This is a genomic window from Bacillus sp. AL-1R, from assembly GCF_052180195.1.
Taxonomy (GTDB): domain Bacteria; phylum Bacillota; class Bacilli; order Bacillales; family Bacillaceae_G; genus Gottfriedia.
In genome coordinates, this window is sequence record NZ_CP197469.1 from 1,038,084 (window position 1) to 1,095,754 (window position 57,671).

A 57,671-nucleotide genomic window follows, 5' to 3' on the forward strand; every position below is an offset into this window, starting at 1 on the left:
TTAAAAACTATCTTTTAAGCAATTGGAGCAAGTGTTACTGTAGCAGTCGTGTTGTTCTTCAATCGTCGAATTACAGTGTTTACATAATTTTTTTGGTAATCGTTTTAAAAATTCGGACATTTTTACTAGCATATTACCCTCTCCTTTAGTTAACTTATTAGTATTGTATTACTACAACGTATTTTGTGTCAATCTGTATTAGTACAATTTTTAAAAAATAATTTAAATGCCTATTTTTGTTAAACAGTAAGGACAAGCTTATAAATTTAAAATTTCATAGAAATAATAAGGACAAAGGAGTGTGTTTGTTTTATGAAAGTGACCGTTATTGGATATTGGGGCGGCTACCCAGGGAAAGGTGAGGCAACTTCAAGTTATTTATTTAAATCAAAAAATTTTAATCTATTGGTTGATTGTGGTTCAGGTGCATTAGCTACATTACAAAATTACATAGATCCTAATAACTTAAATGCTGTAATCCTATCACATTATCATCATGATCATATTGCAGATATAGGCGTACTACAATACTTCAAACTTGTAAACGATGGAGTGGATCAGTTTCCTTTACCTATATACGGACATCATTTTGATCATGCAAAATTTAATTCCTTAACATATAAAGAAGTAACAAAAGGATATGAATATGATCCGAATGATGGCCTCAACCTAGGACCATTTACTATTCGTGTTATGAAAACAGTTCACCCGGTAGATTGCTTTGCTATGCGAATTGAAACGGCAACCCACTCGGTAGTCTATACAGCTGATTCAAGCTATACTGAGGACTTCATACCGTTTTCTTCCAATGCGGATTTACTGATAAGTGACTGTAATATGTATGAAAACCAAGATGGATCTAAAGTGGGGCATATGAGCAGCAAAGATGCAGCAACAATTGCAAATGAAGCAAATGTAAAAGAACTATTATTATCACATCTTCCGCATAAGGGAGATACAAAAAACTTATTAAGTGAAGCCAGAAAGTATTATAATGGACTTGTTCATTTAGCTTATACAGGATTTGAATGGAAATCGAAGTGATAGGAGGATACGTATGCTATTTTTAGATAATAGGGGGATAACAGATCCAACATTAAATTTAGCGATGGAAGAATATGCGCTAAAAAATCTAAATCCTGAAAATACATATTTTTTATTTTATATTAATGAACCATCAATTATTATTGGTAAAAATCAAAATACTGCCGAGGAGATTAATGCATCATATGTAAATGATCATCATATCCATGTCGTTCGAAGATTATCTGGCGGTGGAGCGGTATACCATGATTTAGGGAATCTTAACTTTAGTTTTATTACAAAAGATGACGGTGACAGCTTTCATAATTTTAGAAAGTTTACCGAGCCAGTGATTGAGGCATTAAGAGAACTCGGTGTGAATGCTGAACTAAGTGGAAGAAATGATATTTTAGCAGAAGGTAGAAAAATTTCGGGTAATGCACAATTTTCAACAAAAGGTAGAATGTTTAGCCATGGTACATTGTTATTTGATAGTGATATAGATGAAGTTGTTAATGCATTAAATGTAAAACTGGAAAAAATTCAATCGAAAGGAATTAAATCAGTCCGAAGTAGAGTTGCCAACATTAAGGAGTTTTTAAAAGACGATTTAACAATCCTAGAATTCAAAGATTTAATTTTACAATCTATTTTTAAAGAACATGGGAAAATAGAACGATACGAATGGACAGATGAGGATCTAAAAAATATTCAAGAACTCGCTGAAAGTAGATACCGAAATTGGGATTGGAATTTTGGAAAATCTCCTAAATGTAATATACAACAAAGTAAAAGATTTACAGCTGGTTCAATTGATCTTCGTTTAGATGTAAACAAAGGATTCATTGAGAATGTTAAAATTTATGGTGATTTCTTTGGGGTGGGCGATGTCTCTGATATAGAACAGCTTTTGATTGGCAGTAAATTTGATCAACAAGAGATTGAAAATAAGCTAAATGGTGTTAATTTTACCCATTATTTTGGTAATGTAACGAAAGAAGAATTTATGAGTTTATTATTTTAAAAAAAGAGTAGGGAACTACTCTTTTTTTGTTTGCAGAAAAAATTAGAAGTCTAAAAAGTGCTAGTTTTCTCACTTGTCAGAATTGTTTTCTAGCAATATAATATATTTAGAATATTTTAAATTTTTATATTTAAAAGGGGGTAATTTTTCTTGAATTTAGTTGAAACACTGTCACAATCAGCTTTGGGACATCCAGAACATTCTGCTATTATCTTTGAAGGGCAAACATTTTCATACTCAACACTAGAAACTTATATTACGAAATTTGCCAGTGGCCTCTCAAAACTAGGGATTGAAAAGGGAGATAAAGTAGCCCTAGTTGTTGGTAATTCTCCCCATTTTATTATAGCGCTATACGGTGCGTTGAAGGTTGGAGCGGCTGTCATACCGGTAAATCCTCTATATGCACCAGATGAATTAGTATACATATTAACAAACGGCGACGCAAAAGCAGTAATCACCTTAGACTTATTTCTTCCACTAGTAGAAAAAGCTTCACCGATTCTTCCTAATATTGAACACTTCATTATTTGTGAAACAAAACAAGAAAATCCTTATGAATTTGAGAACAATAAATTGAAATCGTTTACAAATGTAGTTGGACTTGGAAATCTAGATTTCAAAGGACCTAAATTACATGATGATGATTTAGCAGTCATTTTATATACTTCTGGTACAACAGGAAAACCAAAAGGAGCTATGTTAACGCATAAAAACCTATATTCAAATGCCATGGATGCTGGACACTTCTTAGGCTTTTCAAGTACAGAAAAGGTAATTGCAACCTTACCTGCTTTCCATGTATTTTGTTTAACGGTAGCTTTAAATGCACCTTTAATGTATGGAGCTACTGTTATTTTAGTGCCTAAATTTAGCCCAAAAGAAATATTTGATATTATTCGTACATACAAAGCAACTGTATTTGCAGGTGTGCCTACAATGTATAATTTCTTATATCAATACCCTGAAGGTAAGACTGAAGACTTTGAATCAATCCGACTTTGCATTTCGGGTGGTTCATCATTGCCAGTTGCACTTTTAGAGAATTTTGAGAAGAAATTTAACGTAATTATTTCGGAAGGCTATGGATTGTCAGAAGCTTCACCAGTAACGACTTTTAATCCATTAGACCGTCCAAGAAAACCAGGGTCAATTGGAACAAATATTAGCAATGTAGAAAATAAAGTAGTGAATGAACTTGGTGAAGAAGTTCCAGTAGGTGTAGTAGGTGAATTAATTGCCCGCGGGCCTAATATTATGAAGGGCTATTATAATATGCCAGAAGAAACAGCAATGACGATTCGTGATGGTTGGTTATATACTGGTGACTTAGCAAGAAAAGACGAAGATGGTTATTTCTATATTGTCGATCGTAAAAAAGAATTGATTCTTGTTGGCGGCTATAATGTATACCCTCGTGAGGTAGAAGAGGTAATATATAATCATCCAGATGTTGTTGAATGTGCGGTGATCGGGTTACCAGATGAAAACTTTGGAGAAAGTGTAAAAGCTTATGTTGTTTCAAAAAATCCTTCATTAAGTGTGGAAACTTTGGCTGAATATTGCAAGGCACACTTAGCCAAATATAAAGTACCAAGATCAATAGAATTCATTCCAGAGCTACCAAAAAATGCAACTGGTAAAATACTTAGAAGAGCTTTAAAAGATTCAGTTACACAATAAATTGAGGTAATAGAAGTACAACCCGAATAAGGTTGTACTTTTTTAGTTTAAGAATAGTGAAGCCCTGTATTGTCAGTAGTTTTAGATAGAAATTTGTACTCAATTATTTAGAGGTATAAATCCTTATTTATAAAATAATAATAGTTAATAAGTTTTTAGTTAGTTATAGTTAATTGCAGTTACTTTGAAGAAGTATTTGGAATTAAAAAGTGGGACGAATTAACTCCAGAAGAGGATACAGATAAATCAATGTGGTCTTTCTTCTTAAACAGAGCAAAAAATGAAGAAAATATATGAGATTGAAAGAAAAAAATTCCAAACTACGATCTACTAGTCGTGGTTTTATTTTTTATATCATTATTTAGGAGTAATCTTAATTCAACTAAAGTATTTAACAAAAATAATAGGTTGCTGTTCTAAAAAATTGGACAAAGTTGATAATATAGAATGGGGGGAGATTTTATGAGGAAAGAAACCAAATCTAAATTAACCAAATTCATTTGTATTGGTTATCTCGTTTATATCATTTTAGTCCTGTTATATTTTTATGTTTTTACAACTTCCGACCTACCTTCAAAATATAAGGGAACATTTGTAGATCCACATACTTTTATGAATCATAAAGAAGCTAATTTAAGCTCTAGTTATAGCACATTAAAAAATGTTCTTTACTTTATTACCTTACCGATTGATTGGATTGTATTATCACTTTTATTATTAAGTGGCTCAATTGAAAGATTAGGTAACTCATTATCTAAGTTGACTAGATTTAAGTTCATACAAGTTTTTTTATATTTCTTCTTTGTCTCGATCGTTACATATATCGTTACATTTCCAATTGATTTTTATCGATATAAATTATCGACGAAATACGGATTGTCTGTTCAAACATTTAATGCGTGGATGAAGGATGAAATGATTGGTTTTTGGATAAATTTTGCCATGATGTTTTTTGTGATGTATGTTGTGTATTTATTAATCAAAAAACAGCCAAAGAAATGGTGGTTAACTGCATGGCTATTAAGTATTCCTTTTACGATTTTCTTAACATTTATTCAGCCTGTAGTAATTGATCCATTATATAATGATTTTTACCCGTTAAAAGATAAAACTTTAGAAAAGAAAATTATTACACTTGCGAAAGAAGCAAATATTCCTGCACATCGGGTATATGAAGTAAATATGTCTACTAAGACAACTACTTATAATGCCTATGTTACAGGTATAGGTAAAAACGCTAGAATTGTATTATGGGATACAACTCTTAAAGGGCTAACTGAAGATGAAATTATGTTCATTATGGCTCATGAAATGTCACATTACGTCCACAAAGATATCTATAAATCAATGTTTGGTATGCTAGCAGGTAGTTTAGTCGGTCTGTATATTATTCATTTATTAATGAGGTATGTACGATCAAAGAGTAGGAGTAGTCATTCAAGCGAAAAATTTGCCGTCATCCTAACCTTATTTTTGATCATTAGTGGAATTGTGGGCTTCATTTCTGATCCAGTATCAAATGCATTTTCAAGAAGTGCCGAAAAAAGAGCAGATTTATATGCAGTTAAGCTAACAAATAATTCAGAGGCAGGAATTATAGCGTTTCAAAAATTATCCAAAAACAGTTTGTCTCAAGTAAATCCACCATTTTTAGTAAAATTATTCAGATATGATCATCCGAGTATGTTGGAAAGAATGAAGTATTTAGAGGCGGCTGAAAAAAGAAATAACAAATAATTTCACTGATGTATTAGCTTGTAGAGTGATTGGTTTTATCCAATATCTACAAGCTTTTTTTATTCCTCCATTTGAAATAGATGATGGACACTCGTCTAAAAACACCTATTAAGGGTGTTTTTTATTTAAGTGAAATAACGTTTATTCTTTAAAAAGTTGAGCTGTCGAAAATTCTTTTGAAAATATTTTCAGAATTTAATATCAAATCCGAATATACTGTTATATAATAACATAAGTAAACAATATCTGTTATATAACTGAATGGAGGGATCATATGACAACTGAGCTTTCAAAAATCAAAGTTCTAGGTAATCATGTAGAGGGTTCAACTGACATTCTTACGACTGAAGCATTAAGTTTCTTAGAGCAATTACATCTGAAATTTGATGAACGTAGACAGCAGCTGTTATTAAACAGAAAAGAAAGAATGCGCTTATTGCAAAATGGGGGGAAGCTCCAATTTTTAGAGGAAACAAAACATATTCGGGAAAGTGAATGGACAATTGCACCTATTCCAGCGGATTTACAAGATCGAAGAGTAGAGATAACAGGACCAGTTGATCGAAAAATGATTATTAATGCATTGAACTCTGATGCGTTTGTTTTCATGGCTGATTTTGAAGATGCTACTTCTCCAACTTGGGAAAATATCATTTCGGGTCAAGTTAATTTAAGAGATGCTGTGAATCGAACAATTTCACTTCATTCAAATGGAAAAACATATAAGTTAAAAGAGAAGCCAGCTGTACTATTAGTTCGACCAAGAGGCTGGCACTTAGAAGAAAAACATATCACCGTAAATGGTGAAAACATGTCTGGTAGTTTAGTAGATTTTGGACTTTATTTCTTTCATAATGCGAAACAAGCAATTAAAAACGGCTCAGGACCTTATTTTTATTTACCAAAAATGGAAAGTTATTTAGAAGCAAGATTATGGAATGATGTTTTTTTATTTGCTCAAAATGAATTGAATATACCTATTGGAACGATTAAAGCAACTGTATTAATCGAAACAATTGCTGCTTCATTTGAAATGGATGAAATACTTTATGAATTAAAGGATCATTCAGCAGGGTTTAATTGCGGTAGATGGGATTATATTTTTAGCTTTATAAAAATGATGCGATACGACAAATCAATTATTTTACCTGATCGATCTGTTGTGACGATGGAAGTACCTTTTATGCGTTCTTATTCTCAAAAAGTTATTCAAACTTGTCATCGTAGAAATGCTCCAGCAATTGGAGGAATGGCAGCACAAATTCCAATTAAAGATGATAAAGAGAGAAATGAAATTGCGTTTGAAAAGGTAAGGAAAGATAAAGAGCGTGAAGCAAAGGATGGACACGATGGAACCTGGGTAGCCCATCCTGGTTTAGTAGCTGTAGCTCTTGAACAGTTTAATCGATTTATGCCTACACCTAACCAGATTCATAGAAAGCGTAAGGATGTTAATGTAACTGAAGCGGATCTTTTAGAGATTCCTAGTGGTGTTATTACTGAACAAGGTCTCAGAACGAATATAACAGTTGCGATCCAATATATTGAGGCATGGATAAGTGGTCGAGGCGCGGTGCCATTATACAACTTAATGGAAGATGCTGCCACTGCTGAAATTTCGCGTGCGCAAATTTGGCAATGGGTGCGTCATGAAAAAGGTGTTTTAGAGGATGGTACAAACATAACTTTACAATTAGTGGATTCATTAAAAAATGAAGAAATGATGAAGCTCCAACTAGAAATGGGGAAAGAACAATTCGAAGCAAAACGATTTAAAGAAGCAATTGAATTATTTGATGAGTTAATTAGCAACGATGAATTTACTGACTTTCTGACTTTAAAAGGATATAACTTTTTATAATATTAGGAGGAAATGAATATGACGAAAAATCGTGAAAAGCGTATTGCTGAATTACAAGAAAGCTGGGAGCTTGATTCTAGATGGAATGGTATTACAAGAACATACACTGCTGAAGATGTCATTAAATTAAGAGGATCAATTGATGTTGAACACACATTGGCGAAAAAAGGCGCGGAAAAATTATGGAAGCTTTTAAACGAAGAAAGCTATGTTAATGCACTAGGAGCATTAACTGGAAATCAGGCAATTCAACAAGTTAAAGCAGGTTTGAAGGCTATTTATTTAAGTGGTTGGCAAGTAGCTGCTGATGCGAATCTTTCAGGTCAGATGTATCCAGATCAAAGCTTGTATCCGGCAAATTCTGTACCTGCAGTTGTAAAACGAATTAATCAGGCTTTTCAACGTGCAGATCAAATTCAATATGTAGAAGGTGGAGAAGAAATCGACTACTTCGCACCGATTATGGCAGATGCAGAGGCTGGCTTCGGTGGACAATTAAATGTATTTGAATTAATGAAAAGTATGATCGAAGCAGGGGCGGCAGGTGTACATTTTGAAGATCAATTGTCTTCGGAGAAAAAATGTGGCCATTTAGGTGGGAAAGTATTATTACCAACACAAACGGCGGTTCGTAACTTAATCTCTGCTCGTTTAGCAGCGGATGTAATGGGTGTGCCTACCCTTATTGTTGCAAGAACTGATGCTGATGCAGCAGACTTAATTACAAGTGATATTGATCCAGTCGACAAACAATTTATTACAGGTGAAAGAACACCAGAAGGCTTTTATCGTACAAAAGCTGGGTTAGATCAAGCAATTGCTCGTGGGCTTGCTTATGCACCGTATGCAGACTTAGTTTGGTGTGAGACGTCAGAGCCAAACTTAGAAGATGCAAAACGTTTTGCAGATGCAATTCATGCAAAATTCCCAGGTAAATTACTAGCTTATAACTGCTCACCTTCATTTAACTGGAAGAAGAAACTAGATGACGAAACAATCGAGACATTCCAACAGCAAATTGCAGCAATGGGTTATAAATTCCAATTTGTTACCCTTGCTGGTTTCCATGCATTAAACTTTGGCATGTTTGAATTAGCTAGAAACTACAAAGATCGTGGAATGGGAGCATATTCTGAACTTCAACAAGCTGAATTTGCAAGTGAAAAATATGGCTATACTGCAACAAGACACCAACGCGAAGTTGGAACAGGATATTTTGATCAAGTAGCTCAAGTAATTACTGGAGGAACTTCTTCAACAACTGCTTTAAAAGGCTCTACCGAAGAACAACAATTTTCATCTAAATAATTTAGTAAAAAACCACTTTTTTCAAATATGAGAAAGGTGGTTTTTCTATTGGCTATTTCCTAAAATTTAGTAAACAATGACACTTTTGTTAAAGTATTCAAAAAATGATTTTATAAATAAAGATTTGTGATATTATTTCTCTAACATCAATGTTGCTACTATACTTCATGTTAAAAAAATTTTTTTCTGATCTTGTTAAATTTAATTGTTGGCCTTTAATTTTAATTGTTTGAGAGACTGCTAATAGCCAACAAAATTTAACATTTCAATACTACTAACAGAAGGAGTTGTAAGGATGAATCATGTGAAAGGACAAGTAAAAGTATTAAATGAGTACGAGATTAATAAATCAACAATGGCAATCATTCCAGAATTTACGGTCGATTTAGTAGTGATTTCAAAGGTATATGAAACAGATGATAATTTTTATGTTTTAATGAAACCGATTGAAATTATTGAAAGAAGCTGTGCTTATTTCGGAAGTAGTTACCGGGGAAGGCGCGAAGGAACTAAACAAATGATTTCCATCACTCATAAACCACCAATAGCGATCAGCTCAATGAATCAAATTTTCTTTTTCCCCACTTCATCTTCATTAAAAGTAGAATGTTCTTGGATCTCCTACAATCATGTTGCTAATTTCAGAGGCGGTAAATATAATCGATCAGTAGTTGTATTTATGAATGGTGTTGAACTTCCATTAGAAATATCCCGAGGCTCATTTGAAAACCAATTATACCGAACTGCACATTTAAGGGCTATTTATGAGGATCGGCTCAATCCTGAAAATATCCAACAGAAATCTTATAAACTAATCCCTGATAACGAAATTACTTCATATATAAAAGGAATATCAATACACGAAAAATAAATGTGAAAGATTAAGTTTTGACTACTTAACGATTAGTGAAGTAGTTTTTTTATAGTGATTAATTGAAAATTAGGTAAAGGAAGAGAGTATTGAGAAATTCCGAAATTTAATCCATTAAATTCTTAATAAGTAGGATTATTTGTTATTTCTAATTCAACATAATGCCAGATTAGTTATAATGAACGAAACGGCTCCATTTTGCTTTTCGTAGGTTGCACTTGGCAAGAATGGTAGTAATCAAAAAAGTCTACCAAAACCAAATGTAGAGCTACAAACAAAAGGAGCCGTGTATTATGAAGGATGGTCAAAAAATTATTGTTTTAGACGTTTCAAAAGATATTATTGTTGTTGGAATTGGGAATGGTGAGTTGACAGTTTCGTTCATATCAGTTGATCAAGGGAGATCATTCATACGTTTTTGACCAATTTAGAAAGCCCTGTTCCATATAGGCATAGGACTTCCTTCTTAAGATTAATCTATATCAACCTGTCTTAATTTTTTGTGCCAAATTGATTTTAATGGAGTAGCAAATTGGGTCTCAAATACAATTCTTTTTTACTGGAATGAAATACAAACAATTCATACCATTTTACAATTTATCCTTAGTCGTCATTTTCTTGAATTAGAGAAAATTCATCTACAATTATTCCTTCTGTGCCAAAAAATCCATCAGCGCCTATAGTAATTGTAACAATCGCTCCTTTAGTATGCTCAGGTGCTTGTGCCAATAGATTAAAGACTCTATAGTTCCCTTCATTCATTTCAGGTAGCGTTAATCTATTAAATGTTTTTGTAAAAGTTTGTAGAACAGTTCCATTTTTATCTATGAATTGTAATGTGACAACTGTTGTTGGATTTTCTGGAGAATCTATTCCAGAAGTAGTATTATCATCAGCGAGTGAACCAGTTAATCGGTATACGATTTCTTCTTCTAATCCTTTACTAACTACTTGGCGTATAGCCGAATTAGGATCCATAACTGCTACAAAGTTTCCTTCGAACTGTCGTTTTGCATTTGAAACAGCTGCAGTTCCAAATACAACTGTCCATGGAGCTAAAACTCCTGACTCAAATCCACCATTTACTAGTAATTCAGTATTTTTACTAGACATTCCTATCTCTCCTTTTTATTAAAGATAATATATTAAATTCAAAACAAGAAGAGAGTGTTTGGACTAGCATCACTTTAATTTAAAATGTACTATTTTATTAGTTAATAGAGTAGATTTAATTAGTTTTTGAAGAAAACTACCTTGAATTAATTGATAGGAGGACTAACTAAAACCGTTCCTGCTTTTAGTTGTTTCTAAGCGTTTCAATTCTATGTTTATTAAATGAAATACGCATTGAAAGACTTACAAAAAACAGACTAAGAAGTACTTATTAAATTAACAAATCCTATTTCAACGCATTGAAAATCTCCTTTTTCCATTAAGTGAAGTAGTTTTTTTATCTATTTTAAAAATAGTGTATTAGAATTACATTAAGCATTATTAGGAGCAAATTAGTAAAAAAATATTTATATGATCATCAGTCAAATTATTACAAAAAATACTTGTTAGAATCATTTATTATTATTGAATAAATAGTTATATGTGATAATGTTAACAGTAAGGATATCTATTTAGAAATACGGCTTAAGGGGAGATTCATATTTAAATGAACGTTTTTGACTTAAAGGCTTTTTTTACAGAAGAACATTTTTTACATCTCATTCAACAGTACAAAGATTATGGTCCATTAGTTGGAATTTCAATCCCTTTTATTGAAGCAATTTGTCCAGTGTTACCTTTGGTTATTTTTGTATTTGCTAATGCAGCAGCTTTTGGTCCTTTATTAGGTTTTTTATATTCATGGATTGGTTCTTGCTTAGGTTCCATTTTATTATTCTATGTTGTTAGAAAATTTGGTCAGAAACGATTTTTTTCATTTGTAAGTAAGCATAAGAAGGTAGAATCATCAATAGGGTGGATTGAAAAAAGAGGATTTGGTCCGATTTTTATTATGTTTGCATTTCCGTTTTCACCATCTTTTTTAATAAATATTGTTGCTGGTTTGTCACGTATTAAAATAAAACAATTTCTAATCGCATTAGTACTCGGAAAGTTTACGATGATTGCGATGATTAGTTATTTAGGGAAAGATTTAACTTCAGTTTTTCAAAATCCGATTAAAGCATTGTACATAGGTATATTTATATCCGTGTTGTGGGTTGTTGGAAAAGTGATTGAGAAACGTATGGACCTCAAAGAAAAAACAACAGAGAAAAAGATTGTGTCTCGATCATCTGATGAGCAATAAAGCATATTACTCATGAAGGGAGAGAGCATCTTTATGCTTAGAAAAGAAGTATTTGACTGGGGAAAAGCAATTTTTATTGGGATTGCAATTGCTTTTATCGTTAGAACTTTCTTGTTTTCTACCTATGTAGTTGATGGGGAATCAATGATGCCAACTTTAAAGGATGGAAACTTACTAGTTATTAATAAGTTTGGCTATGAAATTGGAGATATTAACAGATTTGACGTCATTGTATTTCATGCAAATAAGGATGAAGATTATGTTAAACGAGTGATTGGTTTACCTGGAGATTCAATTGAATATAAAGATGATCAGCTTTATATAAACAATAAAAAATGGAATGAACCATATCTAGATGATTACAAGAGTTCAATAAAAGGAACACCTTTTACAGCTGATTTTAATTTAAATGAAGTGACTGGTAAAACGAAAGTGCCACCTGGTTATGTTTTTGTTGAGGGGGACAATCGACCAAAAAGTTATGACAGTCGTTTGTTTGGATTTGTAAAAATTGATAAAATTGTAGGGAAGGTTGATTTACTTTATTGGCCACTTTCAAGTTTGAATACGAATTTTAACAAATAAGCTCCTTATGGGGGCTTTTCTTATTAGGTACACTTTTTATAATAACTAATATTCTACTACATAAGGAGGGATTCTAAGATGTTTCAATTTATATTAGGACGTGCAGGAAGCGGAAAAACACATCACATTTTAAATGAAATTACAAATAGATTAAAGAATGAAACAAAAAATATCATCTTTATTGTACCTGACCAAATGACCTTTCAGATGGAATATGAATTAGTTAAAAGGCAGGAAAAAAAAGCAATTATTAATTCCCAAGTTTTTAGTTTTACTCGATTAGCTTGGAAGGTTTTACAAGAAACAGGCGGAATCAGTCGGATTCATATTGGTGAAATTGGAATTTCTATGATTCTAAGAAAGATTATTGAAGAAAAGAAAGAAGAATTGAAAGTTTTTCATCACGTAGCTGATCGACAAGGATTTTATAATGAACTAACAGGGCTTATTGCTGAGTTTAAAGGTTTTCAAGTTTCCTCAGAGGAATTATCTTCTGTTATTTTACAAATGGAACAAAATTCATCAAAGGATCATATTTTTATCCAACAAAAGATAAATGATATTCAAATAGTGTTTGATGCCTTTAATACATATATGAAAGATAAGTATCTTGACTCAGAAGACTACTTAAATTTGTTGATTCAAGAATTACCTAAAAGTGATTATATTAAAGACAGTATTATTTATATTGATGGATATTATGATTTGGCACCTCAAGAGCGAAATGTAATTGAGGAGCTAATGAAAAATTGTAGTGAGGTAAATTTCTCTCTAACAATCGATCGGCCATATGATGATTTTTTACCGCATGAATTATATTTATTTTATAAACCAGCGCTTCTATATCAACAAATTAAAGAGATTGCTTTAAATACAAAGCAATCAATAAAGCAACCTGTTATTTGTCATCATAACTTTAGAAATCAATCAAATGATTTGAAGTATTTCGAAACGAATTTTGATAACAGACCTGTAAATCCTTCGTATGATTCGGGTGGGATTAAGATTATGTCGGCATCTAATCGACGGGCTGAAGTTAATGGGATTGCAAAAGATATTATGAATAAAGTACGTGATCAAGGATACCGATATCGTGATATAGCGATTTTCTTAAGAAATGGAGATTCCTATTCACATTTGATATCGACTATTTTCCATGCGTATCAAATACCTATTTTCATAGAAGAAAAGCGTTCAATGTTAACACATCCATTATTTACGTTCTTACAAGCTACTTTCGATATCATTCAAAGAAATTGGAGATATGAATCAGTTTTCAATGCATATAAAACGGAATTAGTTTATCCATTTGAAAGTAATCGTGATAAGAATCGAGAACAGCTCGAGTTATTTGAGAATTACTGTATAGCATATGGTAAGCAAGGGAAAAGGTGGACGATACAAGAGCCGTGGAAGTATCGTAAGTATCGCTCAACTGATGGTATTGATAGAGGGATAACAAACGAAGAGTTAGAATTTGAGGCATTAATCAATTCAATAAGAGATTTATTAGTAAAGCCAATTCTTACATTTCAAGCTAGTCTAAAGCAAGCAAGAAATGTAAAAGAAATGTGTGTAGCATTGTATGAATTTGTTGAATCACTGGATATTTCAAGAAAGCTGCAACGTTTAAAGGATGATGCTGAAAATCGATCTAACTTAATTGAATCAAAAGATCACGAGCAAGTTTGGAAAGGGTTTATTCAACTTTTAGATGAGTGCGTTGAATTAATAGGAGAAGAAAAACTGTCACGTAAAACATTTTTTGAAATTCTTCAAACTGGTTTTCAATCACTGCAATTTGCGAATGTCCCTGCATCATTAGATCAAGTAAACATAGCTGATTTCGATCATTCAAGATTACAAAATGTAAAGTGTGCTTATGTCATTGGTGTAAATGAAGGGGTTATTCCAAGGAAGGCTAATGAGGACGGATTATTAGGCGATACTGCCCGGGAGTTTTTACAATCGTTTGGTGTAGAAGTAGCACCAACAAGTAAGCATCAATTATTTGTAGAAAATTTTAATATCTATACCGGGATTAATCGAGCTAGTCACGCGTTAATCATTAGTTATCCACTAGCAAGTGATGATGGGAAAAGTCTTGCTCCATCAAGTTTGATCCAAAGGATAAAATCGATTTTCCCAACTATTCAACAACAATTCGAAAGTGGAGACTTAACATTTAGTTCCGTCGAAGAACAGTTAAAATCTATTACAAATTATGGTACAGCGTTAACGAATTTAGTGTCTCAACTTCAAGTTTGGTCGAATAGGGAAACTGAAACGAATATGGATTTATGGTGGACGCTTTATAATGTCTTAAGAGAAAATATTGATTCAAAAGATAAATTGTATAAAGTGATTAGTAGTGTCATGTATAACAATGTTGCGAAAAATCTTGGGGATGATTTAAGTACAGAATTATATGGGGAAGAATTGAGTGGGTCGGTATCACGAATTGAGCTTTTCCATCAATGCGCATATGCCCATTTTGCACGATATGGTCTTAAGCTTCAAGAACGTGAAATTTATAAGTTTGAATCATTTGATATGGGTCAATTATTCCATAGTGCCCTTACAATTATTGGAGAGAATCTTTTACAGGCCGGAAAAAGCTGGAGTAGTTTAACAAGTAATGAATGTGATGAACTAGCAGCAAAAGTAATAGATGAAATCTCTCCAAAGTTTCAACGTGAGATTTTGCTAAGTACGAATCGATATCTGTTTTTAAAGAAAAAAATGAAGGATGTTATTGCGAAAGTATCCTCAATTTTAAGTCAACAAGAGCAGGCAGGCAAATTCGTTCCTGTTGCTTTAGAGGTGCCATTTGGTATTGGTAAAAAGTTAAATTCTTATGAACTTCCGATTGATGGGAAGAGAAGAATGATTTTAAATGGCCGAATTGACCGAATTGATAAAGCAACTAGTGAAAAAGGCGATTATTTACGAATTTTGGATTATAAATCGACGAAAAAGGAATTAAAACTTTCAGATGTTTACTATGGACTTGCTTTACAGTTATTAACTTATTTGGATATAGCTGTAGCAAATTCAACAACTTTACTTGGAAAACAGGCTGACCCAGCTGGTATTCTTTATTTCCATGTTCAAAATCCGATTGTTAACGTTAAAAATAATATCGAACTCGATGAAATTCAGGATGAAATCTTTAAAAAGTTTAAAATGAATGGATTACTATTAGAAGATCGAGAAAGTAATTCGTTAATGGATGAAGCATTACTTCAAGATGGAAGCTCTTCAAAAATAGTACCGATTAGGCTTAAAAAAACCGGGGAGTACATGGCGAAATATTCAAAAACGGTAAAGCCTGAACAATATCCAATGATGACGGATTTTATAAAGCAAAAATTTACTGAAGCTGGTCAGCAAATATACAAAGGTTTTGTAGAAGCAAATCCATATCAGCAAAAGGATAAAATTCCTTGTACATATTGCTCGTACCAATCAGTATGTCAATTTGATGCGAATGTAAAAGGAAATGAATATCGTGTTCTACCTCCTTTAGAAGATAGCGAAGCGTTACAAAAAATGATCGAGGTGGTGAATAAGCATGAGTAAAGAAGAAAATAACCAAAGTAAAACAACATGGACAGTCGACCAGCAAAAGGCGATCGATTTCGAAGGCTCCGATATTCTTGTAGCCGCTGCCGCTGGTTCGGGCAAGACGGCTGTCCTTGTTGAACGTATTATCCAAAAAATCATTCGTGATGAAAATCCCATAAATGTTGATGAATTACTTGTTGTTACTTTTACAAAAGCAAGTGCCCAGGAAATGAAAGAAAGGATCGGGATTGCATTAGAGAAACAACTTGTAAATAATCCTGAATCTGAACATTTAAGGAAACAAGCATCTTTATTAAATAAGGCTTCAATCTCAACTATTCATTCATTTTGTACTGAAGTCATTCGATCAAATTATTATATGGTAGAATTAGATCCAAACTTCCGAACTGCAGAAGAAATTGAGATTCAATTATTAATGGATGAAGTGTTAGAAGAGTTGATGGAGTCAGAATATAGTGATGAAACGAATCTAGTCTTCTTTGATTTAGTTGATCGATATACTAGTGATCGTGATGATAATGATCTACCAAAATTAATATTAAAGCTCTATCGTCATGCAATTTCTAACCCGAATCCAAGTGAGTTTTTAAATGCATTCATTCATCAATATACTATTGAGGGTAAACCGGTTGATGAGATTCCATTTATTCAAGAGCTTAAGAAATTTATTCAAGATGATTTGATTGCTTGTATAAACACATATAAACAAGCTTTGGATATAATTGAAAGTTCTGATGGCCCAATAAAGTATGCTGATGTGTTTAAAGAGGAATATAGTAATTTAGAATGTTTATTTCATGCTTCAGAAAAATCATGGGAAGAAATAAATGTCGGACTACAAAAAATAGTATTTAATCGATTGCCAACTATTAAAAAGACAGAGGGAGATCAACAGAAAAAGGAATTAGTAGCGAATTTCCGTAAAGATGTTAAAAAGAAGATTGATGAGATAAGAGATAAGTATTTTAGTCGAAGTATTGACATTCAATTAAAACAAATAAGTGAATTAAAGCCTTTAGTTGAAAAGTTAATTGGTCTTGTTAATCGATTTATCGTGTTATTTAAACAGGCAAAAATGGAAAATGGAATTTTAGATTTCAATGATTTAGAACATTATGCACTTGAAATTTTAAAGGAAAAAAACGAAAAAGATTTATTAGTCCCTTCTTCAGTTGCAAGAGTTTACCAAGAAAAATTTAGTGAAGTGCTAGTTGATGAATACCAAGATACGAACTATGTACAAGAATCGATTTTAAGATTAATCACAAAAGGCACAGGAGCTTCTGGTAATCTTTTTATGGTTGGGGATGTTAAACAATCGATTTATCGCTTTCGATTAGCAGAACCACAGCTATTTATAAATAAATACAATTTATATGAAAAAGAGAAAAATGAAAGAACTGGCTTGAGAATCGATTTATCTAAAAACTTTAGAAGTAGAGCGGAAGTATTAGATGCAACCAATTTTATTTTTCAACAAATTATGGGAAGAGAAATTGGTGGAATTGAGTACGATGAAGATGCGATGCTAAAGCTTGGTGCGAGCTATCCTGAATACTCAGACTGCGCTGCTGAATTAATCTTATTAACGAATTCGGATGAAGAAGAAAATGAACCTGAGTATAGTGAACAAGAAGACGATGATCTTGTTGAAGAAAAGCTTGAACAAATTGAAGCAAGGTACGTAGCAAGAAGAATAAAGGATTTAGTTGAAAGTGAATATTTAGTAACTGAAAAGTCTGGAGAAATGCGACCGGTAAAATATAATGATATCGCTATTTTAGCTCGTTCATTATCGAATGCTGATTTGTATATAGAAGAATGTAAAGTGTTAGGTATCCCGCTATATGCAGAGAAATCAAAGGATTTATTTGAAACAATTGAAGTGGTCGTCTTTATAAATTTATTAAAGCTAATCGATAATACCATTCAAGATATTCCGCTTGCATCAGTCTTACGTTCTCCGATTGTTGGACTTTCAGAACCGGAATTAACGATGATTAGACTTAATCATAAAAATGGTTCTTTTTACGATGCATGTCAAGATTATGTAAATAATTATGAAAACCGTCATAAACAGCTTACAATTAAATTAGTAAATTTCTTTGAACAAATAAAGGAATGGAAACGACTTGTTAAAAGGGAGACACTTTCAATCTTTATTTGGAAGGTTTTAAAAGAATCTACATACTATGATTTTGTCGGAGGGTTACCGGGTGGTAAACAAAGGCAAGCGAATTTAATTACGATATTTGATCGTGCAAAAGCATTAGAAGAATCAAACTATAGAAGTCTATTTCAGTTTTTAAGATTTTTAGATCGTATGCAAGAAAGAGATGAAAAGCTAGATGAGGTTCGTATTTTAAGTGATCAAGAAAATGTTGTTCAAATGATGACAATCCACAAAAGTAAGGGATTAGAGTTTCCTGTAGTGTTTGTCGTGAATACATCAAAGCAATTTAATATGCAAGATTTAAGGGCCAAATTCATTTTACAAAAAGAATTAGGTCTTGGTATGAATTTTGTTCACCCTACGTATCGTACAACTAATTCAACTCTTTTGAAGGAAACAATCAAGCGAAAGGAACATGAAGAGTTAATTTCCGAGGAGTTACGAATTCTTTATGTTGCATTAACTCGTGCAAGAGAAAAGCTTATTTTAGTAGGTAAAGTAAATGATGCCCAAAAAATGATTGAAAGCTGGAAGGAAATTGAAAATCATAAAGAGTGGCTTCTGCCATTAAACGTTATTAGTGGAGCTAAAAGCTATCTTGATTGGATTGGTCCTTCGATTATTCGTCACGATTCTAGTAATGCTATTAGACTTGAAGATGATTTGTGGCATGCAAAAAATGAAATTCAGTTTTACCCGTGTCGTTGGAATTATTCAATTGTCGATGCTTCTACAATTCAATCATTCGAAGCTGAGGAAGTAGAAAATAATAAAGTCGAAGTATTCCACGCTTTTCAGTCAAAGGAACCGATTCAAATTAACAATGATGAGCTTTATGAAAAACTTGAGTACCAATTAAACTGGCAATATCATCATAGACAATCAACTCTACATCGACCGAAACAATCAGTTACTGAATTAAAAAGAAAATTGCAAGAGGAAGATCCATATAGTCAAAGATTTACAGCGACTAAAACAAAAGGTTTTCCACTTGAAAGACCAAAATTTATGTCAGAACAAAAATTGAATTCAGCTGAAAAAGGAACTGCGACCCATGCTGTTATGCAAAATTTAGACTATCAATTTGTTTCATCTCATGAAGAAATTATAAATCAGATAAATAGTATGGTTGTTAAAGAGTTAATAACGAAAGAGCAAGGGGAAGCTGTAAATAGCTTGGAGATTTTTGAATTCTGTCAGTCAGAGCTAGGTCAATTAGTGAAAAACTCAAATCAAAAGCTGCGCGAAGTACCATTTAGTTATGGTGTATCTTCAAAAGAAATATATAAAGATTGGGAAGACGAAGAGGAAGTTATATTAATCCAAGGGATTATTGATTTACTTTTAATTGATGGAGACGAGGTTATATTACTAGATTATAAAACTGACCGAACTAGTGCATTTGCAACAAGGGAAGCATTGAAGCAAGAAGCTGTTAGAAGATACGGGGTTCAACTCGATCTTTATTCAAAGGCAATTGAAGCAGGTATGGATAAATTAGTTAAAGCTAAGTATCTATACTTTTTCGATGGGGGTCATATCGTAAAGTTATAGAAAAAGCGATGCTTAATGCATCGCTTTTTTGTGTATTATAGAGTCGCAACTTCATTTTGATCAACTACATCAGCATCTAAAGTATTCGTTGCACTTGCTCCACTTATTGTTGCTGGTATAAACCCAGTATTACCTGAGCCTGAGCCGAAATATGATTTTGTTTGCGTTTTTGGTGAGATATTATTAAGATCTCCTGTATTAATATTTCCTTCGTTGCTTGTGATCACAATTGCACCAAGAAATGTTGGCATGAAATAACCTCCTTTCTTAATCGTTTCTATTTGTTTCTGATGTTTCTTTATTTTGTCTTGTTACTACTACAGGTACTGAAGGCACACTTGGTGCTACAGGTGCTACTGGTACTATTGTGTGTGGCGTTATGACAGACGAAGATGGTTGAACGGATTGCATAGGCTGTGCCATCATTGGCTGTAATAGCTGAGAAAAAGTAGGTTGAGCATGACTAGTGCCTGGAGTTTGATAATGTATAGTAGGTGTTGTTGTGGTAAAATGTCGTATTTGATGTACTCTAGATAACATTAAAGCATTATGAACAGAACCAATAATCGAAACACCGGCTGAGCTTATACCATTATAATTAATTGAACCAACTTGGATTGTGGGATTAAGATTTACTCGGTTTAAGTTTACATTAGGAACATATGGAAGATGTGTTGGAATGACTTTAAAAAGTGGATAATATTCAAAAACATCTTTGTTTACATCAACAAACATATTTCCCTCTTCATGAAGCGCGAGAGCATTTGACTCTGCATTGACTGAAAATGTATCCCCAAACTGTAAAATGCTTGAAAATAGTACTGTATTTACATCATATCTTTCTACGGAGGCTAAACGAAATCTTGGATCAATTTTAAACATTAACTTACAGATAAAGGTACAAATGGTCCAATAATTAATGATTCTGGTGGTGTGTCAAATATAGAAGATAGTGAAATATTATGAGCATCTCCAACTAAGAATAAGGAAGATGATGAAATGGCTGTAAATTTTATTTCATCTACTTGTAAATTGCAATTTGTTACATTTAAATTCATCCTTTATTCTCCTTTCCAATATTATGTGGTAAGTTTTGTAAAAAGGCACTATAGGCAGTTCGAATATCTCTTAACATGTGTAAAACGATTTCTTCAGAATATTGTAGAGGGTTATCAGCAAAGTTTGGTTTATTTCTATATAAGTCAATATAGTAAGGAATCCTTATATCCATTTGATTTCGTATATCATCGATCATCATTTGACGATAATAATCATCTACAGCAACTCTTAGATCTGTTTCTAATTGGAGGATGGTTTCTAATGCCTCTTCTTTTAAATGGAAGTGGATTCTTTCTTCTATATATGATTTTAGTGCTTTCATATTATTGTCAGGTTTAATATCTATTTGTTGATTTTCGACTGTTAAATCATCAAATGTAGGTGCTTGAAGTGGATTCAGACCTATTGTTAACGTACCGTTTAAATTTTCTACTTTTAATTGGTCAAATTTATATTCAATTTTATCAATTTTTGTCTCAGGTCTTTGAGAAAGTTCAAGAACAGTAGCCTCAAGCTGAACTACTTTAGCTTTTAATTGTTCAATTATTTTGGACTGCTCATATAGTAATTGCTCAATTTGGGTCTGTCTTAATTCTAGTTGATTCATAGAATTCCCTCGCTTTCAATTTGCTACAGGAATAAATTTATGTTTCTTGCGAGGTTTGAACGATTTGACCTGGTTCAGTAATTGGCGGTGCTGGTTCTAAATAATCTCCAGTATTATTCGTTACCGTTCTTGCATTTATATTTCCTGTTGTTCCGATTTGAAAAACAGATGAGTTTACGATCCCACCAGTTTTTAGCTGATTGATAATAATTGTTTGATGTATATATATATTCAAACGACACCCTCCTTTACATGTTTCCAACCATTGGCTGATCAACTTGGTCTTGATCATATACATTTGAAATACTTTTATTGTTATAAACTGTTACATTATCACCTGTATTAAACGAACCAGCACCGGCGTACGTTTGAGCACTACTTTTAGGTATGATATTATATGCATCACCCACGTTAACTACAGCGCTACTACCGATACTGACGATATTAATTACTCCAACATAAGCAGGCATGACTGTACACCCTTTGTTCTTTTTATGATTATGTATTATATGGCCATTTAACCTAAAACGTGATTGTAGACTATGTATTGTTAAGAAGTATTAATTTTTATAAATAGGAAGAAAAGGGGTAAAGGAAAATAAAAAGGGAAGAAATATCTTTTTACTATTACAAAAAAAATACTAGCTGCAATTAGAATAAACTAATCGCGAGCTAGCTATTAAGCTCTCCTTTTAGAAGAGGTAAAGGTCGAAATCATATTCATTAGCCTGTCCAATTCCTGGCTACATAAAACTGTTTTCTTGTTCGTAAAGCCATATCGTCCCGCATAGTAAACCATTCGGGCCCGTTTTTTCTCTATAACATGAAGCAGCAATTTAGTCACCAACTTTGTTCAAGAATAGGGAATTATGTCTAGGACTCACGATGTATGTAATGCTATTATACAAAATCATTTTCATATGAGAAGGCATTCGCTAAAAGAAGTGCAAAACTTACAAAATACTACAATATTCATCTGCATTCCATCATGGGATAGTGGAAATTGAAAGGTTTTTGTTGGATAAACTTTACGGCATGTCGAATTGCAAGGAGCCACCTGATGGTATTAAATTTATTTTCGACAGTAGATTACAATCCTAGATTAATATAATTTATGATTTTTAAAAATGAATAATATGTCATACGTTTTATGACGGTTAATAGGTATAAAATCATAGTGTATATTTTGAACAATTTGTGAATTTTTTTAAAATCTTTTCCCATTCCATTTCATCTACATTTTTCCTTATTCAAACACTTATGTTATGATTATTTAGAATATATAATTGGGAGGAAATGAAATGATTCACTTACATATTACATCGTGGGTAATCGCTATTATTTTAGCTTTATTTGTTGGGCACGGATACAAAAATGGTTGGAATGTGAAAGTTGCCCACATGATTTTACGTCTTTTATACTTTGTTATCTTAGGAACTGGACTGTATTTATTTATTAATATTTCAAATAAAGATAATATGCCGTCTAATATGATGATGCTTTATAACGTAAAAATGACACTTGGTATTCTTATGTTAGGTGTGTTTGAATATTTTACAGTGTCTTCTAAGAAACATCGTAAAATGGTTGTTCCTGCAACTATTTTTACAGTATTCATTTTAGCTTTATTATATTTAGGATTTAAATTACCACAAGGTTTTAATTTCTTTGCATAATAAAAAAACTGTCACAATTTTCTTGTGGCAGTTTTTTGTATTTATGAAAGTTGTGTTAACAGGTAGCGGTTACCTGTAGCTTTCGTAAGTTCAAATCGATGGTTTTGTTCTTCAAGTGATATTCTAAATTGGTGATATACTGAACAAACAAGTTCTCCATTATCAAATACGATGAAATTTACGCCTTCTGACGGCGAACCTTCAGGTTGAAACGAAAGGAAGTTATGACAGTACAAACAATCATATAGGGAAAAATTATGTGTATTCAGTAGGTAAGCTAAAGTATAAAATGATTCATCAGTTAAATTTTTCAAAAGTGAATCGAAGCTATATAAAAGCTTTCTTTGAATACGAAGGATATCGCCATTTTGTAATTTTTTCTTTTTGGAATTCTGGATAATATAATGACCATTTTTTAAAGATGCAGGTACCCACTCTTCATTTATAGAAACTTCAAAATCTTCATCGATAAGATCCTCAAGTAAAAATGCCTCATCTGTTTCATCATCGAAAAAGACCCATTCATCATTGATTTCTTCAATTGCTCCAATAGTGAAAGCGCGAGGTTGCTTTTGAAATAATTGTGATCGATGCTTGAATTGCATTAAGTAACCTCCAGTTACAAGCGTTCTGCTGTTCATTGTTTATTTGCATAGGTTCAAGTGAAAAGTAGTGATTCGGACATTTTATTGAATCATAAAATGAAGTATCTAATACTATTTATTTTCGTTCGAACCTTTTTTTGAATCTCGAATATTGTTTTAAATGGATTAGAAATTTTACTCTATTTTCCGACCGGTATTAGGATTTATAAATCTTAATAGCTGCGTTTATTTAAAGCTGCTACTTTTTTCATTTATTGACATAACTTAACTATTTTATAACTATGCAAAAATTAAAAAAACGTATGGACAAATAATGAGAAGTTACCAACTTTTTTTGAGAAATTACGCACCTATTTTTATAAGCAATAATACGATATAGAATTAACTTTAGATTTATAGGGAAATAGCCCAGAAAGGAGAAAAAACATGTGCGGTATAACTGGGTGGGCAGATTTTCAAAAGGATTTATCTAATGTAAAAACAGTAACAAAAAAAATGGCAGAAACATTGTCTAAACGAGGTCCAGATGATACGAATATTTGGTCGTCGAATCATTGTAGTTTTGGCCACAAAAGATTAGTTGTAGTTGATCCTGTTGGTGGAAAGCAACCGATGCGTAAGACGAAAGGTAACTTCACGTATACGCTTTGCTACAATGGTGAGTTGTATAATACAGAGGATATTAGAAAAGAACTTTTAAAAAGAGGCTACACGTTTCAAGGCCATTCAGATACTGAGGTGCTACTTACAAGCTATATTGAGTGGAAGGAAGCATGTGTAGATAAATTTAATGGAATATTTGCTTTTGCAATCTGGGATGAAGAAAAGGAAAGTGTATTCATTGCAAGAGATCGTTTAGGTGTTAAACCACTATTTTATAAAGAAGACTATAAAAGATTATTATTCGCTTCAGAAGTAAAGGCAATTTTAGCAAACCCTGATGTCAAAGCAGAATTAACACAAGAAGGGCTCTCAGAAGTATTTGGACTTGGTCCATCTCGTACACCTGGAAATGGTGTTTTTGATGGAATTAAAGAACTTCGTGGTGGTCATGCTATGACATTCTCAAGAAATGGACTTAAAATATGGAAATATTGGGATGTTAAAAGCGATATACACACAGATTCAGTTGATGAAACGATTGAAAAAGTACGTTTCTATGTTGAGGATGCGATTGTAAGACAATTGGTTTCAGATGTTCCTTTATGTACGTTTTTATCAGGTGGAGTGGATTCTAGTACGATTACCGCAATCGCTGCAAATCATTACGCTAAAGAAGGAAAAGGGCAATTAACTACCTATTCGATTGATTATGAAGAAAATGATAAATACTTCACATCAAGTGTATTCCAACCAAATTCAGACGCACCTTGGATTGAGTTAATGTCTTCAACATTTAATACGAATCATCAAAGATGTGTCATTACAAACGAAGAACTCGTGCAATATTTAGACGAAGCGACAGAGTGTCGTGATCTTCCAGGAATGGCGGATGTCGATTCTTCACTATTATGGTTTTGTCAAAAAATAAAACAGAACTTTGTAGTAGGATTATCAGGAGAGTGTGCTGATGAAATTTTTGGTGGATATCCTTGGTTTCACCGAGAAGATGACTTGAATAGACCAGCGTTTCCTTGGATGCGGTCAACAGAACTTCGTCAAAAGCTTTTAAAAGACGAATGGAGTAAAAAGCTAAATTTAACTCAGTACGTTCAAGATCGCTACAATGAGACTGTTAAAGAAACACCGATCCTTGAAGGAGAAAGTCCTTTAGAGGCTAAAAGAAGACAACTGTTTTATTTAAATCGTCAATGGTTTATGGCTCAATTATTAGATCGCAAAGATCGGATGAGTATGGGAGCAAGCCTTGAGGTGCGTGTTCCTTTTGCAGATCACAGACTTGTCGAATATGTATGGAATATCCCGTGGGAGCTTAAAATGTATGGTGACCGAGAAAAAGGCATTTTAAGAAAGTCTCTTGAAGGTCTTTTACCTGATGATATCTTATACCGCAAAAAAAGCCCATATCCAAAAACTCATAACCCAGTCTATACAAAATTAGTTGTTCAAAAATTAAAAGAAGCTTTAAAAGATAAAAGCTCCGCACTTTACGAGTTTATTGATAAAGAACAATTAAATAGTTTAGTAGAAAGTGAAGGAAAAGCATTTCAAATACCGTGGTACGGACAATTAATGTCTGGACCTCAGTTACTAGCACATTTATATCAAATTCATGTTTGGTTTAAAAAATTCAATATTAATGTGAAAGCTTAAAGTAGAGGGGTGAACTTTTTCACCCCTTTTTTGTTTTTGAAGTAGCTTGAGTAGAGTGTAGAACTGTAAATTGCAATTAAAAACTTGGGGTCGGATAAAGAATTGAGAATCGTAAATAAATCATGGATCATAAAAATAATGCCATATTTTTTTGGGGGTGAGATGATACTCAATAAAAAATAGAAGAATATAATTCAATGGAATATAAAAAAGATGAGTCCTGTAAAATTACAGAAATCATCTTTATTGTGTAGAATTAACACCCCGTATTACTTATCTTTTTTAAAGTATAATAACAATAATGTAATACAAGTAAATATGATAAAAACCAAATAAAAAAGATTTTGTACTAAATACTTAATGTTGTAAAAAGTTTCAGGCACAGATTCTATATCTAACGGATAGGTAGATTCTAAGATATTAGGAATTTTTAAACTTCCAATAAGAATAATCAGCATTAATAGTAAATAGATATATTTTTTATTCATTTTTCACCTCAATTTTATTTATATGTGTATGATTTTTTAAATTCTAAGCCATAAGCTTTTTTTACAGTACCTGTTCCTTCTTTAGTCCAATAAATAGAATACCATGGCATTTTATGCACATCATATTTTTTAGTTTTATATACAGGATATGCTTCTAATGTTAATTTTTTGACATTTTTTCCATTAACCTTACTTGGTACGGTTACTGAACTAGAAATCGAAATATTTGTTTTTTTTGTAACATCCCACCCTATAGAAGCTGTTAATAGTTTACTACTAGCGCCATAACTTGAAGATATTGTAGTAGCGACACCTTTAGTTTGATTGATTCCTATTTTTACACCAGGTTCACCAGTAGTAGAGGCAATTGCACTTGAAGCAGTTACGTCGCTGCCATTACGTATATTATTAACTTTATATGAAGTTAATCCAAGTCTAGATTGTGGAGTAAGAGCTTCAGAAATAACATTGTTTTCCAATAAAATAGATTCGTCTAAAACAATTAATGATTCTAACTCGGGATCTTCTAGGTATCTATTAATTAATTTTTTTTGTTCATCAATGTCCATAGAATCATCTATAAATACGACATTTTCGGGATTGTCATACATGAGATCTTCATTAAGATTATCCTCGTTTGCAAATGCTGGAGAAATAAAACTAAAAACTACTAATAAAGATAAGATAGAATATACTATTTTCTTCATATAAATCCCCCTAACTTTTATTAGATTACATTTTTATTTTACCAAAAATTACTAAAATATTTTTTAACGGATGTGCCTAAAAAGTGAAAACTATTGAGTTGAGCTGGGGTTGGGGGGAGCCCAAAAAACGTCACGTAAATTTATTAGAATATCAATCTTGTTCGACTGGCTAACATTATGTTGAATTTTCACAGAAAGTTTAATAGTAGTAGATTTAAATGATAGATAATTAATCAATAAAAAACCTAGTCATATATAACGACTAGGTTTTTAAAATCTAATAATCATTTTGGAGTGCGTCTCTTCCTTCTTCTCCGGTACGGATTTTAATCGCATTTTCGATTGGGTATACAAATATTTTTCCATCTCCAGGTTTACCTGTTTTTAAAACTCTTTTTGCTTCATCGATTACTGCTTGAACAGGTACGTCACATACGACTATTTCAACTTTAATTTTTTCATGTAAATTGATTGTTCGTTTTTTCCCCCGATACACCTCCGTATAGCCTGATTGCATTCCGCATCCTAGAACGTTCGTTACAGTCATTCCTGTGATCCCTACTTTTGAAAGGGCATCTTTTAAAACATCAAATTTATCTGGCCGAGTAATGATTTCAATTTTTGTTAATTTTGCAGTCATTTTTATCCCTCCTTATATACTTGCGTCGTGATATGCTTTTTCCCCGTGAATGCTTAAGTCAAGGCCGAGGTTTTCTTCCTCTTGATCGACACGAATGCTGATGAAAAAGCCTATAACTTTCACAATTAAGTAGGTAATAACACCTGCAAAAAGATAGGTTGCACCAATAGCGAGTAGTTGTTTCCAAAGAAGTGATACGTCTCCGTAAAAAAGTCCGTTGGCACCAGCACTATTTACTGATTTTGTGGCGAATAAACCTGTTGCAATAGCTCCCCATGTCCCACCGACACCGTGGCAACCGAATGCGTCTAAAGCATCGTCATATCCGAATTTGTATTTTAAGTATGTTACTGCTAAAAAGCATATGACTCCACCTAAAAATCCAATCAAAATAGATGAGAGAGGAGTGACGAATCCGCAAGCTGGTGTAATCGCAACTAATCCAGCTACGGCACCACTAACGCCACCTAAAATAGTAGGTTTCTTATTTACGTACCATTCCACCAGCACCCAAGCAACTGAAGCTGCAGCAGCTGCAGTATTTGTATTAATGAAAGCAGTTAATGCCACATCATTTAGTGTTAGTGCACTACCAACATTAAATCCGAACCATCCAAACCATAATAGTCCAGCTCCTAATACAGTTAGTGGTAAGTGATGAGGTGATGTAGATCCGAAATCGCGTCTTTTACCAAGAAGAAAAGCCAAAACTAAACCTGAAACACCAGAGGAAATATGGACAACTGTTCCACCGGCAAAGTCTAAAGCACCTAGATTACGAAGCCAACCATCCACGCCCCATACCCAGTGAGCTATTGGGTCATAAACAAAAGTAGTCCATAAAAGAGTAAATAATAGAAATGCTGAAAATTTCATGCGCTCAGCAAAGGCACCAGATATAAGAGCAGGCGTTAAAATTGCAAACATTAACTGAAACATCATGAAAAGATTATGAGGGACTGTTGCGCTGTAGTTTTCGTTTGGAGTAAAACCAACATCCTTTAATGCTGCCCAAGAAAAGCCACCAATCAAATGATTAAAATCTGGACCGAATGCTAAAGAGTAACCAATTAGCACCCACTGGATTGATACGATTGCCATAGCAGAATAGCTATGCATTGTCGTACTTAATACGTTTTTACTTTTAACCATCCCACCGTAAAAAAGTGCCAAACCGGGTGTCATGATCATGACCAAAACAGTTGAAATAAAAAGAAATACACTATCCGCAGCTTGAATACCGTTCATCTTCATTCCCCATTTCTTTAATGTTAGTTTTTATAACATTAAATGTTATATAAATTATCATATTCAGAATATATGCAAAATTCAATAAAAATTTCACAAAAATACCAAAAAAAAATAGAAAAAATAATGAAAACGTTAACATTTATCTAATTTGTTAGAAAACCTAACATAATGGAAATGAGTGAATAAAAATACAGGCTCAGGAAAATGAGTCTGTATCTTCTATTTGTAAAATTAAAAAGTCGGTTTCTAGTAGATCAACACCAATTGAATCAGATTCAGTTGCGAACTGCTCGCCATTCCACACATTTGTTATTCTTTTCTTACCTAAATTTATTGGTACTTTAACTGATTGTTTTTCGCTTGAGTTATTAATGATGATTAAAAAATGAAATTGATTATTCTTTCTTTCATACATAACAATGTCAGGTTGGTCAGTTAGTACCCAATTAAACTCACCTTCGTTTTCTAAAACTGAGTATTTTTTTCTTAAAGAAATCAATTTTTTTATTGAATTAAAGATCCTTAAATTATACTGTGATTTGTCCCAAAGCATACAGCTTCGGCATTCAGGGTCATTTCCACCTTGTAGTCCGATTTCATCTCCGTAATAGATACATGGCGTTCCAAAGAAAGTAAATAAAAAGACATATAATAGAATCACTCTTTTTTCATTTTGATTACATTGAGTCAGAATTCTTGGTGTATCATGTGAACCTAATACATTGAAAAGTGCTTTAATTACCGGTAATGGATATTGAGCAATTAAATCGTTTATGGAATATTGAAACTGTGTCTTTGAAATCGATTGATAACCGAAATAAGCAAAAAGTGATTTCATCAGAGGATAATTCATAACAGAATCGAATTCGTCACCTCTTAGCCATGGCATGGCATGGTGCCAAATCTCACCTACAATAAATATATCATTTCTTAGTTCCTTCATTTTTTGATTAAATCGTTTCCAAAAGTAATGATCGATTTCATTTGCGACATCTAAACGCCAGCCATCTATATTAAATTCTTTTATCCAATAAGAACCTATTTCTAATAAAAAATTCTGTACTTCTTTATTTTCTGTATTTAGTTTTGGCATTTCCTTTACAAACGAAAAAGTTTCATATGCTATATTGTTTTGCTCGTCATTAAAAAAGTGAAACCACTCAAAAAAGGCGGATTCTCTTCCGTTTTGTACGGCATCCTGAAATGGGGGGAAGGATGCACTTGTATGGTTAAAAACCGCATCGAGCATTACTCGGATATTATTTTCATGACATTTCTCGATTAATGCTTTTAAGACTTTCTCATCTCCAAAAGTAGGATCTATTCTAAAATAATTGATTGTATTATATTTATGATTTGAATTTGCTTCAAAAATAGGTGTTAAATAAATTCCAGATACCCCTAATTCTTTTAGATAATCTATTTTTTGAATAATTCCTTCTAAATCACCACCAAAATAGCTTGAACTAGTTGGTAAAGTAGTGCCCCATGGAGTTGAATTGGTAGGATTATTCTTGTTATTTCCGCTAGCAAATCGATCTGGGAATATTTGATACCAAATCGTATGATTAATCCAACTCGGAGGCGATATTAAATTATTTTTATGTAGATATGGCAAAGTAAAACAGTTCGACTGATCATTAGGGTTTAAATTGGTAGTAAATCCGCCCTCACCATAAAATAAAGAATCCTGATCGTTTTTTAAAAGAAACTGATATTTCATTCGTTTATTTGGAGGGATAACATTTACTTCCCAGTAGTCGAATAGTTCTGTGGAAAATGCAAGATACATGGAGATTGGTGATTCGATTTGCCAAGTTGAATCATTGAATTTGAATGGGTCTCCGAAATAAAAAATAATTTCTGTGCAATCACCTTTTTTTGTTCGTATTCTTAAACGATAGGTTTTATCATCTATTGAAAAAGCATATTGATCATATGGTTGATGATAAATTGATTCAATTTGCATGATCCCACCCTTTATGAAATTTATTATTAGTGTCTATAAGGAATAAACTTGCTATCTAAATTAGTAACAGTATAATTAAATAGTGTGTGCAATCGCTTCCATTTTTATGAAATTTTAATTTAACATTTGAATTTCTATGTAATATTTTGCAAAATAATGTAGAGAGTGAAATTTATGTACATGCGAGTGTCTTGCAGGGGGAGAAAAAATGAGGCGATTTGGTTTTTTTATACTAGTATCTGTACTATTTATTAGTATGTTACCAAGTATTAGTTTTGCAGAAAAAAAGACAACAGATCTAAGCAAAGAAATGATTTATCGAATTTTAGTTGATCGTTTTTTTGATGGTAATCCTATGAATGATAAAAATACAGACCCGAAAGATTTAAATAAATCTCAAGGTGGGGATTTAGAGGGTATTACTCAAAAATTAGATTATCTTAAGGATTTTGGATATAATGCGATTTCGATTTCACCTATTTTTGAGAATGACGTAAATTCATATGATGGATTCAATATCGTTAATTTTAGAAAAATTGATCCAAGGTTCGGAACAAATAAAGATCTTAAGAAGTTAGTCAAGGAAGCGCATAAACGAAATATAAAAGTTTATATTGACTTTGTTACAAATAATGCTTCGCCAAATAGTGAACTTGCTAAAAGAGCGGATTGGTTTAATCCCGAAAATAGTACAAGTTCAGAAATGAAATGGATAAACGGGTTACCCGATTTTAACCAAGAAAACAGTGAAGTAGCTAGTTACTTAATTGAAACAGCTAAATATTGGATGGATCAAGCTAATTTTGACGGCTATAATTTGCAAGAAGTAAATAATGTACCTGTTTCTTTTTGGGAATCATTTAACAATGAAATAAAAAAGAAAAATCCAAATTTCATTTTATTTGCTGATTTAAATGCTTCAAGTGAGATTGATCTAAATAAATATAAGAATTTAGGTTTTAATGGAATTTATAATGTAGATTCAGTAACGGATTTGGCAAATACATTTTCTTCACAAAATGAATCTTTAACTGATTTAATGAAGCGACAAGCGGATTTAAGTAAACAGTTAGATTCAACATTACTGATTAACTATTTAGATGATGAAATGACTAAGCGGTTTGTTTCAATAGCTTTATCAAAAGGTGAGTATCCACCTTCAAGATTAAAGTTGGCACTTGCGTATTTATTTACAACACCAGGGATCCCATTGACTTATTATGGGACAGAAATTGCACTAAATGGTGGCGATATCCCTGATAATCGTAAGGGAATGGATTTCCGTACTGATGAAGATTTTTCAAAATATATTAAAAAACTAACAGAATTAAGAAGAACTTTACCATCTCTTTCAAAAGGAGATTTAGAAGTTCTTTATGATGATTCAAAAGGTATGACTTTAATAAAGAGACAATATAATGATGAAACTACAATCGTTGCGATCAATAATACTTCTAATGATCAAAAGGTTCATTTAGATTTTGATGTTGTTAAAAAATCTAATGAATTAAGAGGGATGTTAAATGATGATTTAGCTCGCCCGAATAAAAAAGGATTTGATATAGTCCTTAAAAGAGAATCATCAAATGTTTATGCAGTAGCACCTAAAACAAGTTTAAACATGGGAGTGATTATTGCAATTCCATCTATTTTTATTGCGTTTATCATCTTCTTATGGCTGGCAAGTAGACGTAATAAAGAGAAGAATTAAATAGTAGTTAGCAGAGCTTAGAATACTTAAAATGGCTGATTGTCTTTTTTGTATTCTAAGCAAATTATCCACTTCATTCCAGTAAAAGAAACAATCATTTTATAATAAAGTCTGCATCTAAAGTGAAATTGATAACGTTTACATTCATTCGTAAATAAGGGGAATTAAAATGACGATTACAATTAAGGATGTTGCGAAGAAAGCGAATGTAGCACCTTCAACGGTGTCTCGAGTTATCTCAAACAACCCAAGAATTAGTGAAAAAACAAAAAGAAAAGTTAGAAAAGTAATGGATGAACTAAATTATCATCCAAATTTAAATGCTAGGTCATTGGCTAATCGATCTACGAAATCAATTGGATTAGTATTGCCACCAGCTTTAGATACTTCATTTCATAATCCTTTTTTTGCTGAAGTAATAAGAGGTGTGACAGCTTATTCAAATCAAAAAGATTACTCTCTTTATTTTATTACAGGAAACAACGAAGATGAAGTTGAGCAAACTGTGATTAAAACGATAAGGGGTAGAAGAGTCGATGGAATTATTCTACTTTACTCTAAGGAAAATGATAAAATTATTGATTATTTGAACGAAAATAATTTTCCTTTTGTATTAGTTGGGAAGCCTTATCATTCAATTGATGATATAACATATATTGATAACGATAATTATGCAGCTGCTAGGGATGTAACGAATTATTTAATTGATCATGGTCATCGACAAATTGCGTTTGTAGGCGGAGACAGTAGTCTTCTAGTAACCCAAAACCGGTTACGTGGCTTCCAAGATTCAATGCAATTAAACGGATTTACTGTAAATGAAGAAGAAATAATATTTACATCATTTACAAGAGATGGTGGAAGGAAAGCGGTAAATCAATTACTCGAACTAAAAGAGCTTCCCACTGCAATTGTCGTAACAGATGATGTAGTAGCATTAGGAATTATCAGTGTATTAAGTGAACATAATATTTCAGTACCGAATGATCTTTCAATTATTAGCTTTAATAATGCTATTTTTGCAGAATTAGCAAATCCACCACTAACATCTGTAGATATTAATATATATCAACTAGGCAATGAAGCGGCGAAAAATATAATATCTAAAATTGAAGAACCAGATGATACTGAAAAAAGTATAATCGTTCCATATAAAATAGTAGTACGTGGTACATGTGTTAAAAACGAGAGATTAACGTTAGTTAGTAGCTAAATGGAATTTATTTAAGTTAAAAAAGAGGATGACTAGTATCATCCTCTTTTAATTATGTATTTATCGGTAATTCATAAATTGAACATCAATTGATAAATCTGCACCTTTAACAGCAGCGATAATTGCTTGTAAATCATCTCTACTTTTTGCAGTTACCCGGATTTGATCGTCTTGAATTTGTGATTTAACTTTTAAACCACTATTTTTAATAATTGTATTGATTTTTTTTGCATTTTCTTTATCGATTCCTTGAACTAACTTAGCTCTTTGTCTTACAGTACCACCTGAAGCACCTTCAACTTTAGAGTAGTCTAAGTTTTTAATAGGAACATTGCGTTTAATTAGTTTACTAATTAATACGTCTTTTAATTGCTCTAACTTATAATCGTCATCAGAAACTAAAACAAGTTCTTCTTTTTCTAAAGAAATTGAGCTTTTGCTTCCTTTAAAGTCATAGCGAGTTGCAATTTCCTTTGTAGCAAGTTGAATCGCATTAGAGACTTCTGGTAAGTCTACTTTTGATACAATATCAAATGAACTTTCTTTTGACATAGATAGAATCCCTCCAATTCGTTAATACTTGTATTATAGTGTATGATAGACGAAGTAACAAACTTTCAGGTGAGCATGATATAATAATTTTTAATTTGAAAGTTAAGAGAGGATGTAACAAAGAATGAGTTTACAAGCAGGAGAGATTGTAACTTTAGTTTGCAGTCGAATAACGGATATTGGATATATGCTTGTCCAAGATCAAGAAGAAGTATTTTTACATAAAAATGAGGCATCTGGTGAAGTTGAAATAGATCAAGAAGTAACGGTATTTTTATATCATGATTCGAAAGGTAGACTATCTGCAACGATGGAAATGCCTTTTATTACAACAGAGGGTTATGGATTTGCAAAAGTAGTCGATAAACTTGATGGTGTTGGTGTGTTTGTAAACATCGGTATTTCAAAAGATATTCTTTTAGAAAAAGGTGACCTTCCGCCTCTTCAAGAAGTATGGCCTAATGTAGGCGATGAGATTTTTTGTACGTTAAAGCAAACAAACAAAGGTAGACTATTAATTAAAATTGCTACTGAACCTGTCATGAGAGAGTACTCTGTACCGGCTGAACCTAGTATGCTTAATAAAAATGTTACAGGAATCATTTATCGTACTTTAAGAGTGGGGTCATATATTTTAACTGATGAACGATTCATAGGTTTTATCCATGAATCACAGAGAAAAACTGAACCTCGAATTGGTGAGAGGGTAAGTGGTCGTATTATTGATGTTAAAGAAGATGGAAGTATTAACGTGTCACTTTTACCAAGAGTACATGAAGGACTAGATCAAGAAGCAAATGAAATTTATGAATATATGATGAGTCGTGGTGGGGCAATGCCATACTGGGATAAGAGTGACGCAGAGGATATTAAAGTAAGATTTAAAATTAGCAAAGCTTCATTTAAACGAGCAATGGGTAGATTATTAAAAGAAAATAAAATCTATCAAGAAGACGGTTGGACGTACGCAAAAGAACTGTTTGAGAAGAAAGAGCAATAATTAGAGTTTGAAACCATTTCACTAAAATGAAATGGTTTTTTGCTATTTTTTTACAGGTTTACTGGCATACTAAACATATGAATGTTTAGGAGGCTTGTAGGTGAATGACAAAAAAGAATTGTTCATAAAAGTTCTTGTAGTAATATTTGGTGCATTTTTGAACGCATTTGCAATGAATTGTTTTTTAATTCCTGTCAGTGTTTATTCAACTGGTTTTTCTGGTTTAGCTCAATTACTTACTAATTTATTAAATGATTTTACACCTTTTTCGGCATCTACTGGTATTTTACTTGCGATATTAAATATCCCTGTCATCATTTTAGCGTGGAAAAAAATTGGCCCATCCTTTACGTATTTTACGATTTTAAGTGTTGGAATCACGACGTTATTTTTAGAAGTAATTCCAGTAACGCCTCTGTTCTCAAAAGATATTTTATTAAACGCAGTGTTCGGTGGGCTAATAGTAGCAGTTGGGATTGGTTATACATTAAAGTTTGGTGCTTCAACTGGCGGGTTAGATATAGTTGCTTTAGTATTATCACGTTCGAAAGGAAAACCAGTAGGTACATACTTTTTCCTGTTTAATGCGTTAATTATATTAACAGCAGGCTATATATATGGAATGGAAAAGGCACTTTATACATTAATTAACCTATATGTAACGTCAAGATTCATTGATGCAATTCATACTAGTCATATTAAAGTAACTGCCTTTATTGTAACGACAAAAGGTGATGAATTGCGTAAAGAAATCCATTCGAAGCTAGTGCGAGGAATTACTGCCATCAATGCAAAAGGTGCTTTTACGAATCAAGATAAACAAATTTTAATGATGGTGTTATCTCGTTATGAACTTTACCATCTATCGAAAGTCATAAAATCAGTAGATGAAAAGGCTTTTACAAATATTGTTCAAACGATTGATGTGTTTGGAGAATTTAGGAAGTTTTAAGAGTAGAATCTAGAAAGTGAAAATTAAAAAAACTGTTCAACTTTTACCAGCATTAATGGTGAAGTTGAACAGTTTTATTTTTTTGAATCTTATTAATAATAAGGCTTTTTCAAGTTTAGAAAGTTCTTATTGTCTTTCAGAAAGATTTAAATATACTTAAACTATTGGATGAAAATTTACATGTTTTTTAATCAAAATATTAAAGATGATCGACACTTTTAGAAAAAGATTTTTTACCTGCTTGTGCATTTTTTCTTTCTTGTTCATTTTTCTTTTCTCTTATAGCGTTATTATCTTTTGCTTTTTTGTCATTATCACTTGTAGGCATGTTTTAAGCTCCTTTATAAGAAATGATAATGTTAGGTTTGCCTTTATCACTTTAATTATGTATGAGTTCGTTTTATTTGGCTTTTGTTAAACAAGTATGAATTTTTTACAGTGGCAATTTTTTAAATAGAGAGAAGTTTTATTTTTTGTTTTTTTGAGGAGGAAGCAGAGTTGGTGGAAAGAAATAAAGAGCTTTTATTTAAGCTGATTGTAGTAATGATTGGTGGTTTCTTAAATGCGTTTGCAATGAATTGTTTTTTAATCCCTGCTAATGTTTATTCAAGTGGTTTTGCAGGTCTAGCGCAGTTGCTTTCAAATATTATTACTGACTACACTCCGTTTACAGCAACGACGGGGATTCTTTTAGCGTTATTAAATATTCCTGTTATCGTCTTAGCATGGAAAAAAGTTGGACGTTCCTTTACGTATTTTAGTTTCTTTAGTGTAGGGATTATGACATTATTTTTGGAAATCTTACCTGTTAAACCGATTTTTTCTGATGATATTCTTCTTAATGCAGTTTTTGGTGGCTTAATTGCTGCGATTGGAATTGGAATGACATTAAAATTTGGCGGATCTACAGGTGGGTTAGATATTATCGCCTTAGTTCTTTCAAAATCAAAAGGGAAACCAGTTGGAACCTATTTCTTTTTGTTTAATGCAATTATTATCATTACAGCTGGCCAGTTATATGGTATGGAAAAAGCTCTTTATACTTTAATCAATTTATATGTTACTACTCGTGTGATTGATAGTGTTCATACAAGTCATGTTAAGCTAACAGCAATGATTATCACAACAAAGGGTGAAGAACTTAGAAAAGAAATTCATGCGAAACTTGTACGAGGAATTACGCAAATGAATGCTACTGGAGCATTTACTAAGCAAGATAAAGATATCCTAATGATTGTATTATCACGTTATGAATTATATGATTTGGAAAGAATTATAAAAAGGGTAGATCCAAAAGCCTTTACGAATGTAGTGCAAACCGTTGATGTGTTAGGGGAATTTAGAAAGATTTAAATAGATCAAGACTAGCAAAAAGTTTTATTTGCTAGTCTTTTTTGTTGTCAGCTTTTTGGTATAATTTAGGAAGGAAATGAAAAAGGAGGGGATTGTTTTGAAAAAGAGAACGATTCTACTATTAGTTTGTTCATTGCTTCTTTCTGGTTGTGGTTCAAAAAGTGAAAATGAAATAAAACCAACACCAAATACAAAAGAAACGATAGGTCAAATTAATGAGTTTGACGTTGAAAAGCTTTCAACAACACTTGAAATTACAAAAGCTAACGGGCTTGTAAAGATGAAATATTCATTACGTAATGATAATAAAATCCCTGCAAATTTTATATTCCCTTCATCACAAACGGTTGATTTTACAATTAAAGATGAGAGTGGACAAGTAGTTTATCAATCATCTCGAGAAATGGTTTATGCACAGGTCATTACAAATGTTGCAGTTCCTGGTGGTAAAACACAAATTTGGGAAGAGCAAGTTAATTTTTTAAATAAAAAACTTCCACATGGAAATTACGAAATAACTGCAAATATCGTTGCATCAAAGGTTAATGAGAAGGATCTTAATGGGGAAATAAAACCAGTTATTCAAACAGTTGCTTACTAGTAAATAAAAACAACCAAAGGTTTATTCCAATGGTTGTTTTTTTGTTTTTAATGCTTTAAATTAAGCATTAAAGCTTTGGCTATGATTAGCTTTTCGCTCTTCTGCTTCAGCTAATGTAAAGTGATAAGGGAATTTTTCAGAGTACTTTGTAACAGAATCAGAACTTTGTTGAATAAAGCGCTTAGACTTATTACTTTTGCCCATCGTGATTCCCTCCTAAATAGGAAAGCTTTTGTTTTGACTTCTTAAGAATTTCCAATAGTAATTGATCAAAATCAAAAAGTGGATAATCCATTTGGTGAAGTCCTTTATAGAATGCACCAATAGCAAATTGTTATAAGTGGTTATTATTAGGTATCTTTGAAATTAATGACAAAGCCAAATTATCATTTTAAGTTAAAAAAATCTTCAAGGAAAATCGCGATTCCATCTTCTTGATTAGATAATGTTGTATGATTTGCAATATTCTTTAATTGATGGATTGCATTCCCCATTGCAACACCTTGACCCGCATATTCAATCATTTCTAAATCATTATCCTCATCCCCAAAAGCAATAATGTTTTTTCGGGGTATATTATAGTAAGATGCTACTTTTTGTAGACCTATTGCCTTATTCATACCTGCTTTAACAATTTCGATGATATGATGAGGTGCTGCCCAGCGACGGTGATCAATGACTTCTGCGTGGACATTAGATAGGTGCTCACGAATACTTGTCACATGAGACTCTTCACTATCGATTAGAAGACACGTTGGAGCTTGCGTAAGATTTATAACTAAATCTCCATGGATTATATCTTCTTTTAAATAGTGAAAAAGTGGGAGAATCTCCTCTTCGTGTTTATCGGCGTAAACATCATCCATTACTTCAGCGTACATATTTTTTAATTCATACTCTCTACAAGAACTAATTACCTCTTTTGCCACTTCTAAAGGTAAAGATTCGTGATAAACTCCCCACGAATCATCAAGAGGGTGATGAACATAAGCACCATTAAAGTTTACAATTGGAGTTGTGAGCTTTAATTGGTCATAATACATTTTACTAGCTCTAAAAGGTCTACCGGTTGAAATGCATACTTCGTGACCCTGATTTTTTAACTGTTGGATCACTTTTAAAGTACGTTCAGATATCGTTTTTTCATCCGTTAATAAGGTGCCGTCTAAATCTAGTGCAATTAAGTGTTTTGTTTTCATCTTCATCACCTTTTATTTTTTAATGTTAATCTTTTTAAGAAAAAATATTATTGGATAATAAGCCAATAATTACTAATGATACCATCTTTTTAAGCGGAAAAACTTTATTTTTAGAGGAACAATAAGAACCTAAATAGAAGGAGGAATGAATTATGGGTCAAGCACATCAATTTCGACCAGGCGACAAAGCACCAAATAATGGAGTATACGTGGAAATCGGTGAAACAGGAAGTAATGTAAATCACCCAAAACAAATTAAACTCCAAGCTGGAGAAGTTTTCCCAGACACACAAAACCATAACAGAAAGTGGACATATAAATCCAAATTTAAATAATTGTATTAACTTAAGAAATGTAATAGAACATCTAATGAAAACTTAAAAAGAAATAAAAAAAGCGCTTTCGATTAGTTGATCGAGGGCGCTTTTTTTATACGATTACAATATACAAAATACTGAAGGTATTTATCAAAATTTTTGTATTTTATAAATCAACTAAACCTATAAATTGAAGACATATGTATATACCTACTTGAACGTTTTTGGGTGCTACAACATATGTTATATATAGATTTTAGTGGTGTTTTGCAACAGGTTCATTAGGGATTATTGCTTCGCTAAGAACTGAAATAGCTAATGATAATACTACAGCCATAACTGAAGCAGTTGTGAAATTATATTCTCCGCCAGTCATTGAACTTAAAACGTAAGCTCCCATTTGGCATAAAACAAAGCTCCAGAACAATGTCATAATAAAACGCACTTTAATCACTCCTATCTAGTTAGTTCTTATCATATTATATACCTAGAAATTTGATAATTGAAGTTATAATTAAAAAGTTTTAATTAAAAAAAGTAATTTAAGAATTTTTTTTAACCTATTTTATAATTCCCCAAAAATACTACATTAATAATAAGGTGATAAGAATGCCTGTAACTGAGAGATTTTTTAAACAAGAGGATCAATATGCAGTTATTCATCTACCTATTAGACCGAATGGTTTCGGAGTACTCTATGTCGGTGGGAATACTCATTACGTAGATAATGCACATAGTTGCTTATTGCAGCATTTTGATAAAAGAAAGTTATTATCAACTTTAACAGATGAAGGATACACAGTATTCACTTCAAATTTGTATGGAAAAAATTGGGGTTCTGATGACGCTGTCGAATTAGCAGAAAGTTTATATCATTCAGTCATGAGAAAAGAAATTTTGAATCCATCTATTCATATAATTGGGGAAGGTACTGGAGCACTTGTTGTTTGTAAATTACTTGGCCTCTTAAAGGAAAAAGTAAGGAGTATTTCATTATTAAATCCTTCGTTGAATTTAAAAAATGAATTAGATTTAGAAAGAGAAAATAAACTGTTTTATAAAAGAACAGTTCATGAAATTTTGAAGGCATATAAAGCTTCAGACATATATATGGTTATAGATAGAGAATGTTTTTTTTATGAAACAATCTCACCAATTAAAATTTACACGACAACAAGAAATCATTTTAAATGGAAAAGTGATATTAGACTTTTAGAAGAAGAACGACATAAAAATAATTTGCCGATTTCTATTTTAATTTCATTAGAAGAGAAAAAATTTGATTGTGGAAAAAACTTAATAAAGTTTTTAAAAAAATATCAGGATGTTTTGTAGTTATTATATTTTTTAAAAGAAGGAGGTTAATAATGAAAAGGTGTGCTGTTATTGGATCGAGTGGATTTATAGGATATGAGTTAGTTTGCCAACTAATGGAATATAATGATGTTTCAGCTGTTGTGATGGAAAAAGGAAATGAAAGTGATTTAATAAGTGAAGAAAAAATCTTCTCAATTGGAAGAAATGCAAGGGTCATCTTTTTGGATGAAGAGCAATTTTTATTAGAGAATGAGCAATATGATACCATTTTTATTTGTCATTTTTATGACGAATTAAAATTAAGGGGCACAATTAATCGTTTAGAGTTTACCGAAGAATTTTTTAATAAGATTATTAGCAAAAGCAAGGATATTATCTTTTTATTATCTACAAAAAAAGAATTAGCTGACTTAGAAAAAACTGTAAATGAATTGAGCAAAAATATAGATTGTACGATTACTTATATTGAAATTCCTTCTTTATATGGACCTTGGGAGCCATCCGCAGGTTTAGTACATGAATTGATTGTTCAAGACTTAGGAAAGAGAAATGATTCGATAAAAAACATATATGGTTCCAATGAAATTCTATTTGTTGAAGATGTAGGTAAAGCAATTCGAATTATTTCTGAGAAGGAATTAAAAGAACATAAATATATCATTACAGCAAAACAATGTATGTACTTACCAGAGGACGGAAATTTTACCGGATTACAAAATATGATTGATGGAATAAAGTTTTCTCAAATGAGAAACCATATAGATGCAACTCCTTTTGTTATTATTAATACAACTTCACTTGAGGACGGTATACAAAAGCAAAAACAGCAAATACAACAACATTTTCATCTTTATTAATGAATTGTATTCCGATCCGTATATTGAATGATAAAAAGGAAATAGTTCGTTTTTTGAACTATTTCCTTTTTTGTAGTAGAATACTATTCGTTTAAAAATTCTTCTCATTGGCTTTAAGATTCGTCCAATGAAAGGTATTCTCTTAGAAATATTTCATCTTTTTTACATAGCCTATCTTTTAAAAGATAAAAATGTAGACAAAGTACATATTATTTCATAAAATTAGTACCAGGTAATAATAAGAAGACATAAAAAATAAAAAAGTAAGGCGGGGATATTAATGAATGCTGGAATTTTAGGTATTGGCTCATACGTACCCGAAAAAAAATTAACGAATTATGATTTAGAACAAATGATGGACACTTCAGATGAGTGGATTGTTAGCCGTACAGGAATTAAAGAAAGAAGAATTGCTAGTGACGAACAAGATACTTCTGATTTAGCATATGAAGCTGCAGTAGAAGCGTTAAAGGATGCAGATGTAAAAGCTGAAGAACTTGACTTAATTTTAGTTGGAACTGTTACGCCAGATAAGTCGTTTCCATCAGTTGCATGTGTAATTCAAGAAAGACTAGGAGCTAAAAATGCTGCTGCGATGGATATTAGTGCTGCTTGTGCTGGATTTATTTATGGGGTTGTAACTGCAACTCAATTTGTAAAAACTGGTACATACAGTAGAATTCTAGTAATCGGAGCTGAAAAGTTAACTAAAATTGTTAACTGGGAAGATCGAAATACGGCAGTTTTATTTGGAGACGGTGCAGGAGCTGCGGTTATCGGTCCGGTAAGTGAAGGTAGAGGAATTCTTTCTTATGAATTAGGTGCAGACGGTACAGGTGGTAAACATCTTTATAAAGGTGGAGATCACTTAGTAATGAATGGACGAGAAGTATTTAAATTTGCAGTTCGTCAAATGGGAGATTCTTGTGAAAATGTATTAAAATTAGCAGGATTAACTAAAGAAGAAGTGGATTTCTTAATTCCACACCAAGCGAATACTCGTATAATGGACGCAGCAAGAGAAAGATTACAACTTCCTAAAGAAAAAATGAGTGTAATTATTGATCGTCATGGTAATACATCTTCATCTTCAATTCCAATTGCATTAGTTGAAGAATATAAAAAAGGTAATGTTAAAGAAGACGATGTATTAGTATTAGTTGGATTTGGCGGCGGATTAACTTGGGGTGCAATAGCACTTCGATTCGGAAGATAATCTAATTGAAGGAGGATTTTTTGATATGAAAAAACGAGTTGTTATTACAGGTTTAGGTGCAGTATCACCTATTGGTAATGATATAAATACAGTATGGGAAAATTTAATGAATGGAAAGAGTGGAATTGGTGTTCTAACTCGTAAAAATCCTGATGATTTCCCTGTTAAAGTTGCGGGAGAAGTAAAAGACTTTGATCCTGAAAAATATATTGATAAAAAAGAATTAAAACGTATGGACCGTTTTACTCACTATGCAATTGCAGCTTCAAAAATGGCTTTAGAAGATGCAAACTTTACGATTGATGAAGAAATTGCTCCAAAAGTTGGTGTTTGGATTGGTTCTGGTATCGGTGGTATGGAAACATATGAAGAACAGTTTAATACTTTCAAAACAAAAGGTGCTCGTCGAGTAAGCCCATTCTTTATTCCAATGCTAATCCCTGATATGGCATCTGGACAAGTATCTATTCTAACAGGTGCTAAAGGTCCAAACGGTTGTACAGTTACAGCTTGTGCTTCTGGTGCAAGTTCAATTGGTGATGCATTTAAAATTATTCAACGTGGCGATGCTGTTGCAATGATTACTGGTGGCGCAGAAGCACCAATTACTGATATGGGTCTTGCTGGATTCTGTGCTGCGAGAGCTTTATCATTAAATCCAGATCCAGAGAAAGCATGTCGTCCATTTGATAATGCTCGTGATGGCTTTATTATTGGTGAAGGTGCTGGTATCGTATTCCTTGAGGAATTAGAGCACGCATTAGCTCGTGGAGCAAAGATTTATGCTGAAATCGTTGGATACGGAACAACTGGTGATGCACACCACATTACAGCACCAGCTCCAGGCGGAGAAGGTGGCGCACGTGCAATGAGAATGGCACTTGATGATGCTGGTTTATCAATTGAGGATATTAACTACATTAATGCACATGGAACAAGTACTGAATTAAATGATAAATTTGAAACGATGGCAATTAAAGAAGTATTTGGTGAACATGCATACAATGTACCAATTAGCTCAACGAAATCTATGACTGGTCATATGTTAGGGGCAGCTGGCGGAATTGAAGCAATTATTACAGCATTAACAATCCATAACAAAGTAATTGCTCCAACAATTAATCATCAAGAAACTGATAGCGAATGTGATTTAGATTATGTTCCAAATGTTGCGAGACCATATAATGTAAAAGCAGCAATTTCTAATTCATTAGGATTTGGTGGACATAATGTAACTTTAGCGTTTAAAGAATTCACTAAATAAGTTTGAAATCATTTTTATATCGTTTAACAACTAGCTTAGGTCCTTACCTAAGCTTTTTTTATTAGAAGTTATAATGAAAAAAGGTAACTTTCACTAGTTAATTATCATACTTTATAGTAAATTGAGGTGATTAACTTGGGATAATGCCAACTTATAAATGGGTTGATTTTATTGAAGATAAACAAGCGGTAATGAAAAAACTTTTACCATATTTTCCGAAATTTAATGAGGAGAGTTTATATAAATATCTTCTTTCCCACGGTTTATCGAGGCTTTCAATCTTAAGTAAAGATGACTTGAAACAACTAGATGAAAAAGGTATATGGAAAAGCCTTTCGGAAGAGTTTGAGAAGTTAAAAAGAGAGTTTAATGGACCTGACCTACCTATTTTTATTTTTCCTTGTCATAGAACGAGAAATATGTTTTTAAACACGACTTACCAAAGGGGCGGACTCGCACATAAAAATTGTATTTGTTTATTTTTGTCTCCTTTAGAAGGAATTTTACAACATAAAGCAGTATTATTACATGAGTATCATCATATTGTAAGATTGACAAAGTTATATAAAAACAAAAAGGTCACATTACTTGATGCAATGATTTTAGAAGGTTTAGCTGAAACTGCAGTTTTAGATAAGTATGGAGAAGCAGTTCAGGCACCATGGACAAAGCAATATTCTTCCAAGCAATGTGAATTATATTATAAAAAATATTTAATTGATAAACTTGATATAACAAGTAATGATGATAATTTTTCCAAATACTTGTATGGTGGGAAAGAAATTCCAAAATTATTGGGTTACAGTGTCGGATATGACATTGTTAAAAGTTGTACAGAGCAAACAGAATGGTCAACTGATGTCCTTTTACGAACGCCAAGTAAAAAGATTAAGGAAAATGCAATACATTATATTTCGATTTGAATGCAAACGATTCTACCGGAGTGGATTATTAGATTGTATAGAATGTATGGCTTAGTATTTATGGATTAGAGAAGCTTAAAATCTGTAATATTTTAATGATTTATTGACGATATTTCATTCAGTTTGTTAAACACTTTTTGTAATTCAGTGGAAAATGGAATAAATTAGTGAATCACTGACCATACTGAAAGTTACATACAGTTGTGAAGTGAGGGGTAGTAAATGTTGTATTTACATGATGTATGGGTCAATTGGTTTGAAGGTGAAGAAAATGGTTACAATGTCTGTCATTTTTTTGAATGGAGAAAAGATGATAGTGTTGAATTATTAGACCAAGTTCCAGTCATTAAGGTTACTCCAGAGTTATATCAGTATATTGAAAATGAACTATTAGAGCTTCCATCCGGTCTATTAACTGAAGTGTTTCAAAAGTCCTATGTAAGAAAGAATCATGAGCGAATTCAGCTAGATTATTGCTTTGTAGTAACTGACGGTAATGGTATTATAGCGGTTGACACAATTGGGTATAATATCCCAATTCGAAAAAGTCGTTTAATACCAAGGCAAGAACAAATGGTGTATGATATGACAGCCGAGATTGAAGTAAGTCACTATAATCTTCAAAACATCGTCAATGATGACACAAAAGAACATCATATTCTGTCACCTTCGCCAATTATTATGAGCGGACTCACAAGAAAAGAAAGACAACTAAAGCAGTTATTATTTATGGCGTTAGATCAACTGCATTCATCAAAAAATCCTTCGGAGATTCGATATTGGTACACTGAGTGGAATCCAAGTTCTTATCAACAAATTCAGGATTTGTCATTTGAGGATATATGGTCCCAATTATATGATGAAATTAAATGTGGATGGTCAGAGCGACATGAGCAATTATGCGGAAGAATCGTAAAAGGTCAACCATTCTTTGAAAAACTATGGGAAATGGAACACGAACAAAAAGTAAATTAAAAGAGGTTATTTAAAATAGCCTCTAAGCAAAAAAGACCCACAAGGTGATTAGATCAGCCCTGTGGGTTTTTTTTATTACTTGACTAAATGAAAGGTGTCTCTAAAGTTCTATCACTTTTTAAGACACCGATCACTTTTTTTACTTTACGTAAAACCAAGATTATTTTTTTCGCTTGCGTCCTAGTCCCATAGCATTTTCCATTTTTTTAATCATTTTATTGGCAACGGCATTTGCTTTTTGTGCTCCTGCATCTAAAATATCATCTAATTCAGTCGATGAAATAATTTCTTTATAGCGTTCTTGTAATGGACGTAAACCGTTTACTACTACATCTGCAACATCTTGTTTGAATTCTCCATAATTTTTACCAGCATATTTATTTTCCAATTCTTGAATTGTTTCACCAGTAAATGCTGAGTAAATGCTTAATAAATTTGAAATACCAGGCTTATTTTCTTTATCGTACTTAACTATGCCTTCTGAGTCAGTTACAGCACTTTTAATTTTCTTTTCAATTACTTTAGGCTCATCTAAAACAAAAATTGTAGCTTTTTGATTTTCATCAGATTTACTCATTTTTTTAGTAGGATCAGCTAAACTCATAATTCTAGCAGCGTCTTTACTAATTCTAACTTCAGGGATCGTAAAGATATCATTATATTTCTTATTAAAGCGTTCTGCTAGGTCACGAGTAAGCTCTAGATGTTGCTTTTGGTCATCTCCTACTGGAACTAAGTGAGTACCGTATAAAAGTATATCAGCGGCCATTAAAGGTGGGTAAGTTAATAAAGCAGCAGATACGCCATCTTTACCAGATGATTTATCTTTAAACTGTGTCATACGTTCTAATTCACCGATATAAGATACACATTGCATCATCCATCCTGCTTGTGCATGGGCAGGTACTTCTGATTGGATAAAAATAGTTGATTTTTCTGGGTCTAATCCTGCAGCAACGTAAATTGCCGATAGACTTTGGATGTTTTTTCGTAAAGCTAGTCTGTCTTGCGGTACTGTTATCGCATGTTGATCAACAATACAGAAATAACAGTTATAATCATTTTGTAATTCAATGAATTGTTTTACCGCACCTAAATAGTTACCTAAAGTTATACCTCCAGATGATGTTGGTTGAATTCCACTAAAAATAGTTTGCATCTTAAAAATCCTCCTAAAAAAAGCTAAAATAAAAAAAGCGGCATAATCTCTCTACTACATAGAGACGATTAAACCGCGGTACCACTCTAGTTATTCCAAATAAGGAATCACTCATGCATGAATTCATGCTCTCATCTATCGTTTGAGTCACGTCGAAGCCTACTAATACTAGATGTTCGGTTCGAAGCTCAGAAGTCCATTCGACAGGGAGCATGACTTGTTTTCACCAACCACAAGCTCTCTTAACATGCTAAATCTGTGTACTACTCTTCATCATAGCTTATATATACTTTCTATAGATAATATCTTAATTATATTCAACTTTCAAGATGTTGATACATCATTTATTTAATAATCATAAAACTGAATAAAAAAGATAGGATAACTAATGTGATTGAAGCTCCCAGTAATGGTTTTGTAACTGAAAAATTATATCTTCTATAGATCATATCCTTCTTAACAGTAAGTGACTCATCTCCAGTCATTTCTGCCATCTGCTCGTCTCTCGTACCGAATACTTTACGCATTCCAAAGCGAGTGATATTAAAAAATCCACTTTGTACAATTAATAAAAAACCACTAATAACAAATAATGTTAGTCCAATATAGAATATTGCGTTTGTGAAATGAAGGAAAAAGTTTAAAGTTCCTTCGGTAAGAGAAATAATTGCTGCTAGTACTATGGTAGATAATACGACAATGATATAGTGTTTAGACATTTAATTTGTGATCCTCCTATTGGAAAGAATTATATATTGTAGACTTAATAATGCTATACTATAATAATAATGTAAACAGTTTCAACAAATCATTGTAAATATTTTTAAATTGTTAGCATTTTTAAGACAATTCCATCTATTTTTAATAAATAATTAAATTTATTTGTCAAAATTGTTGTAAAACTCTCATAAAAATGTATAATAAAATTTGTAGAAAATAATCGATACTTATCGAAAATTCTACTATAAAAATTCAGAATTGTATATTAACTTTCTGCGTTTTAACCTACATTTCTATAGCATCTTAGGGGGAATACATTATGGATTGCGAGATATGTTACGCTAAATAAATTTGATATATTGAAATTATAAATTAATCATTTCTTTTTTTACCAAATTTATGAATAAATATCTAAATAAGCTATTTTTTATAAGGGATTTAGAGCTCAACCTAAAAAGAAAAACGATTATAAATAATCTGTTTAGAATAATAATTTAGAATTTTCCAGTAAAAAAAATATTGACCAAAAGCTTCGTTGCGAATACGCTTACATTATTGGGAAAAAAGCTTAAGCAAAAATTTACACCATTTTACATGAAATGCAAAAAAAGGATTAAATGATTAAACCCATATTTGAGAATAATATGGACAAGTAGTTAGATCGATCGAAAAAATTATAATCAGTATTAAAGAGTATGTGGAAAGTTCCGAATACTCCATTTTTACAAAAAGAATTATCAAAAAATAAAAAAAATAAAATATTTTTTAAATTAATAGGGGGGTGCAGTTGTGGGACGTTACGTGCTACAGAGATTTATTTACATGTTTGTCACACTATTTTTAATTTGTACTGTTACATTTTTCTTAATGAAGTTGTTACCAGGTTCTCCATTAAAAAACCCAGAAAAATTAACACCAGATCAAAAACAAATTATCTTTGCTAAATTTGGGTTAGACAAGCCAGTACCTGTTCAATACGCAAAGTATATGGAGAATTTAGCTAAGGGAGATTTAGGAGTTTCATATAGATACGATAATCGTAAAGTAACTGATATGATTAAAACTCGTATTGGTCCATCAGCGCAATTAGGTGCTCAAGCATTATTATTAGGAACATTTATCGGATTAATCTTCGGTATCGTAGCAGCATTGAAAAATAATACAATATATGACTATGGTTCTACTGTTCTAGCAGTTTTAGGTATTTCGATTCCGTCATTCGTATTCGGGGCAATTTTACAGTATTACTTAGCTGTAAAATTACATTTGTTCCCGGTAGCATATTGGGAAAGCTTTAAATACACAATACTACCAACAATTGCATTATCAGTATTCGTTACAGCAACAGTAGCTCGATTCTCAAGAACTGAATTAATCGAAGTTATGAACTCAGAATATATCGTTACAGCAAAAGCAAAAGGTATTTCTCAAGTAGGCGTAATCGTAAAACACGCGCTACGAAACGCATTAATCCCAGTAATTACAATTTTAGGCCCAATGGCTGTAAACTTAATGACTGGTACATTAGTTATTGAAAATATGTTTGCTGTACCTGGACTAGGTTCTCAATTCGTTAACTCAATCCAAACAAATGACTATTCATTAATTATGGGTACAACAATTTTCTATAGTGCATTATTATTAATCGTAATTTTCCTAGTAGATATTTTATACGGTGTAATTGATCCACGTATCCGTTTAGCAGGAGGTAAATAAATAATGAACAACAACACAGCTCAAAAAATTTCATCTGATTTATTCCAACCTGCAAACGTAGATTTGAATAATGCAGATAAAATTTCAAGACCTTCGGATTCTTTCTGGAAAGATGCAAGAAGACGTTTTGTAAAAAACAAAGGTGCAATGTTAGGATTTATTATCCTTGGCATTTTATTAATCTTCACATTATTCGGTCCAATGATGAGTGGTCACTCGTATAAAGACCAAGACTTAAAAAGATCAAAACTACCACCAAAAATTGGTGTTTTAGAAAATGTAAAATTCCTACCATTTGACGGAATTGATCAATATGGAAACGATGTTTATAAAAACAAAAATATTAAAGAAAATTACTGGTTTGGTACTGATGATTTAGGTCGTGATATTTTCACAAGAACTTGGGCTGGTGCTCGAGTATCAATCCTAATCGGTTTATTAGCGGCAGTAATTGATATGGTAATTGGTGTTACTTTTGGAGGGATCTCAGGATTCTTTGGTGGTCGAACTGATACAATCATGCAGCGTATTGCCGAAGTATTAATGGGTGTTCCTTATTTAATCGTAGTAATCCTATTCATCTTAATATTTAAAAACCCGGGTATCCTTTCAATCGCACTAGCGATGGTAATCACAGGCTGGGTAGGTATGTCCCGAATCGTTCGTGGTCAAATGTTAAAATTAAAAAATCAAGAGTTCGTTTTAGCTTCAAGAACATTAGGTGCTACAAATACTCAATTAATTGCAAAACACTTAATTCCAAATATTATGGGTCCAATCATCGTAATGATGATGTTTACAATTCCAAGTGCAATCTTTGCTGAAGCATTCTTAAGCTTCATCGGTTTAGGTATTGCACCACCAAAAGCATCATTAGGATCTTTAGTAAGTGATGGTTTTAAATCATTACAAACTTTCCCTCATATGATGATTATTCCAGCGATTGTAATCAGTTTATTAATCTTAAGTTTCAACTTAATTGCTGACGGATTACGCGACGCTTTAGATCCAAAAATGAGTAAGTAATTTTGAAGGGAGAATGAACGATGAGTAAATTATTAGAAGTAAAAGATCTGTGTGTCTCCTTTTATACTCATGCTGGTGAAGTTCAAGCAGTACGCGGAGTTTCATTTGATCTTAAAAAAGGTGAGACATTAGCAATTGTAGGTGAATCTGGTTCAGGTAAATCAGTTACATCAAAAGCATTAATGGGGTTAATTCCAAACCCTCCAGGAAAAATTAAAAGCGGTGAAATCTTATTCGATGGAAAAGATTTAGCTAAATTAAGCGAAAAAGAAATGCAAAATATCCGTGGAAAAGAAATCTCAATGATTTTCCAAGATCCGATGACTTCTTTAAATCCAGTATTAACAATTGGATATCAAATAACAGAAGGTCTAATTAAGCACCAAAAAATGAGTAAAACTGAGGCAAAGAAAATTGCTTTAGAATTAATAAATCTTGTAGGTATTCCAAATGCTGAAGCTCGTTTTAAACAATATCCACACCAATTCTCAGGCGGTATGAGACAACGTGTTGTTATTGCGATGGCGTTAGCATGTAATCCGAAATTATTAATCGCCGATGAGCCAACAACAGCTCTTGACGTTACAATTCAAGCTCAAATTCTTGAGTTAATGAAAGATATTCAAAGAAAAACTGATTCAGCAATTATCTTTATTACACATGATTTAGGTGTAGTTGCAAACGTTGCTGATAAGGTTGCAGTTATGTATGCAGGTAGAGTAGTGGAAATGGGAACTGTAGACGATATTTTCTACAATCCAAAACATCCTTACACTTGGGGTCTTTTAGCTTCTATGCCAGATTTAGATAATGAACAAGGAGCAGAATTAGTAGCAATTCCTGGTACACCACCAGATCTATTAAATCCTCCAAAAGGTGATGCGTTTGCACCACGTAACCCAAATGCTTTAAAAATTGACTTTGAAATGGAACCTCCTATGTTTAAAGTGTCTGATACACACTACGCTGCAACATGGCTATTACATGAGGACGCTCCAAAAGTTGACCCACCTGAAGCCGTTATGAAGCGTATTCAACGAATGAAGGAAGGTGCAGTAAATGTCAAATAAAGTTGAAAAATTAGTTGAAGTTAAAAATTTAAAACAATACTTTACTACAGGGAAAACGACTGTTAAAGCAATCGACGATGTTACATTTGACATTTTCCGTGGAGAAACTTTCGGTTTAGTAGGTGAATCAGGTTCTGGTAAATCTACTACTGGACGCTCAATCATTCGTTTATATGATGCGACTGATGGACAAGTAATTTTCGATGGTGAAGATGTACATGGTAAGAAAAGTCGTAAAGAGTTAAAGCAGTTTAACCGTCGTATGCAAATGATTTTCCAAGATCCATACGCTTCACTAAACCCGCGTATGAAAGTAGCAGATATCATTGCAGAAGGTATTGATATTCATGGCTTAGCTCGTAACAGAGAAGAGCGAATGAAAATGGTTTATGACTTACTTGAAACAGTAGGTTTAAATAAAGAACACGCAAACCGTTTCCCACATGAATTCTCAGGTGGACAACGACAACGTATCGGTATTGCTAGAGCACTTGCTGTACAACCAGACTTTATTATCGCTGATGAGCCAATCTCAGCTCTTGACGTGTCAATCCAAGCTCAGGTTGTTAACTTAATGAGAAAGCTTCAAAAGGAAAAAGGTTTAACCTATTTATTTATCGCCCATGACTTATCAATGGTTAAGTACATTAGTGACCGTATCGGTGTAATGTACCACGGTAAAATTGTTGAACTTGCGGATAGTAATGAATTATATGATTACCCAATGCATCCGTACACAAAATCTTTATTATCAGCAATTCCGCTTCCAGATCCTGATTATGAGCGCAATCGTAAACGTATCGTTTATGATCCAAAACAACACGATTATTCAAACGAACAACCAAAATTACGTGAAGTTCGTCCTGGACATTTCGTACTTTGCTCTGAAGCAGAATTTAAAAATTATCAACAAATGTATAAATAATAAAAAATCCTAGTGAGTTTAGTCACTAGGATTTTTTTGATTAAGGAGTTAAAGAGGGTGCTATGTTCCTCGTGAAAGGGTCATGTTGAAGTAAAGTAGCATAAAGAATCAAAATGGTTCCTCATAAGTTGAGCATTAGGAAGAAAAATAAGAATGGATTATCAATCAAGTACTCGTATAAGGTAATGGTATTTCAGATCCCTGCCCTTATTTAATTCTACAATGGTTATACACTTACCCTTATTAAGGCAAAAAAAAAGAGCCTTTGCCCTTTTTTATTCGTAAATTTTCTTATCATACTGTTCTTAGTAAGTTTTTTTACGGAACTTACCTTGGCCACCAATTTGTTTGAAGTTTGCAGACATTTTATCAGACATATCAACAAATTTAGTTCTTTTACTTCTACCAAATATTTTTTCGCCGATCGCGTTTGTAAACACACCATTAAGTGCAGTAATTCCAATTACTAACACTGCAACAATCAATAAATCAGTTATGTAAGCTGCCATAAGATTAGCCTCCTAGGAATGTAAGCGTTAATATTATTGTATTAAATATTTGGTGAAATAGAAAGAATAATTCGGCTTTTTCCAAATAATTATTTTTGAGCTGTTAATTTCTTCCTAACTTTATAAATGTAACTTTTTAATTGGTTTATTTTGTTAAAATAAGCATCCACATAAGTTAATTGATCCAAGAAATTTGCCTAAAATTTAACGTATTAATTAACTGAAAAATGTACACCTTTTGTATAGGTTTTTTTAAATTTTTTTACAAATTTGTATATATTTATTTTCTGCAATACTGTATAATGTGAACATATGGTGTAGATTAAACTTATTATAATTAACCAATTCTTATAAATTAATACACATAACTATATTACTTTTTTTAAAAAGAGTAGATAGGGGGAGAGCAAAATGGTAATTTTGTATAATTCACCAAGTTGTACGTCTTGTCGTAAAGCAAAAATGTGGCTAGAAGATAATAATATTCCTTATAAAGAAAGAAATATTTTTTCAGAACCATTATCAATTAATGAGATTAAACAAATTTTACGAATGACTGAAAGTGGTACTGATGAAATTATATCAACAAGATCAAAAATTTTCCAAGAATTAAACGTAGACTTAGAAAGTCTTCCTTTACAAGACTTATATGAAATCATTCAAAAATATCCTGGTTTACTTAGAAGACCGATTATTATTGATGAGAAACGTTTACAAGTTGGTTATAATGAAGATGAAATTAGAAGATTTTTACCACGTTCAGTTCGCACATATCAATTGCGTGAAGCGCAACGACTAGTTAATGAGTAAATCTGCGTTTTGAATTGTGAAATAAATTACAATTCTTGATTAAGATTCTCAATCATATCGAACAAATACTTATTCATATTATATAAAAAGCTGTAAAAAGTTAAATGCATACTTTTTACAGCTTTTTTTTAACAATTAGGATGGTCGCTTTCGGTACCGAATATTATTAAAATAATAACCTATAATAATCGTAAAGATTATACAAGATGAACCGACAATCAATTCCACATCATTCCGCCCGTTTATATATTGATTGATAAATGGCTCGTCTATTAACATTTTACTAGCTGTTATTGAAAGAACAGAAGCCCCTACGAAACTCAATATTGGATATCTTTCTAAAAACCATAAAACGATTTTACTTCCCCAAATTATAATTGGAATTGAGATGGAAAGACCTAAAATGACTAATGATGGCTTTCCATTTGATGCCCCAGCTATTGCTAATACGTTATCAATCCCCATAACTAAATCAGCAAATACAATTGTACGAATTGCGTGGAAAACTGTGTAGTTCTCCTTTATTTGGGGGTTGTCATCCTCCTGAATAATTAGTTTGCAAGCTATGTACAAAAGTAATATTCCGCCAATTAAATGTAAGAATGGTACTTTTAGGATGAAAATTGCACATATTGTTAGGATTATTCGTAAAACAATTGCGGTAATACTACCGAAAATTATTGCTATGTTACGTTGTTTATATGGTAATTTTCTACATGCTAATGCAATGACAATAGCATTATCTCCACCTAAAACAATGTCTATAATAACAATCATTAAAAAGGACCATATGTAATGAAGATCTATCATGAATTCACCTCTCTTATTAAAAGCTTTAAATGATTGTCCTAATATTAATAGGTATATGATGATTTTTAAAAAATAGGTGAATTTTATTTCCAAAATTTTAAGTTGTATCATAAAATATAATTGTAGTTACTATTCGCATTTAATAAATTTTCATGGTAAGATAGATAAAAATTTACTTATTAAAGCTAAATTTTTAAGAGTATTTTTCTAATTTACTATTTCAGAATCTTATATTTAACATAAATTTCTTTTACTTTATTTATTCTATTTCGTCTAACGCAATTACTTGTTGTTCATTAAAGGAGGGGGAAAACAAATGGAAATAGAAAGAATTAATGAAAATACGTTTAAGTTCTCCATATCCTACTTAGACATCGAGGAGAGAGGTTTCTCTAAAGATGAAGTATGGTTAGATCGAGAAAGAAGTGAAGAGCTTTTCTGGGAATTAATTGATGAAGCGCATTTGACTGAGGAATTCATTGCTGGTGGCCCCCTATGGATTCAGGTACAGGCACTAGACAAGGGTTTAGAAGTTGTTGTAACAAAAGCTGTGATTTCTAAAGACGGCAAAAAAGTAGAAGTGAATTTAGGTGAAGGAGAAAAGAATTTAGAAATTCCATTTATCTCTGTAGATGATGATGATGATTCAGAAGAAGATGATGATGACGATATTTTTGAATCGATGGATGAAGAGGAAACTGAACTTATTCTATCCTTTAAAAATCTCGAAGACATTATTTCTTTATCGCATGCTGTTAATCAAGAATCATTTGAAAGTACACTTTATTCCTTCCAAGATTATTACTATCTTTATGTTAAATTTGACGAAGAATCGCTTGATGAAGTTCAAGTTGATTATTTATCATCAATGTTACTAGAATATGGTCATCGTTCAAAAGTAACTATACATGTATTAGAGGAATACGGAAAATTGATTTATGAAAAAACAGCTTTACCTCATTTTAAATCAATTTTTCCATTATTGTAATAGCCGATGCCTTAGGGATCGGTTTCTTTTCTTTATAAAGGAGAATATTGATGCTATTTCGATTAAAGATTTTAATATTTTTATCAATTGTAGTATGCATTTTATATTTTGCTTCTCCAACTATTAAATTCATTTGGTTAATGAATTTTGCATTTTTTGAGAAATCTACTATTTTTAGATTAATAAGTATCATGTTCTCGATAACGGCTATCGGTGTATCGATTATTATTTTCCTTGAAAATAGAAATCCTGCTAGAACTTTAACATGGATTATTCTTTTAGCTATTTTCCCATTATTTGGTTTTGTTTTTTATTTAATTTTTGGACAAAATTACAAAAAGAAAATGGTCTATCGGAAAAAGGCAATTAATGATCAAAATGCAAATGGTTTAATTACTGGAACAGAAGATGTAGAAGTGAAAGAATTTATTGCTCAAAATCAAAGATTAGAGTATCTAATCAATATCGCAGCAAAACAAAGTAATACACCAGTCACGATGAATACCTTTACAAAAGTTCTTACAAATGGTAGTGAAACCTTTCCAAAAATTATTGAGGAACTAAAAAAAGCGAAGCACCATATTCATATCGAATTCTATATAGTAAGAAATGACGAGATTGGAAATCAACTAAAAGATATTTTAATAGAAAAGGCACAGAATGGTGTAAAAGTTCGATTCCTCTATGACGCAGTAGGTAGTTGGAAATTATCAAGGAATTTTGTAAAAGACTTACGAAAAGCGGGTGTAGAAGTACTACCGTTTTCTCCTGTTAAAATTCCCGTTTTAAACGATACGATTAATTACCGAAACCATCGGAAAATTATCGTCATTGACTCAAATGTAGGATTTGTTGGCGGCTTAAATATTGGAGATGAGTATTTAGGGAAAGACCATTATTTTGGAAAGTGGCGAGATACCCATTTATACCTTAAGGGTGAAGGGGTACGAACACTACAATTCATATTCTTACAAGACTGGTATTACATGACGAATGAGTTAATTGATGACAAAGAGTACTTTGACATTCATGCTAATAATTATTCTTCCAAAGGAGCAATTCAACTTGTTTCTGGTGGACCAGACCGAAAGCATGAAGTGATAAAAGAGTTATTTTTTGCGATGATTACTAGTGCAAGGAAGAGTATATACATCGCTTCACCATATTTTGTTCCTGATGAAGATATTTTAACGGCTCTTAAAGTTGCAGCAAATGGTGGAGTAAAGGTGAAAATTCTAATGCCTGATCGTCCCGATAAAAAAATCGTATTTTATGCTTCACGTTCATATTTTCCAGAGTTATTAGAAGCCGGAGTCGAAATCTATGAATATAGACAGGGATTCTTACACAGTAAGATATTGATTGTAGATGATGAAATTGCATCTGTTGGAACAGCAAATATGGATATGAGAAGTTTTCGTTTAAACTTCGAGGTCACTGCATTTTTATATTTAGAAGAAAGTATTAATCACTTAGTTAATGATTTTAATAATGATATCCGTG

The 57,671-nt window shown here is 32.2% G+C and carries 57 protein-coding genes and 1 other annotated feature (1 of these 58 only partly in view); of the genes, 34 read left to right on the top strand and 23 right to left on the bottom strand.

Features of this window, described 5'->3' with window-relative positions; translation table 11 throughout:
- Positions 1 to 132 (bottom strand): protein YhfH, encoded by a 132-nt coding sequence (gene yhfH / locus ACSBO6_RS04840; protein ID WP_098844359.1) that lies wholly within the window; start codon positions 130 to 132, stop codon positions 1 to 3.
- A gap of 180 nt (positions 133 to 312) precedes the next feature.
- Here yhfH and ACSBO6_RS04845 point away from each other — a divergent pair, with 180 nt between their 5' ends.
- The 8 genes from ACSBO6_RS04845 (at position 313) to ACSBO6_RS04880 (ending at position 9,929) form a co-directional block, all read left to right on the top strand.
- The gene (locus ACSBO6_RS04845) at positions 313 to 1,044 is read left to right on the top strand and encodes an MBL fold metallo-hydrolase (RefSeq protein WP_498844252.1); all 732 of its coding nucleotides are present in this window, start codon (positions 313 to 315) and stop codon (positions 1,042 to 1,044) included.
- Between the two features lie 13 nt (positions 1,045 to 1,057).
- Complete coding sequence (gene lplA / locus ACSBO6_RS04850; RefSeq protein ID WP_098844355.1) at positions 1,058 to 2,047, top strand: lipoate--protein ligase; 990 nt, start codon at positions 1,058 to 1,060, stop codon at positions 2,045 to 2,047.
- Between the two features lie 150 nt (positions 2,048 to 2,197).
- Complete coding sequence (locus tag ACSBO6_RS04855; protein ID WP_098844352.1) at positions 2,198 to 3,730, top strand: fatty acid--CoA ligase family protein; 1,533 nt, start codon at positions 2,198 to 2,200, stop codon at positions 3,728 to 3,730.
- A gap of 462 nt (positions 3,731 to 4,192) precedes the next feature.
- On the top strand, positions 4,193 to 5,467 hold the full coding sequence (locus tag ACSBO6_RS04860) for a M48 family metallopeptidase (protein ID WP_098844349.1): 1,275 nt from the start codon (positions 4,193 to 4,195) through the stop codon (positions 5,465 to 5,467).
- Positions 5,468 to 5,741: 274 nt separating this feature from the next.
- Complete coding sequence (gene aceB, locus ACSBO6_RS04865) at positions 5,742 to 7,328, top strand: malate synthase A (protein ID WP_498844253.1); 1,587 nt, start codon at positions 5,742 to 5,744, stop codon at positions 7,326 to 7,328.
- 18 nt (positions 7,329 to 7,346) lie between these two features.
- The gene (aceA, locus tag ACSBO6_RS04870; protein ID WP_098844344.1) at positions 7,347 to 8,636 is read left to right on the top strand and encodes an isocitrate lyase; all 1,290 of its coding nucleotides are present in this window, start codon (positions 7,347 to 7,349) and stop codon (positions 8,634 to 8,636) included.
- A gap of 295 nt (positions 8,637 to 8,931) precedes the next feature.
- The gene (locus tag ACSBO6_RS04875; RefSeq protein ID WP_098844341.1) at positions 8,932 to 9,507 is read left to right on the top strand and encodes a competence protein ComK; all 576 of its coding nucleotides are present in this window, start codon (positions 8,932 to 8,934) and stop codon (positions 9,505 to 9,507) included.
- Positions 9,508 to 9,800: 293 nt separating this feature from the next.
- On the top strand, positions 9,801 to 9,929 hold the full coding sequence (locus tag ACSBO6_RS04880) for a hypothetical protein (protein WP_286138239.1): 129 nt from the start codon (positions 9,801 to 9,803) through the stop codon (positions 9,927 to 9,929).
- 181 nt (positions 9,930 to 10,110) lie between these two features.
- On the opposite strand, the gene ACSBO6_RS04885 is transcribed toward ACSBO6_RS04880, so the two are convergent.
- Complete coding sequence (locus ACSBO6_RS04885) at positions 10,111 to 10,620, bottom strand: hypothetical protein (protein ID WP_098844338.1); 510 nt, start codon at positions 10,618 to 10,620, stop codon at positions 10,111 to 10,113.
- 547 nt (positions 10,621 to 11,167) lie between these two features.
- Between ACSBO6_RS04885 and ACSBO6_RS04890 the strand changes: the two genes are divergently transcribed.
- From ACSBO6_RS04890 to addA, 4 genes are all read left to right on the top strand, one after another.
- Positions 11,168 to 11,809, top strand: coding sequence for a TVP38/TMEM64 family protein (locus ACSBO6_RS04890; RefSeq protein ID WP_098844335.1), 642 nt, complete (start codon positions 11,168 to 11,170; stop codon positions 11,807 to 11,809).
- Positions 11,810 to 11,842: 33 nt separating this feature from the next.
- Complete coding sequence (gene lepB / locus ACSBO6_RS04895) at positions 11,843 to 12,394, top strand: signal peptidase I (protein ID WP_286138238.1); 552 nt, start codon at positions 11,843 to 11,845, stop codon at positions 12,392 to 12,394.
- 78 nt (positions 12,395 to 12,472) lie between these two features.
- Complete coding sequence (addB, locus tag ACSBO6_RS04900; RefSeq protein ID WP_098844329.1) at positions 12,473 to 15,976, top strand: helicase-exonuclease AddAB subunit AddB; 3,504 nt, start codon at positions 12,473 to 12,475, stop codon at positions 15,974 to 15,976.
- A complete protein-coding gene (gene addA / locus ACSBO6_RS04905; RefSeq protein WP_098844327.1) occupies positions 15,969 to 19,709 on the top strand; it encodes a helicase-exonuclease AddAB subunit AddA in 3,741 nt (1,246 codons plus the stop codon). Before addB ends, addA begins: the two co-directional genes overlap by 8 nt.
- A gap of 35 nt (positions 19,710 to 19,744) precedes the next feature.
- On the opposite strand, the gene ACSBO6_RS04910 is transcribed toward addA, so the two are convergent.
- From ACSBO6_RS04910 to ACSBO6_RS04940, 7 genes are all read right to left on the bottom strand, one after another.
- A complete protein-coding gene (locus ACSBO6_RS04910) occupies positions 19,745 to 19,960 on the bottom strand; it encodes a spore germination protein (protein ID WP_098844324.1) in 216 nt (71 codons plus the stop codon).
- A gap of 16 nt (positions 19,961 to 19,976) precedes the next feature.
- Positions 19,977 to 20,591 carry a spore germination protein GerPE gene (locus ACSBO6_RS04915; protein ID WP_098844322.1) on the bottom strand — a complete coding sequence of 205 codons (615 nt, stop codon included), beginning with the start codon at positions 20,589 to 20,591 and terminating at the stop codon, positions 19,977 to 19,979.
- Positions 20,591 to 20,767, bottom strand: a complete 177-nt coding sequence (locus ACSBO6_RS04920; RefSeq protein ID WP_069032956.1) for a spore germination protein GerPD — start codon at positions 20,765 to 20,767, stop codon at positions 20,591 to 20,593. The genes ACSBO6_RS04915 and ACSBO6_RS04920 overlap by 1 nt, the downstream gene beginning before the upstream one ends.
- Positions 20,764 to 21,375 (bottom strand): spore germination protein GerPC, encoded by a 612-nt coding sequence (gene gerPC, locus ACSBO6_RS04925; RefSeq protein WP_098844319.1) that lies wholly within the window; start codon positions 21,373 to 21,375, stop codon positions 20,764 to 20,766. The genes ACSBO6_RS04920 and gerPC overlap by 4 nt, the downstream gene beginning before the upstream one ends.
- 37 nt (positions 21,376 to 21,412) lie before the next feature.
- On the bottom strand, positions 21,413 to 21,610 hold the full coding sequence (locus ACSBO6_RS04930) for a spore germination protein GerPB (protein ID WP_098844317.1): 198 nt from the start codon (positions 21,608 to 21,610) through the stop codon (positions 21,413 to 21,415).
- A gap of 13 nt (positions 21,611 to 21,623) precedes the next feature.
- Positions 21,624 to 21,845 (bottom strand): spore germination protein, encoded by a 222-nt coding sequence (locus ACSBO6_RS04935; protein ID WP_098844314.1) that lies wholly within the window; start codon positions 21,843 to 21,845, stop codon positions 21,624 to 21,626.
- A 209-nt stretch (positions 21,846 to 22,054) separates the two neighbouring features.
- A complete protein-coding gene (locus tag ACSBO6_RS04940; RefSeq protein ID WP_088012099.1) occupies positions 22,055 to 22,210 on the bottom strand; it encodes an aspartyl-phosphate phosphatase Spo0E family protein in 156 nt (51 codons plus the stop codon).
- A gap of 466 nt (positions 22,211 to 22,676) precedes the next feature.
- Here ACSBO6_RS04940 and ACSBO6_RS04945 point away from each other — a divergent pair, with 466 nt between their 5' ends.
- Positions 22,677 to 23,051: a DUF1516 family protein gene (locus ACSBO6_RS04945; RefSeq protein ID WP_098844311.1), complete on the top strand. Its 375-nt coding sequence runs from the start codon at positions 22,677 to 22,679 to the stop codon at positions 23,049 to 23,051.
- Positions 23,052 to 23,092: 41 nt separating this feature from the next.
- Here ACSBO6_RS04945 and ACSBO6_RS04950 read toward each other — a convergent pair whose 3' ends face one another.
- The gene (locus ACSBO6_RS04950; RefSeq protein WP_098844308.1) at positions 23,093 to 23,656 is read right to left on the bottom strand and encodes a DUF2777 family protein; all 564 of its coding nucleotides are present in this window, start codon (positions 23,654 to 23,656) and stop codon (positions 23,093 to 23,095) included.
- Between the two features lie 426 nt (positions 23,657 to 24,082).
- Here ACSBO6_RS04950 and asnB point away from each other — a divergent pair, with 426 nt between their 5' ends.
- The gene (gene asnB / locus ACSBO6_RS04955; protein WP_498844254.1) at positions 24,083 to 25,930 is read left to right on the top strand and encodes an asparagine synthase (glutamine-hydrolyzing); all 1,848 of its coding nucleotides are present in this window, start codon (positions 24,083 to 24,085) and stop codon (positions 25,928 to 25,930) included.
- A gap of 502 nt (positions 25,931 to 26,432) precedes the next feature.
- Here the strand turns inward: asnB and ACSBO6_RS04960 are convergent.
- The 4 genes from ACSBO6_RS04960 to ACSBO6_RS04975 all read right to left on the bottom strand — a co-directional run bounded on the left by ACSBO6_RS04960 (position 26,433) and on the right by ACSBO6_RS04975 (position 30,985).
- Positions 26,433 to 27,125, bottom strand: a complete 693-nt coding sequence (locus tag ACSBO6_RS04960; protein WP_098844302.1) for a hypothetical protein — start codon at positions 27,123 to 27,125, stop codon at positions 26,433 to 26,435.
- A 277-nt stretch (positions 27,126 to 27,402) separates the two neighbouring features.
- The gene (locus ACSBO6_RS04965) at positions 27,403 to 27,765 is read right to left on the bottom strand and encodes a P-II family nitrogen regulator (RefSeq protein WP_069032963.1); all 363 of its coding nucleotides are present in this window, start codon (positions 27,763 to 27,765) and stop codon (positions 27,403 to 27,405) included.
- A 12-nt stretch (positions 27,766 to 27,777) separates the two neighbouring features.
- On the bottom strand, positions 27,778 to 29,004 hold the full coding sequence (locus ACSBO6_RS04970) for an ammonium transporter (protein ID WP_498844651.1): 1,227 nt from the start codon (positions 29,002 to 29,004) through the stop codon (positions 27,778 to 27,780).
- Between the two features lie 208 nt (positions 29,005 to 29,212).
- Positions 29,213 to 30,985 (bottom strand): glycoside hydrolase family 13 protein, encoded by a 1,773-nt coding sequence (locus ACSBO6_RS04975; RefSeq protein WP_498844255.1) that lies wholly within the window; start codon positions 30,983 to 30,985, stop codon positions 29,213 to 29,215.
- 208 nt (positions 30,986 to 31,193) lie between these two features.
- On the opposite strand from ACSBO6_RS04975, the gene ACSBO6_RS04980 reads away from it, so the two are divergent.
- On the top strand, positions 31,194 to 32,696 hold the full coding sequence (locus ACSBO6_RS04980; protein WP_498844256.1) for an alpha-amylase family glycosyl hydrolase: 1,503 nt from the start codon (positions 31,194 to 31,196) through the stop codon (positions 32,694 to 32,696).
- A gap of 169 nt (positions 32,697 to 32,865) precedes the next feature.
- Complete coding sequence (locus ACSBO6_RS04985; protein ID WP_498844257.1) at positions 32,866 to 33,909, top strand: LacI family DNA-binding transcriptional regulator; 1,044 nt, start codon at positions 32,866 to 32,868, stop codon at positions 33,907 to 33,909.
- A gap of 60 nt (positions 33,910 to 33,969) precedes the next feature.
- Here ACSBO6_RS04985 and ACSBO6_RS04990 read toward each other — a convergent pair whose 3' ends face one another.
- Entirely contained in the window at positions 33,970 to 34,461 is a 492-nt protein-coding gene (locus tag ACSBO6_RS04990) for a YajQ family cyclic di-GMP-binding protein (protein WP_098844291.1), read from the bottom strand.
- Positions 34,462 to 34,585: 124 nt separating this feature from the next.
- Between ACSBO6_RS04990 and ACSBO6_RS04995 the strand changes: the two genes are divergently transcribed.
- Together ACSBO6_RS04995 and ACSBO6_RS05000 are read left to right on the top strand one after the other, a co-directional pair.
- Positions 34,586 to 35,461: a CvfB family protein gene (locus tag ACSBO6_RS04995; RefSeq protein WP_098844288.1), complete on the top strand. Its 876-nt coding sequence runs from the start codon at positions 34,586 to 34,588 to the stop codon at positions 35,459 to 35,461.
- Positions 35,462 to 35,561: 100 nt separating this feature from the next.
- Positions 35,562 to 36,413 (top strand): YitT family protein, encoded by an 852-nt coding sequence (locus ACSBO6_RS05000; RefSeq protein ID WP_498844258.1) that lies wholly within the window; start codon positions 35,562 to 35,564, stop codon positions 36,411 to 36,413.
- A 199-nt stretch (positions 36,414 to 36,612) separates the two neighbouring features.
- Here ACSBO6_RS05000 and ACSBO6_RS05005 read toward each other — a convergent pair whose 3' ends face one another.
- Entirely contained in the window at positions 36,613 to 36,741 is a 129-nt protein-coding gene (locus tag ACSBO6_RS05005) for a DUF3941 domain-containing protein (RefSeq protein WP_098844285.1), read from the bottom strand.
- Between the two features lie 215 nt (positions 36,742 to 36,956).
- Here ACSBO6_RS05005 and ACSBO6_RS05010 point away from each other — a divergent pair, with 215 nt between their 5' ends.
- On the top strand, positions 36,957 to 37,766 hold the full coding sequence (locus ACSBO6_RS05010; protein ID WP_286138240.1) for a YitT family protein: 810 nt from the start codon (positions 36,957 to 36,959) through the stop codon (positions 37,764 to 37,766).
- A 97-nt stretch (positions 37,767 to 37,863) separates the two neighbouring features.
- Entirely contained in the window at positions 37,864 to 38,367 is a 504-nt protein-coding gene (locus tag ACSBO6_RS05015) for a BsuPI-related putative proteinase inhibitor (RefSeq protein WP_498844259.1), read from the top strand.
- A gap of 60 nt (positions 38,368 to 38,427) precedes the next feature.
- Here ACSBO6_RS05015 and ACSBO6_RS05020 read toward each other — a convergent pair whose 3' ends face one another.
- Positions 38,428 to 38,571 (bottom strand): hypothetical protein, encoded by a 144-nt coding sequence (locus ACSBO6_RS05020; protein ID WP_180232797.1) that lies wholly within the window; start codon positions 38,569 to 38,571, stop codon positions 38,428 to 38,430.
- A 182-nt stretch (positions 38,572 to 38,753) separates the two neighbouring features.
- Positions 38,754 to 39,566, bottom strand: a complete 813-nt coding sequence (locus tag ACSBO6_RS05025; protein WP_498844260.1) for a Cof-type HAD-IIB family hydrolase — start codon at positions 39,564 to 39,566, stop codon at positions 38,754 to 38,756.
- A 152-nt stretch (positions 39,567 to 39,718) separates the two neighbouring features.
- Between ACSBO6_RS05025 and ACSBO6_RS05030 the strand changes: the two genes are divergently transcribed.
- On the top strand, positions 39,719 to 39,901 hold the full coding sequence (locus tag ACSBO6_RS05030) for a YjzC family protein (RefSeq protein ID WP_098844273.1): 183 nt from the start codon (positions 39,719 to 39,721) through the stop codon (positions 39,899 to 39,901).
- A gap of 238 nt (positions 39,902 to 40,139) precedes the next feature.
- Here ACSBO6_RS05030 and ACSBO6_RS05035 read toward each other — a convergent pair whose 3' ends face one another.
- Positions 40,140 to 40,328, bottom strand: a complete 189-nt coding sequence (locus ACSBO6_RS05035; protein WP_069032973.1) for a YjzD family protein — start codon at positions 40,326 to 40,328, stop codon at positions 40,140 to 40,142.
- Positions 40,329 to 40,492: 164 nt separating this feature from the next.
- Between ACSBO6_RS05035 and ACSBO6_RS05040 the strand changes: the two genes are divergently transcribed.
- The 6 genes from ACSBO6_RS05040 to ACSBO6_RS05065 all read left to right on the top strand — a co-directional run bounded on the left by ACSBO6_RS05040 (position 40,493) and on the right by ACSBO6_RS05065 (position 46,435).
- Positions 40,493 to 41,218 (top strand): alpha/beta hydrolase, encoded by a 726-nt coding sequence (locus tag ACSBO6_RS05040; RefSeq protein ID WP_498844261.1) that lies wholly within the window; start codon positions 40,493 to 40,495, stop codon positions 41,216 to 41,218.
- A 32-nt stretch (positions 41,219 to 41,250) separates the two neighbouring features.
- Complete coding sequence (locus ACSBO6_RS05045; RefSeq protein ID WP_498844262.1) at positions 41,251 to 42,057, top strand: hypothetical protein; 807 nt, start codon at positions 41,251 to 41,253, stop codon at positions 42,055 to 42,057.
- Positions 42,058 to 42,337: 280 nt separating this feature from the next.
- Positions 42,338 to 43,273 carry a beta-ketoacyl-ACP synthase III gene (locus tag ACSBO6_RS05050; protein ID WP_098844264.1) on the top strand — a complete coding sequence of 312 codons (936 nt, stop codon included), beginning with the start codon at positions 42,338 to 42,340 and terminating at the stop codon, positions 43,271 to 43,273.
- Positions 43,274 to 43,298: 25 nt separating this feature from the next.
- Positions 43,299 to 44,537, top strand: a complete 1,239-nt coding sequence (fabF, locus tag ACSBO6_RS05055) for a beta-ketoacyl-ACP synthase II (protein ID WP_098844261.1) — start codon at positions 43,299 to 43,301, stop codon at positions 44,535 to 44,537.
- 143 nt (positions 44,538 to 44,680) lie between these two features.
- Positions 44,681 to 45,460 (top strand): DUF2268 domain-containing putative Zn-dependent protease, encoded by a 780-nt coding sequence (locus ACSBO6_RS05060; protein WP_098844258.1) that lies wholly within the window; start codon positions 44,681 to 44,683, stop codon positions 45,458 to 45,460.
- 222 nt (positions 45,461 to 45,682) lie between these two features.
- Positions 45,683 to 46,435: a YjbA family protein gene (locus ACSBO6_RS05065; protein WP_098844255.1), complete on the top strand. Its 753-nt coding sequence runs from the start codon at positions 45,683 to 45,685 to the stop codon at positions 46,433 to 46,435.
- A 160-nt stretch (positions 46,436 to 46,595) separates the two neighbouring features.
- On the opposite strand, the gene trpS is transcribed toward ACSBO6_RS05065, so the two are convergent.
- Positions 46,596 to 47,594, bottom strand: a complete 999-nt coding sequence (gene trpS / locus ACSBO6_RS05070; RefSeq protein WP_098844252.1) for a tryptophan--tRNA ligase — start codon at positions 47,592 to 47,594, stop codon at positions 46,596 to 46,598.
- A gap of 57 nt (positions 47,595 to 47,651) precedes the next feature.
- Positions 47,652 to 47,880: a binding site (T-box leader), on the bottom strand.
- 58 nt (positions 47,881 to 47,938) lie between these two features.
- Positions 47,939 to 48,313, bottom strand: coding sequence for a DUF3899 domain-containing protein (locus tag ACSBO6_RS05075; RefSeq protein ID WP_098844249.1), 375 nt, complete (start codon positions 48,311 to 48,313; stop codon positions 47,939 to 47,941).
- A 790-nt stretch (positions 48,314 to 49,103) separates the two neighbouring features.
- Here ACSBO6_RS05075 and opp3b point away from each other — a divergent pair.
- From opp3b to ACSBO6_RS05095, 4 genes are read left to right on the top strand one after another with little or no spacing between them, the layout of a single operon-like run.
- On the top strand, positions 49,104 to 50,030 hold the full coding sequence (gene opp3b / locus ACSBO6_RS05080) for an oligopeptide ABC transporter permease (protein WP_098844246.1): 927 nt from the start codon (positions 49,104 to 49,106) through the stop codon (positions 50,028 to 50,030).
- Positions 50,031 to 50,033: 3 nt separating this feature from the next.
- Positions 50,034 to 51,056, top strand: coding sequence for an oligopeptide ABC transporter permease (opp3C, locus tag ACSBO6_RS05085; RefSeq protein ID WP_098844244.1), 1,023 nt, complete (start codon positions 50,034 to 50,036; stop codon positions 51,054 to 51,056).
- Positions 51,057 to 51,076: 20 nt separating this feature from the next.
- The gene (locus tag ACSBO6_RS05090) at positions 51,077 to 52,126 is read left to right on the top strand and encodes an ABC transporter ATP-binding protein (RefSeq protein ID WP_098844241.1); all 1,050 of its coding nucleotides are present in this window, start codon (positions 51,077 to 51,079) and stop codon (positions 52,124 to 52,126) included.
- Entirely contained in the window at positions 52,116 to 53,051 is a 936-nt protein-coding gene (locus ACSBO6_RS05095; protein ID WP_098844238.1) for an ABC transporter ATP-binding protein, read from the top strand. Before ACSBO6_RS05090 ends, ACSBO6_RS05095 begins: the two co-directional genes overlap by 11 nt.
- 305 nt (positions 53,052 to 53,356) lie before the next feature.
- Here ACSBO6_RS05095 and ACSBO6_RS05100 read toward each other — a convergent pair whose 3' ends face one another.
- Positions 53,357 to 53,560, bottom strand: coding sequence for a hypothetical protein (locus ACSBO6_RS05100; RefSeq protein WP_098844235.1), 204 nt, complete (start codon positions 53,558 to 53,560; stop codon positions 53,357 to 53,359).
- A gap of 411 nt (positions 53,561 to 53,971) precedes the next feature.
- Here ACSBO6_RS05100 and spxA point away from each other — a divergent pair, with 411 nt between their 5' ends.
- The gene (spxA, locus tag ACSBO6_RS05105) at positions 53,972 to 54,370 is read left to right on the top strand and encodes a transcriptional regulator SpxA (RefSeq protein ID WP_056473638.1); all 399 of its coding nucleotides are present in this window, start codon (positions 53,972 to 53,974) and stop codon (positions 54,368 to 54,370) included.
- Between the two features lie 135 nt (positions 54,371 to 54,505).
- On the opposite strand, the gene ACSBO6_RS05110 is transcribed toward spxA, so the two are convergent.
- Positions 54,506 to 55,177: a TerC family protein gene (locus ACSBO6_RS05110; protein WP_498844652.1), complete on the bottom strand. Its 672-nt coding sequence runs from the start codon at positions 55,175 to 55,177 to the stop codon at positions 54,506 to 54,508.
- A gap of 319 nt (positions 55,178 to 55,496) precedes the next feature.
- Here ACSBO6_RS05110 and mecA point away from each other — a divergent pair, with 319 nt between their 5' ends.
- Both mecA and cls read left to right on the top strand, forming a co-directional pair.
- A complete protein-coding gene (gene mecA / locus ACSBO6_RS05115; protein WP_098844232.1) occupies positions 55,497 to 56,168 on the top strand; it encodes an adaptor protein MecA in 672 nt (223 codons plus the stop codon).
- A gap of 50 nt (positions 56,169 to 56,218) precedes the next feature.
- Positions 56,219 to 57,671 carry the 5' portion of a cardiolipin synthase gene (cls, locus tag ACSBO6_RS05120; protein ID WP_098844229.1) on the top strand. Its footprint extends 95 nt past the window's final position, so only the first 1,453 of its 1,548 coding nucleotides appear in the window; the start codon lies at positions 56,219 to 56,221; its stop codon lies beyond the right edge, outside the window.

Coding starts and splice junctions, on each gene's coding strand:
- ACSBO6_RS04985 (WP_498844257.1), top strand. CDS start 32,866: ATGACGATTACAATTAAGGATGTTGCGAAGAAAGCGAATGTAGCACCT.
- lepB (WP_286138238.1), top strand. CDS start 11,843: ATGCTTAGAAAAGAAGTATTTGACTGGGGAAAAGCAATTTTTATTGGG.
- ACSBO6_RS05010 (WP_286138240.1), top strand. CDS start 36,957: ATGATTGGTGGTTTCTTAAATGCGTTTGCAATGAATTGTTTTTTAATC.
- spxA (WP_056473638.1), top strand. CDS start 53,972: ATGGTAATTTTGTATAATTCACCAAGTTGTACGTCTTGTCGTAAAGCA.
- addB (WP_098844329.1), top strand. CDS start 12,473: ATGTTTCAATTTATATTAGGACGTGCAGGAAGCGGAAAAACACATCAC.
- ACSBO6_RS04995 (WP_098844288.1), top strand. CDS start 34,586: ATGAGTTTACAAGCAGGAGAGATTGTAACTTTAGTTTGCAGTCGAATA.
- aceA (WP_098844344.1), top strand. CDS start 7,347: ATGACGAAAAATCGTGAAAAGCGTATTGCTGAATTACAAGAAAGCTGG.
- ACSBO6_RS04980 (WP_498844256.1), top strand. CDS start 31,194: ATGAGGCGATTTGGTTTTTTTATACTAGTATCTGTACTATTTATTAGT.
- ACSBO6_RS04950 (WP_098844308.1), bottom strand. CDS start 23,656: ATGCAATTCAAGCATCGATCACAATTATTTCAAAAGCAACCTCGCGCT.
- fabF (WP_098844261.1), top strand. CDS start 43,299: ATGAAAAAACGAGTTGTTATTACAGGTTTAGGTGCAGTATCACCTATT.
- ACSBO6_RS05030 (WP_098844273.1), top strand. CDS start 39,719: ATGGGTCAAGCACATCAATTTCGACCAGGCGACAAAGCACCAAATAAT.
- trpS (WP_098844252.1), bottom strand. CDS start 47,594: ATGCAAACTATTTTTAGTGGAATTCAACCAACATCATCTGGAGGTATA.
- ACSBO6_RS05045 (WP_498844262.1), top strand. CDS start 41,251: ATGAAAAGGTGTGCTGTTATTGGATCGAGTGGATTTATAGGATATGAG.
- ACSBO6_RS04945 (WP_098844311.1), top strand. CDS start 22,677: ATGATTCACTTACATATTACATCGTGGGTAATCGCTATTATTTTAGCT.
- ACSBO6_RS05020 (WP_180232797.1), bottom strand. CDS start 38,571: ATGGGCAAAAGTAATAAGTCTAAGCGCTTTATTCAACAAAGTTCTGAT.
- lplA (WP_098844355.1), top strand. CDS start 1,058: ATGCTATTTTTAGATAATAGGGGGATAACAGATCCAACATTAAATTTA.
- ACSBO6_RS05065 (WP_098844255.1), top strand. CDS start 45,683: ATGTTGTATTTACATGATGTATGGGTCAATTGGTTTGAAGGTGAAGAA.
- yhfH (WP_098844359.1), bottom strand. CDS start 132: ATGCTAGTAAAAATGTCCGAATTTTTAAAACGATTACCAAAAAAATTA.
- ACSBO6_RS05050 (WP_098844264.1), top strand. CDS start 42,338: ATGAATGCTGGAATTTTAGGTATTGGCTCATACGTACCCGAAAAAAAA.
- ACSBO6_RS04920 (WP_069032956.1), bottom strand. CDS start 20,767: ATGAATTTAAATGTAACAAATTGCAATTTACAAGTAGATGAAATAAAA.
- asnB (WP_498844254.1), top strand. CDS start 24,083: ATGTGCGGTATAACTGGGTGGGCAGATTTTCAAAAGGATTTATCTAAT.
- ACSBO6_RS05095 (WP_098844238.1), top strand. CDS start 52,116: ATGTCAAATAAAGTTGAAAAATTAGTTGAAGTTAAAAATTTAAAACAA.
- ACSBO6_RS04975 (WP_498844255.1), bottom strand. CDS start 30,985: ATGCAAATTGAATCAATTTATCATCAACCATATGATCAATATGCTTTT.
- opp3C (WP_098844244.1), top strand. CDS start 50,034: ATGAACAACAACACAGCTCAAAAAATTTCATCTGATTTATTCCAACCT.
- ACSBO6_RS05075 (WP_098844249.1), bottom strand. CDS start 48,313: ATGTCTAAACACTATATCATTGTCGTATTATCTACCATAGTACTAGCA.
- ACSBO6_RS04885 (WP_098844338.1), bottom strand. CDS start 10,620: ATGTCTAGTAAAAATACTGAATTACTAGTAAATGGTGGATTTGAGTCA.
- ACSBO6_RS05090 (WP_098844241.1), top strand. CDS start 51,077: ATGAGTAAATTATTAGAAGTAAAAGATCTGTGTGTCTCCTTTTATACT.
- ACSBO6_RS04935 (WP_098844314.1), bottom strand. CDS start 21,845: ATGCCTGCTTATGTTGGAGTAATTAATATCGTCAGTATCGGTAGTAGC.
- addA (WP_098844327.1), top strand. CDS start 15,969: ATGAGTAAAGAAGAAAATAACCAAAGTAAAACAACATGGACAGTCGAC.
- mecA (WP_098844232.1), top strand. CDS start 55,497: ATGGAAATAGAAAGAATTAATGAAAATACGTTTAAGTTCTCCATATCC.
- aceB (WP_498844253.1), top strand. CDS start 5,742: ATGACAACTGAGCTTTCAAAAATCAAAGTTCTAGGTAATCATGTAGAG.
- ACSBO6_RS04990 (WP_098844291.1), bottom strand. CDS start 34,461: ATGTCAAAAGAAAGTTCATTTGATATTGTATCAAAAGTAGACTTACCA.
- gerPC (WP_098844319.1), bottom strand. CDS start 21,375: ATGAATCAACTAGAATTAAGACAGACCCAAATTGAGCAATTACTATAT.
- ACSBO6_RS05005 (WP_098844285.1), bottom strand. CDS start 36,741: ATGCCTACAAGTGATAATGACAAAAAAGCAAAAGATAATAACGCTATA.
- ACSBO6_RS04910 (WP_098844324.1), bottom strand. CDS start 19,960: ATGCCAACATTTCTTGGTGCAATTGTGATCACAAGCAACGAAGGAAAT.
- ACSBO6_RS05060 (WP_098844258.1), top strand. CDS start 44,681: ATGCCAACTTATAAATGGGTTGATTTTATTGAAGATAAACAAGCGGTA.
- ACSBO6_RS05025 (WP_498844260.1), bottom strand. CDS start 39,566: ATGAAAACAAAACACTTAATTGCACTAGATTTAGACGGCACCTTATTA.
- ACSBO6_RS05100 (WP_098844235.1), bottom strand. CDS start 53,560: ATGGCAGCTTACATAACTGATTTATTGATTGTTGCAGTGTTAGTAATT.
- ACSBO6_RS04845 (WP_498844252.1), top strand. CDS start 313: ATGAAAGTGACCGTTATTGGATATTGGGGCGGCTACCCAGGGAAAGGT.
- ACSBO6_RS04860 (WP_098844349.1), top strand. CDS start 4,193: ATGAGGAAAGAAACCAAATCTAAATTAACCAAATTCATTTGTATTGGT.
- ACSBO6_RS04890 (WP_098844335.1), top strand. CDS start 11,168: ATGAACGTTTTTGACTTAAAGGCTTTTTTTACAGAAGAACATTTTTTA.
- ACSBO6_RS04880 (WP_286138239.1), top strand. CDS start 9,801: ATGAAGGATGGTCAAAAAATTATTGTTTTAGACGTTTCAAAAGATATT.
- ACSBO6_RS04915 (WP_098844322.1), bottom strand. CDS start 20,591: ATGTTTAAAATTGATCCAAGATTTCGTTTAGCCTCCGTAGAAAGATAT.
- ACSBO6_RS04965 (WP_069032963.1), bottom strand. CDS start 27,765: ATGACTGCAAAATTAACAAAAATTGAAATCATTACTCGGCCAGATAAA.
- ACSBO6_RS04960 (WP_098844302.1), bottom strand. CDS start 27,125: ATGAAGAAAATAGTATATTCTATCTTATCTTTATTAGTAGTTTTTAGT.
- ACSBO6_RS05040 (WP_498844261.1), top strand. CDS start 40,493: ATGCCTGTAACTGAGAGATTTTTTAAACAAGAGGATCAATATGCAGTT.
- ACSBO6_RS04875 (WP_098844341.1), top strand. CDS start 8,932: ATGAATCATGTGAAAGGACAAGTAAAAGTATTAAATGAGTACGAGATT.